The sequence below is a fragment of the Aminobacter sp. J44 genome (genome assembly GCF_007829415.1).
Lineage (GTDB): Bacteria > Pseudomonadota > Alphaproteobacteria > Rhizobiales > Rhizobiaceae > Aerobium.
Map to the genome: position 1 here is coordinate 1 of NZ_VLJG01000014.1, position 56,365 is coordinate 56,365.

55 protein-coding genes, 1 tRNA gene and 1 riboswitch (1 of these 57 cut by a window edge) are annotated in these 56,365 nt (G+C 63.1%); of the genes, 32 read left to right on the top strand and 24 right to left on the bottom strand.

Annotated elements, in window-relative coordinates; genetic code table 11:
- Nucleotides 1–503: GTP-binding protein (locus L610_RS07210; RefSeq protein WP_144703883.1), on the bottom strand; the 503-nt coding region annotated here is incomplete at its 3' end.
- A gap of 260 nt (nt 504–763) precedes the next feature.
- Between L610_RS07210 and purC the strand changes: the two genes are divergently transcribed.
- From purC to L610_RS07260, 10 genes are all read left to right on the top strand, one after another.
- Nucleotides 764–1,552 carry a phosphoribosylaminoimidazolesuccinocarboxamide synthase gene (gene purC, locus L610_RS07215; protein WP_024848751.1) on the top strand — a complete coding sequence of 263 codons (789 nt, stop codon included), beginning with the start codon at nt 764–766 and terminating at the stop codon, nt 1,550–1,552.
- 19 nt (nt 1,553–1,571) lie between these two features.
- The gene (gene purS / locus L610_RS07220) at nt 1,572–1,814 is read left to right on the top strand and encodes a phosphoribosylformylglycinamidine synthase subunit PurS (RefSeq protein ID WP_024848750.1); all 243 of its coding nucleotides are present in this window, start codon (nt 1,572–1,574) and stop codon (nt 1,812–1,814) included.
- Between the two features lie 18 nt (nt 1,815–1,832).
- Nucleotides 1,833–2,501 carry a phosphoribosylformylglycinamidine synthase subunit PurQ gene (purQ, locus tag L610_RS07225; RefSeq protein ID WP_024848749.1) on the top strand — a complete coding sequence of 223 codons (669 nt, stop codon included), beginning with the start codon at nt 1,833–1,835 and terminating at the stop codon, nt 2,499–2,501.
- On the top strand, nt 2,498–2,896 hold the full coding sequence (locus L610_RS07230) for a hypothetical protein (protein WP_024848748.1): 399 nt from the start codon (nt 2,498–2,500) through the stop codon (nt 2,894–2,896). Before purQ ends, L610_RS07230 begins: the two co-directional genes overlap by 4 nt.
- Before the next feature lie 49 nt (nt 2,897–2,945).
- Nucleotides 2,946–3,602 (top strand): hypothetical protein, encoded by a 657-nt coding sequence (locus tag L610_RS07235; protein WP_024848747.1) that lies wholly within the window; start codon nt 2,946–2,948, stop codon nt 3,600–3,602.
- Between the two features lie 56 nt (nt 3,603–3,658).
- Complete coding sequence (gene purL, locus L610_RS07240) at nt 3,659–5,857, top strand: phosphoribosylformylglycinamidine synthase subunit PurL (RefSeq protein ID WP_034330313.1); 2,199 nt, start codon at nt 3,659–3,661, stop codon at nt 5,855–5,857.
- A 14-nt stretch (nt 5,858–5,871) separates the two neighbouring features.
- Complete coding sequence (locus L610_RS07245) at nt 5,872–6,105, top strand: BolA/IbaG family iron-sulfur metabolism protein (protein WP_024848745.1); 234 nt, start codon at nt 5,872–5,874, stop codon at nt 6,103–6,105.
- 102 nt (nt 6,106–6,207) lie between these two features.
- Nucleotides 6,208–7,377 (top strand): hypothetical protein, encoded by a 1,170-nt coding sequence (locus L610_RS07250; protein ID WP_034330339.1) that lies wholly within the window; start codon nt 6,208–6,210, stop codon nt 7,375–7,377.
- A gap of 118 nt (nt 7,378–7,495) precedes the next feature.
- Entirely contained in the window at nt 7,496–7,831 is a 336-nt protein-coding gene (gene grxD / locus L610_RS07255; RefSeq protein ID WP_024848743.1) for a Grx4 family monothiol glutaredoxin, read from the top strand.
- An 85-nt stretch (nt 7,832–7,916) separates the two neighbouring features.
- Nucleotides 7,917–9,173, top strand: coding sequence for a multidrug effflux MFS transporter (locus L610_RS07260; RefSeq protein WP_144703886.1), 1,257 nt, complete (start codon nt 7,917–7,919; stop codon nt 9,171–9,173).
- Here L610_RS07260 and ttcA read toward each other — a convergent pair.
- The 5 genes from ttcA to L610_RS07285 form a co-directional block, all read right to left on the bottom strand.
- Nucleotides 9,163–10,017 carry a tRNA 2-thiocytidine(32) synthetase TtcA gene (ttcA, locus tag L610_RS07265; protein WP_144703889.1) on the bottom strand — a complete coding sequence of 285 codons (855 nt, stop codon included), beginning with the start codon at nt 10,015–10,017 and terminating at the stop codon, nt 9,163–9,165. The genes L610_RS07260 and ttcA overlap by 11 nt on opposite strands.
- Nucleotides 10,018–10,032: 15 nt before the next feature.
- Complete coding sequence (locus L610_RS07270) at nt 10,033–10,962, bottom strand: glutaminase (RefSeq protein ID WP_024848740.1); 930 nt, start codon at nt 10,960–10,962, stop codon at nt 10,033–10,035.
- A 77-nt stretch (nt 10,963–11,039) separates the two neighbouring features.
- Entirely contained in the window at nt 11,040–11,657 is a 618-nt protein-coding gene (gene rpsD, locus L610_RS07275) for a 30S ribosomal protein S4 (protein WP_024848739.1), read from the bottom strand.
- A gap of 215 nt (nt 11,658–11,872) precedes the next feature.
- Nucleotides 11,873–12,667, bottom strand: a complete 795-nt coding sequence (gene murI, locus L610_RS07280) for a glutamate racemase (protein ID WP_024848738.1) — start codon at nt 12,665–12,667, stop codon at nt 11,873–11,875.
- Nucleotides 12,660–13,505, bottom strand: coding sequence for an RNA methyltransferase (locus L610_RS07285; RefSeq protein ID WP_024848737.1), 846 nt, complete (start codon nt 13,503–13,505; stop codon nt 12,660–12,662). Before L610_RS07285 ends, murI begins: the two co-directional genes overlap by 8 nt.
- 230 nt (nt 13,506–13,735) lie before the next feature.
- On the opposite strand from L610_RS07285, the gene L610_RS07290 reads away from it, so the two are divergent.
- On the top strand, nt 13,736–14,947 hold the full coding sequence (locus tag L610_RS07290; protein ID WP_024848736.1) for an NADP-dependent isocitrate dehydrogenase: 1,212 nt from the start codon (nt 13,736–13,738) through the stop codon (nt 14,945–14,947).
- Between the two features lie 150 nt (nt 14,948–15,097).
- Nucleotides 15,098–15,460: a PRC-barrel domain-containing protein gene (locus L610_RS07295; RefSeq protein WP_144703892.1), complete on the top strand. Its 363-nt coding sequence runs from the start codon at nt 15,098–15,100 to the stop codon at nt 15,458–15,460.
- A gap of 206 nt (nt 15,461–15,666) precedes the next feature.
- Here the strand turns inward: L610_RS07295 and alaS are convergent, their stop codons facing one another.
- Both alaS and recA read right to left on the bottom strand, forming a co-directional pair.
- Nucleotides 15,667–18,330, bottom strand: a complete 2,664-nt coding sequence (gene alaS, locus L610_RS07300) for an alanine--tRNA ligase (RefSeq protein ID WP_144703896.1) — start codon at nt 18,328–18,330, stop codon at nt 15,667–15,669.
- A 189-nt stretch (nt 18,331–18,519) separates the two neighbouring features.
- A complete protein-coding gene (recA, locus tag L610_RS07305; protein WP_024848733.1) occupies nt 18,520–19,617 on the bottom strand; it encodes a recombinase RecA in 1,098 nt (365 codons plus the stop codon).
- A gap of 283 nt (nt 19,618–19,900) precedes the next feature.
- On the opposite strand from recA, the gene L610_RS07310 reads away from it, so the two are divergent.
- Together L610_RS07310 and L610_RS07315 are read left to right on the top strand one after the other, a co-directional pair.
- Nucleotides 19,901–20,833 carry a carbohydrate kinase family protein gene (locus L610_RS07310; RefSeq protein WP_024848732.1) on the top strand — a complete coding sequence of 311 codons (933 nt, stop codon included), beginning with the start codon at nt 19,901–19,903 and terminating at the stop codon, nt 20,831–20,833.
- A gap of 14 nt (nt 20,834–20,847) precedes the next feature.
- Entirely contained in the window at nt 20,848–21,771 is a 924-nt protein-coding gene (locus L610_RS07315; RefSeq protein ID WP_024848731.1) for a pseudouridine-5'-phosphate glycosidase, read from the top strand.
- Here L610_RS07315 and L610_RS07320 read toward each other — a convergent pair.
- Complete coding sequence (locus L610_RS07320; protein ID WP_024848730.1) at nt 21,764–22,408, bottom strand: OmpA family protein; 645 nt, start codon at nt 22,406–22,408, stop codon at nt 21,764–21,766. The genes L610_RS07315 and L610_RS07320 overlap by 8 nt on opposite strands.
- Before the next feature lie 215 nt (nt 22,409–22,623).
- Here L610_RS07320 and L610_RS07325 point away from each other — a divergent pair, with 215 nt between their 5' ends.
- The gene (locus L610_RS07325) at nt 22,624–23,115 is read left to right on the top strand and encodes a CreA family protein (protein ID WP_144703899.1); all 492 of its coding nucleotides are present in this window, start codon (nt 22,624–22,626) and stop codon (nt 23,113–23,115) included.
- Nucleotides 23,116–23,233: 118 nt separating this feature from the next.
- Here L610_RS07325 and L610_RS07330 read toward each other — a convergent pair whose 3' ends face one another.
- The 4 genes from L610_RS07330 to L610_RS07345 form a co-directional block, all read right to left on the bottom strand.
- Nucleotides 23,234–24,247, bottom strand: a complete 1,014-nt coding sequence (locus L610_RS07330) for a TRAP transporter substrate-binding protein (RefSeq protein ID WP_034330306.1) — start codon at nt 24,245–24,247, stop codon at nt 23,234–23,236.
- A gap of 193 nt (nt 24,248–24,440) precedes the next feature.
- Nucleotides 24,441–25,460 carry a 2-hydroxyacid dehydrogenase gene (locus L610_RS07335; RefSeq protein WP_245263737.1) on the bottom strand — a complete coding sequence of 340 codons (1,020 nt, stop codon included), beginning with the start codon at nt 25,458–25,460 and terminating at the stop codon, nt 24,441–24,443.
- Nucleotides 25,461–25,672: 212 nt separating this feature from the next.
- A complete protein-coding gene (gene dnaE / locus L610_RS07340) occupies nt 25,673–29,182 on the bottom strand; it encodes a DNA polymerase III subunit alpha (protein ID WP_024848726.1) in 3,510 nt (1,169 codons plus the stop codon).
- A gap of 142 nt (nt 29,183–29,324) precedes the next feature.
- Nucleotides 29,325–29,777 (bottom strand): GNAT family N-acetyltransferase, encoded by a 453-nt coding sequence (locus tag L610_RS07345; RefSeq protein WP_024848725.1) that lies wholly within the window; start codon nt 29,775–29,777, stop codon nt 29,325–29,327.
- 243 nt (nt 29,778–30,020) lie between these two features.
- On the opposite strand from L610_RS07345, the gene L610_RS07350 reads away from it, so the two are divergent.
- Entirely contained in the window at nt 30,021–30,377 is a 357-nt protein-coding gene (locus L610_RS07350) for a DUF2200 domain-containing protein (RefSeq protein WP_024848724.1), read from the top strand.
- Nucleotides 30,378–30,615: 238 nt separating this feature from the next.
- The gene (locus L610_RS07355; RefSeq protein WP_144703902.1) at nt 30,616–31,458 is read left to right on the top strand and encodes a DUF3800 domain-containing protein; all 843 of its coding nucleotides are present in this window, start codon (nt 30,616–30,618) and stop codon (nt 31,456–31,458) included.
- A gap of 107 nt (nt 31,459–31,565) precedes the next feature.
- On the opposite strand, the gene L610_RS07360 is transcribed toward L610_RS07355, so the two are convergent.
- Nucleotides 31,566–32,030 carry an META domain-containing protein gene (locus L610_RS07360; protein WP_024848722.1) on the bottom strand — a complete coding sequence of 155 codons (465 nt, stop codon included), beginning with the start codon at nt 32,028–32,030 and terminating at the stop codon, nt 31,566–31,568.
- 264 nt (nt 32,031–32,294) lie between these two features.
- Here L610_RS07360 and L610_RS07365 point away from each other — a divergent pair, with 264 nt between their 5' ends.
- The 5 genes from L610_RS07365 (at nt 32,295) to parE (ending at nt 39,550) form a co-directional block, all read left to right on the top strand.
- The gene (locus tag L610_RS07365; protein WP_246658956.1) at nt 32,295–32,681 is read left to right on the top strand and encodes a helix-turn-helix domain-containing protein; all 387 of its coding nucleotides are present in this window, start codon (nt 32,295–32,297) and stop codon (nt 32,679–32,681) included.
- A gap of 95 nt (nt 32,682–32,776) precedes the next feature.
- Nucleotides 32,777–32,863, top strand: a riboswitch (glycine riboswitch).
- Between the two features lie 158 nt (nt 32,864–33,021).
- Nucleotides 33,022–34,131: a glycine cleavage system aminomethyltransferase GcvT gene (gcvT, locus tag L610_RS07370; protein WP_144703908.1), complete on the top strand. Its 1,110-nt coding sequence runs from the start codon at nt 33,022–33,024 to the stop codon at nt 34,129–34,131.
- A gap of 7 nt (nt 34,132–34,138) precedes the next feature.
- Nucleotides 34,139–34,507, top strand: a complete 369-nt coding sequence (gcvH, locus tag L610_RS07375) for a glycine cleavage system protein GcvH (protein WP_144703911.1) — start codon at nt 34,139–34,141, stop codon at nt 34,505–34,507.
- Between the two features lie 9 nt (nt 34,508–34,516).
- Nucleotides 34,517–37,300 carry an aminomethyl-transferring glycine dehydrogenase gene (gcvP, locus tag L610_RS07380; RefSeq protein WP_144703914.1) on the top strand — a complete coding sequence of 928 codons (2,784 nt, stop codon included), beginning with the start codon at nt 34,517–34,519 and terminating at the stop codon, nt 37,298–37,300.
- Nucleotides 37,301–37,504: 204 nt separating this feature from the next.
- Nucleotides 37,505–39,550: a DNA topoisomerase IV subunit B gene (gene parE, locus L610_RS07385; RefSeq protein ID WP_144703917.1), complete on the top strand. Its 2,046-nt coding sequence runs from the start codon at nt 37,505–37,507 to the stop codon at nt 39,548–39,550.
- Nucleotides 39,551–39,599: 49 nt separating this feature from the next.
- On the opposite strand, the gene L610_RS07390 is transcribed toward parE, so the two are convergent.
- Nucleotides 39,600–40,742, bottom strand: a complete 1,143-nt coding sequence (locus L610_RS07390) for a DUF2336 domain-containing protein (RefSeq protein WP_144703920.1) — start codon at nt 40,740–40,742, stop codon at nt 39,600–39,602.
- A gap of 126 nt (nt 40,743–40,868) precedes the next feature.
- Here L610_RS07390 and L610_RS07395 point away from each other — a divergent pair, with 126 nt between their 5' ends.
- Nucleotides 40,869–41,321 carry a MaoC family dehydratase gene (locus L610_RS07395; RefSeq protein WP_024848715.1) on the top strand — a complete coding sequence of 151 codons (453 nt, stop codon included), beginning with the start codon at nt 40,869–40,871 and terminating at the stop codon, nt 41,319–41,321.
- On the top strand, nt 41,321–42,190 hold the full coding sequence (locus L610_RS07400) for a CoA ester lyase (protein WP_024848714.1): 870 nt from the start codon (nt 41,321–41,323) through the stop codon (nt 42,188–42,190). Before L610_RS07395 ends, L610_RS07400 begins: the two co-directional genes overlap by 1 nt.
- Here L610_RS07400 and L610_RS07405 read toward each other — a convergent pair.
- The 4 genes from L610_RS07405 to L610_RS07420 form a co-directional block, all read right to left on the bottom strand.
- Nucleotides 42,187–42,678, bottom strand: a complete 492-nt coding sequence (locus tag L610_RS07405) for a hypothetical protein (protein WP_024848713.1) — start codon at nt 42,676–42,678, stop codon at nt 42,187–42,189. The genes L610_RS07400 and L610_RS07405 overlap by 4 nt on opposite strands.
- 88 nt (nt 42,679–42,766) lie before the next feature.
- Nucleotides 42,767–43,162, bottom strand: coding sequence for a nucleoside diphosphate kinase regulator (gene rnk, locus L610_RS07410; RefSeq protein ID WP_024848712.1), 396 nt, complete (start codon nt 43,160–43,162; stop codon nt 42,767–42,769).
- Between the two features lie 281 nt (nt 43,163–43,443).
- Nucleotides 43,444–44,049 carry a flavin reductase family protein gene (locus L610_RS07415; protein ID WP_024848711.1) on the bottom strand — a complete coding sequence of 202 codons (606 nt, stop codon included), beginning with the start codon at nt 44,047–44,049 and terminating at the stop codon, nt 43,444–43,446.
- 4 nt (nt 44,050–44,053) lie between these two features.
- Complete coding sequence (locus tag L610_RS07420; protein WP_024848710.1) at nt 44,054–44,638, bottom strand: nitroreductase; 585 nt, start codon at nt 44,636–44,638, stop codon at nt 44,054–44,056.
- Between the two features lie 107 nt (nt 44,639–44,745).
- Between L610_RS07420 and L610_RS07425 the strand changes: the two genes are divergently transcribed.
- A complete protein-coding gene (locus tag L610_RS07425) occupies nt 44,746–45,708 on the top strand; it encodes a hypothetical protein (RefSeq protein ID WP_034330302.1) in 963 nt (320 codons plus the stop codon).
- A 26-nt stretch (nt 45,709–45,734) separates the two neighbouring features.
- Here L610_RS07425 and thrS read toward each other — a convergent pair whose 3' ends face one another.
- The 3 genes from thrS to yidD all read right to left on the bottom strand — a co-directional run bounded on the left by thrS (nt 45,735) and on the right by yidD (nt 48,513).
- Nucleotides 45,735–47,717, bottom strand: a complete 1,983-nt coding sequence (gene thrS, locus L610_RS07430) for a threonine--tRNA ligase (protein ID WP_034330299.1) — start codon at nt 47,715–47,717, stop codon at nt 45,735–45,737.
- A 163-nt stretch (nt 47,718–47,880) separates the two neighbouring features.
- Nucleotides 47,881–48,060, bottom strand: a complete 180-nt coding sequence (locus L610_RS07435; RefSeq protein WP_024848707.1) for a YegP family protein — start codon at nt 48,058–48,060, stop codon at nt 47,881–47,883.
- Between the two features lie 93 nt (nt 48,061–48,153).
- A complete protein-coding gene (gene yidD, locus L610_RS07440; RefSeq protein ID WP_024848706.1) occupies nt 48,154–48,513 on the bottom strand; it encodes a membrane protein insertion efficiency factor YidD in 360 nt (119 codons plus the stop codon).
- Between the two features lie 120 nt (nt 48,514–48,633).
- Between yidD and L610_RS07445 the strand changes: the two genes are divergently transcribed.
- Nucleotides 48,634–49,671, top strand: a complete 1,038-nt coding sequence (locus L610_RS07445; protein ID WP_024848705.1) for an LLM class flavin-dependent oxidoreductase — start codon at nt 48,634–48,636, stop codon at nt 49,669–49,671.
- A 17-nt stretch (nt 49,672–49,688) separates the two neighbouring features.
- Here the strand turns inward: L610_RS07445 and L610_RS07450 are convergent, their stop codons facing one another.
- Nucleotides 49,689–50,135, bottom strand: coding sequence for an iron-sulfur cluster assembly scaffold protein (locus L610_RS07450; RefSeq protein WP_024848704.1), 447 nt, complete (start codon nt 50,133–50,135; stop codon nt 49,689–49,691).
- A 224-nt stretch (nt 50,136–50,359) separates the two neighbouring features.
- Between L610_RS07450 and folE the strand changes: the two genes are divergently transcribed.
- From folE to L610_RS07475, 5 genes are all read left to right on the top strand, one after another.
- Nucleotides 50,360–50,995 carry a GTP cyclohydrolase I FolE gene (gene folE, locus L610_RS07455; protein WP_144703923.1) on the top strand — a complete coding sequence of 212 codons (636 nt, stop codon included), beginning with the start codon at nt 50,360–50,362 and terminating at the stop codon, nt 50,993–50,995.
- A gap of 17 nt (nt 50,996–51,012) precedes the next feature.
- Nucleotides 51,013–51,456, top strand: a complete 444-nt coding sequence (gene hisI / locus L610_RS07460) for a phosphoribosyl-AMP cyclohydrolase (protein ID WP_024848702.1) — start codon at nt 51,013–51,015, stop codon at nt 51,454–51,456.
- 80 nt (nt 51,457–51,536) lie between these two features.
- Nucleotides 51,537–52,508, top strand: a complete 972-nt coding sequence (locus L610_RS07465; RefSeq protein WP_144703946.1) for a patatin-like phospholipase family protein — start codon at nt 51,537–51,539, stop codon at nt 52,506–52,508.
- Nucleotides 52,509–52,738: 230 nt separating this feature from the next.
- Nucleotides 52,739–54,013, top strand: a complete 1,275-nt coding sequence (locus L610_RS07470) for a YcbK family protein (protein ID WP_024848700.1) — start codon at nt 52,739–52,741, stop codon at nt 54,011–54,013.
- 97 nt (nt 54,014–54,110) lie between these two features.
- A tRNA-Glu gene (locus L610_RS07475) sits at nt 54,111–54,185 on the top strand.
- A 124-nt stretch (nt 54,186–54,309) separates the two neighbouring features.
- Here L610_RS07475 and L610_RS07480 read toward each other — a convergent pair.
- Nucleotides 54,310–55,488, bottom strand: a complete 1,179-nt coding sequence (locus L610_RS07480) for a polysaccharide biosynthesis/export family protein (RefSeq protein ID WP_246658957.1) — start codon at nt 55,486–55,488, stop codon at nt 54,310–54,312.
- Nucleotides 55,489–55,886: 398 nt separating this feature from the next.
- Between L610_RS07480 and L610_RS07485 the strand changes: the two genes are divergently transcribed.
- Nucleotides 55,887–56,365, top strand: partial view of a response regulator transcription factor gene (locus L610_RS07485; RefSeq protein ID WP_084466000.1) — the 5' portion only. Its footprint extends 271 nt past the window's final position; the window shows 479 of its 750 coding nt (coding positions 1–479); its start codon is at nt 55,887–55,889; its stop codon lies beyond the right edge, outside the window.

Genomic DNA, 56,365 nt, shown 5'->3' on the forward strand with positions numbered 1-56,365 from the left:
CCCGGAACGATCGGAATCTCGTCGCCCGGGAACTCGTAGGACGACAGCAGCTCGCGGATCTCGAGCTCGACGAGCTCGAGCAGCTCCGGATCGTCGACCTGGTCGACCTTGTTCAGGAACACGACGATCGCCGGAACGCCAACCTGACGGGCGAGCAGGATGTGCTCGCGGGTCTGCGGCATCGGGCCGTCAGCAGCCGACACGACCAGGATCGCGCCGTCCATCTGCGCAGCACCGGTGATCATGTTCTTCACGTAGTCGGCGTGACCCGGGCAGTCGACGTGAGCGTAGTGGCGCGCCTCGGTCTCGTACTCGACGTGAGCCGTCGAGATGGTGATGCCGCGTGCCTTCTCTTCCGGCGCTGCGTCGATCTGGTCGTAAGCCTTGTACTCACCGAAGTACTTGGTGATCGCAGCCGTCGTCGACGTCTTGCCGTGGTCAACGTGACCAATCGTACCGATGTTCACATGCGGCTTCGTGCGCTCAAATTTACCTTTGGCCATTTCAACTTCCCTTTGACGCCGTGGGTGCGTATTGGATGCAGATTGCGGGCGCTTAGCGAGTACCGCTGAAAAACACAAGCCTTTTGTCAATTTTTGGCGAGTGCGTGCACCGCCTGTGCAATTGCAGCATTCCCGATTGAGGAAAGCGCGCGTTTAGGATAGAGAGCCGCTGTGAATCCCGTCGCAGGCTAAGGCCGACAGCAGGCCTTGTAGCAACAGGAGCCCCGGCACTACCGCCGCTCCGGAAACCAGAGATAGCCATGACACGTCGTCGCCGCATCTACGAAGGCAAGGCCAAAATCCTTTATGAGGGGCCTGAGCCTGGAACCCTGATTCAGTTCTTCAAGGACGACGCTACCGCGTTCAACAAGAAGAAGCACGAGGTTGTCGATGGCAAGGGTGTCCTCAACAACCGAATCTCCGAGCACATCTTCACGCACCTGAACCGGATCGGCATCCCGACGCACTTCATCCGCCGTCTCAACATGCGCGAGCAGCTGATCAAGGAAGTCGAGATCATCCCGCTCGAGGTAGTTGTGCGCAATGTTGCGGCCGGCTCGCTGGCCAAGCGTCTCGGCCTCGAGGAAGGCACCGTTCTGCCGCGCTCGATCATCGAGTTCTACTACAAGGCAGACGCCCTGGACGATCCGATGGTCTCGGAAGAGCACATCACCGCGTTCGGCTGGGCCTCGCCGCAGGAAATTGATGACATTATGGCGCTCGCCATCCGCATCAACGATTTCCTCAGCGGTCTCTTCCTCGGCGTCGGCATCCAGCTGATCGACTTCAAGGTCGAATTCGGCCGCCTGTTCGAGGGCGACATGATGCGAATCGTGCTCGCTGACGAGATCTCGCCTGATTCCTGCCGCCTGTGGGACACCACGACCCAGGACAAGCTCGACAAGGACCGTTTCCGTCGCGACATGGGCGGCCTGGTCGAAGCCTACCAGGAAGTCGCCCGCCGTCTCGGCATCATGAACGAGAACGAGCCGCCGCGTTCCGGTCCGGTTCTCGTCTCCTCCAAGCCCGACAAGGGCAGCGTTCACTAAGTTTCGAAGGACACGCCAAGTGATCAAGGCGCGCGTTACCGTAACGCTTAAGAACGGGGTCCTGGACCCTCAGGGCAAGGCTATCGAGGGTGCGCTTGGCGCCCTCGGTTTCGCAGGTGTTGGCGGCGTCCGCCAGGGCAAGGTCTTCGATCTTGAACTGGAAGGCACCGACAAGGCCAAGGCCGAGGCTGACGTCAAGGCCATGTGCGAACAGCTGCTAGCCAACACCGTGATCGAGAATTACTCGGTCGCCATCCTCTGACCTGGAGGCCTGACTGACATGAAGTCTGCCGTTGTCCTGCTGCCCGGCCTGAATCGCGACCGCGACATGATCGCGGCGCTGACCAAGGTCGGTGGCCGCGCGCCGCTGACCGTGTGGCAAACCGACACCGAAATTCCGGACGTCGACCTGATCGTGATTCCGGGTGGCTTTTCCTACGGCGACTATCTGCGTTGTGGCGCGATTGCCGCCCGCATGCCGGTGATGCGCGCCGTTGCCGAGAAGGCAGCGAAGGGCGTGCTCGTCATGGGCGTCTGCAATGGCTTTCAGATCCTGCTGGAAGCCGGCCTGCTCCCCGGCGCGCTGATGCGCAACACCTCGCTGAAGTTCGTCTGCCGCGAGGTGAAGCTTGAGGTCGCGAACGCGAACACCGCCTTCACCCGCGCCTACCAGCTGGGCCAGATCATCCGTTGCCCGGTCGCCCACCACGACGGCAACTACTTTGCCGATCCCGAGACGCTGGCGCGTCTTGAGGGCGAAGGCCAGGTGGCGTTCCGCTACGCCGAGGGCACCAACCCGAACGGCTCGATCAACAACATCGCCGGCATCGTCAGCGAGAAGGGCAACGTGCTCGGCATGATGCCCCATCCGGAGAACCTGATCGAGTCCGCTCACGGCGGCGTCGACGGTCGCGGCCTGTTCGAGAGCGCGCTCGGAGTTGCTGCATGAGGCCGCTTGCAAGTGCTGCCCTGATCGCCGCACTTGCAGCCCTCGCCGCGTGCCAGTCGAAGCCGTCCGCCCCGGTCTCCCAGCCGTCCGGCAAAAGCGCTGCGCTCCGAAACATGGAGATGGTCGCAAAGGCCGCCCATAAGTGTTGGTTCGCCAGCCGCGATCCGGCATTCCGCGAGTACAGCTTCGCCAACGAGCTGAACTCCTTCACCGGCCGCCCGCGTTTCCTGCTCGTGCCGAAAGGTAACTTTGGCGGCCGTCCGCTGCTGGTTGTCCAGGCAGAGGGCAGCGCCGGCCAGGTGTCGGCCTTCGGCCCGATGCTCGATACGGCCGCTGCGCCGCGAATCTCCGCCGACATCGAGCGCTGGCGCCGCGGTAATGATTCCTGCGCGTGAGCTGCTCTCGATTCGCTGGCGCGCGTGCCTGATCCATTAGGAAGAGACGTTGTCGTTTTTCGCGTTCAAAGGTCCATTTGCCCGGCTTCTGCTGCTGGTGCTCGCAGCCCTTAACGTCATGGGCTTTGCGACGGCGGCTGTCGTCGGCTGGGCCGCCGCATCGATCGAGAACGGTCCGATCGAGGACGTGCAGCTCTTCGTCCTGTTCGCTTCGTTCCTCGCAGGCATCTTCGGCGCACTGCGCTCACGCCGGCTCCTGCGTGCCGTAATGTGGTGCTGGACTGCTCTCATGCTGCTGATGCTGCAGCGCGAATTCGATTTTACTGCCTGGGGTACAGACAGCTGGATCTACCAGTTACGCAGCATGAGCGTTCGCCTTTCCTTCTGGATTCCGGTCGTGCTCATCCTGCTGGCGCTCGTCGCCCGCCACACGCAGGATCTTCTACGAGCCATTCGCGCTGTTCACCTCGTCCATGTCTGGCCGGTGGTGCTGGTGGCAGCCATCATGGTTGCCTCAAACGTTAGCGAACACATCGCCAAGACGCCCTCGGATTGGACCAACATCTTCGTTTTCCTCGAAGAACAGCTGGAACTTAATGCCTACGGTGTGATCGCCTGCATGGGACTGGCGTTCGCAACCCGCTTACGCGCAACGGTGCCGCCCGCGGTCGCCGATGCGCGCAACCGCCTCGATCCGGCAGCGTAAGCTGCTAAACTGAAAAACCACTGGTCCCCGCCAGTTCGACGCACGTTGGAAGAACCATGATCCGCAACGACTTTCCCATCACGCCAGAGCTGGTCGCTTCGCATGGCCTCAAGCCGGACGAGTATCAGCGCATCCTCCAGCTGATCGGCCGCGAGCCGACCTTCACCGAGCTCGGCATCTTCTCGGCGATGTGGAACGAGCACTGCTCCTACAAGTCGTCAAAGAAGTGGCTCCGTACGCTGCCGACCTCGGGTCCCCGCGTGATCCAGGGTCCGGGCGAGAACGCCGGCGTGGTCGACATCGGCGACGGCCAGGCCGTTGTCTTCAAGATGGAGAGCCACAATCACCCGTCCTACATCGAGCCTTACCAGGGCGCGGCGACGGGCGTTGGCGGCATCCTGCGCGACGTCTTCACCATGGGCGCACGCCCCGTCGCGGCCATGAACGCGCTTCGCTTCGGCGAGCCTGACCATCCGAAGACCAAGCACCTCGTCTCCGGCGTCGTTGCCGGTGTCGGCGGCTACGGCAATTCGTTCGGCGTGCCGACCGTGGGTGGCGAGGTCCAGTTCGACGAGCGCTATAACGGCAACATCCTGGTCAATGCCTTCGCTGCCGGCCTAGCTGATGCCGACAAGATCTTCTACTCGAAGGCCGAGGGCGTCGGCCTTCCGGTCGTCTATCTCGGCGCCAAGACCGGCCGCGACGGCGTCGGCGGCGCGACCATGGCCTCGGCCGAGTTCGACGAATCGATTGAGGAAAAGCGCCCGACCGTTCAGGTCGGCGATCCATTCACCGAAAAGTGCCTGCTCGAAGCCTGCCTCGAGCTGATGGCCTCCGGCGCTGTCATCGCCATTCAGGACATGGGCGCGGCTGGCCTCACCTGCTCGGCCGTCGAAATGGGCGCCAAGGGCGACCTCGGCATCCGCCTCGACCTCGACAAGGTGCCGGTCCGCGAGGAAGCGATGTCGGCCTACGAGATGATGCTCTCGGAGAGCCAGGAGCGCATGCTCATGGTGCTCCGCCCCGAGAAGGAAGCCGAGGCCGAGGCGATCTTCCGCAAGTGGGGTCTCGACTTCGCCGTCGTCGGCGAGACGACCGACGACCTGCGCTTCCGCGTATTCCACCAGGGCGAGGAAGTCGCGAACCTGCCGATCAAGGAGCTGGGCGACGAGGCACCGGAATACGACCGTCCCTGGGTCGAGCCTTCCAAGCCGGCGCCGCTTTCCGCATCCGAGATCCCGCAGGCTGATGTCGCCGATTCGCTCCTGAAGCTGCTCGATTCGCCGAACCTGTCGTCGCGCCGCTGGGTGTGGGAACAGTACGACACCATGATCCAGGGCAACTCGCTGCAGCGCCCGGGCGCTGATGCGGGCGTCATTCGCGTCGAAGGTCACGAAAAGAAGGCGCTCGCCTTCTCGTCCGACGTCAACCCGTTCTACTGCGAGGCCGACCCGTATGAGGGCGGCAAGCAGGCAGTTGCCGAGTGCTGGCGCAACCTGACCGCAAGCGGCGCGCTCCCGCTCGCGGCCACCGACAACCTCAACTTCGGCAATCCGGAACGTCCGGAGATCATGGGCCAGTTCGTCTTCGCCATCAAAGGCATCGGCGAGGCCTGCCGCGCCCTCGACTTCCCGATCGTCTCAGGCAACGTCTCGCTCTACAACGAGACGCTCGGCAAGGGCATCCTGCCGACCCCGACCATCGGCGGCGTCGGCCTGATCGAGGACTGGTCGCGTATGTCGCGCGTTGCCTTCGCTGCCGAAGGCGAGGAAATCCTGCTGATCGGCGCCCCGGCCGAGTGGGGCACGCATCTCGGCCAGTCGGCCTATCTGCGCGAACTGTTCGGCAAGAAGGAAGGCCCTGCCCCGCATGTTGATCTCGCCCACGAGCGCAAGGTCGGCGATTTCGTCCGCAAGCTGATCGCCGACGGCGTTGCGACCGCCGCACACGACCTCTCGGACGGCGGTCTTGCCGTCGCGCTCGCCGAAATGGCGATGGCATCCGGCATCGGCGCCACCATCGATGAGCCGGCATCTGGCTCCGCTCTCGCCACCTTCTTCGGCGAGGATCAGGGCCGCTACCTCGTCACTGTTGCTAAAGGCACGGGAGAGAAGCTCGCAGCCGACGGCGTCAGCGTCCAGCGTATCGGTACCACGGGCGGCTCGTCCTTGAAGCTCGGCAATGCCCGTGCCATATCGGTTGATGAACTGAAGGCCGCACATGAAGGCTGGTTCCCCAAGTTCATGGGCAACTGAGGAGGGCTAGGACTATGGCAATGGACGCAAAGGAAATCGAACGACTCATCAAGGAAGGCATTCCCGATGCCGTCGTGACGATTCGCGACCTTGCCGGCGATGGCGATCACTTCGCGGCTGAGGTCGTCGCCGAGAGCTTCCGCGGCAAGACCCGTGTGCAGCAGCACCAGATGGTCTACAATGCTCTGCAGGGCAACATGGGCGGCGTGCTGCACGCACTCGCCCTCCAGACGAGCGTTCCCCAGTAAGTCGATACGAGAGTAACGCGTACGTCGGCTTCTGCCTGAAATTCATGTGAGTTTGAATTTATGGACCCGAATTCGACGCACGCGTCCGCGCCCGGCGACGCAGTGAAACGACGCGTCGCCGTTCTTTTTTGCGGATTCGAACCGCTGGATGCGGAAGCACAGCGGATCCGCTTCCAGCGCACCGCCGCGCAGACCGCCACCCAGTGGAACTGCAAGATCGAGACCGGCGCACTGGCCGGCTCTCCTGCCCATCCCTATTTCGATGTCGTCGCTTCCGGGCCAGACTGGCGTGCCGAGACCCGCTTCTACCTGATGGAGCACAGCTCGGTGATCGCCACCCTGCGCAAGCGGTCGCTGCCGATCCAGATCGCACGCGGTTTCGGCGCGTTCCTCAACGTGATCGCCGAGGGCGGCCTGTTCGGCTACTTCCGCTGGGCTTGGCGCTTTGCACTGTTCTTTCTGTTCCCGTTCCTGCTGATGTTGCTGGCGCTGGCGGTCACGGCCGGCATTGCCCTCATACCGTTCATCTTTGACCTCTCGCCGCTGCACCTGATCTGGTCGCTGCCGGCAGCCTTCGGCTTCTTCCGCTACCTGTTCCTCCCGAGGGCGGAGCGGCTACACACCATGCTGCTGTTCTCGAACTGGCAGCTGGCGCTCGCCATGGCGCGCCAGAACAACGAAAACGCAAATCGGCGGTTGGAAGAATTCTATGACGGCCTTCGTGAAGCATTTTCGCAGCCGGCCGACGAGTATCTGGTCGCGTCGCACAGCATGGGCACCAACTGGGCAACGCACACCTTCGGCACATTGCTCGAGCGGGAGCCGGAGCTCGCCGCCGGCAAGAAGGTCGCGTTCCTCACTCTCGGCGGCGCGCTGCTGCAGTGCGGCCTGCTGCGCTCCGCAAAGAGGCTGCGCGAGCGCGCCAAGCTGATACTGGGTGCGCCGAATGTCACCTGGTTCGAGGTCCAGTGCCTCACGGATCCGGTGAACTTCTACAAGGCCCCGGTGGCGAAGGCGCTCGGCCATCCCGATGTGCCGCAACCCGAAATAGTGCAGATGCGCGTGCGCCGCACCCTGACCCGCGAGCACTATAAGCGAATCAAGTACGACATCCTGCGCGTTCACCGGCAGTATGTGATGGGATCGGACCTGCGCGTGCCGCACGACTTCGGGCTGATGGTGGCAGGCCCCCTGCCCGCTGCGTCGTTCGTCGGCTATAGCTACGACCAGCTGCCGCCGATTGCGGAAGACGGGTCAGTTTCGGGTCGCTGAAGCGCCACAGTGCGTGCACGATCTTGTGCGTACGATTGCGCCTTTGCCTCCACTGCAATACATAGGGGCAAATCATCCAACGTCGGACCTTGAACCCGACCAGTAAAGGACACGCCAGATGAGCGACATCCACGAATTCATCGACAATGAGGTCAAGACCAACGACGTCGTGCTCTTCATGAAGGGTACGCCGGGCTTCCCGCAATGCGGTTTCTCGGGGCAGGTCGTCCAGATCCTTGACTACCTGGGTGTCGACTACAAGGGCATCAACGTCCTCAGCTCCGACGAAATCCGCCAGGGCATCAAGGATTACTCGAACTGGCCGACCATCCCGCAGCTTTACGTGAAGGGTGAGTTTGTCGGCGGTTGCGACATCGTCCGCGAGATGTTCCAGGCGGGCGAGCTTCAAGATTTTCTGTCTGAGAGGGGCATCAGCCTGCGCGGCGCTGCCTGATCCCTCGCAGCAACCGCTTAATTGAAAAACTTCGAATGCGTCGGTAACAACCGGCGCATTTCTCGTCTTAATAAGGAAAATCCGGATGCAACAAAGAACCGGAGAAGAAAAAGCACCAGGACTTGGACTGTCGAAGATCGAGTTCATCGCGCTCGCCGCGGCCCTAATGTCCCTGAACGCACTCGCCATCGACATCATGCTGCCGGGCCTGCAGCAGATGGGAGCAAGTCTGGGCGTCGAGAACGAGAACCACCGCCAGTATGTCATCTCGGCCTATTTTGCCGGCATGGCGCTGGCGCTGCTCCCCTACGGGCCGCTATCCGACCGCTACGGCCGCCGCAATCCGCTGATGGCCGGCATGCTCATCTATGTCGTCGCGGCAATTGCGGCCGCGTTCATGACGTCGTTTGAGGGCGTGCTCGCCATGCGCTTCCTGCAGGGCATTGGCGCCGCCTCGACCCGCGTCATTGCCGTATCGATGGTCCGCGACCGCTTTGGCGGCCGGCAGATGGCTGAGACTATGTCGCTGATCTTCATGGTGTTCATGGTCATCCCCGTCATCGCGCCGTCCGTGGGGCAGATCATGCTGCTGATTGGCGGCTGGCAGTTCATCTTCTTCTCGATGGGAATCGCCGGCGCCGCGATCGTCCTATGGGGCTTCCTGCGCATGCCGGAGACGCTCGCGCCGGAAGATCGCAGGCCGTTCACGATTGCGTCGATCGGCAGCGCATTTGCGATTGTCCTGACCAATCGCTTCTCGCTGCTCTACACGCTGGCCTCCACCTTCGTCTTCGGCGCGCTGTTTGCCTTCATCAATTCGGCACAGCAGGTCTATGTCGGCATCTATGGCCTCGGGAACACGTTCCCGCTCGTCTTCGCGGTGATCGCCGGCTTCATGGCCCTGTCGTCCTACCTCAACTCGCGCTTCGTTGTTCGGGTCGGCATGCGTCGCCTGTCGCACGGCGCTCTGACCGGCTTCATGCTCGTCTCGCTGATCTGGCTGGTGTGGTCGATGAACGGCACCGTGCCGTTCGTGCCGTTCCTGATCCTGTTCGCGCTGGCGATGTTCCAGTTCGGCTGGATCGGCTCGAACTTCAACTCGATCGCAATGGAGCCGCTCGGCCACATCGCCGGCTCGGCTTCATCGGTTCAGGGCTTCATCCAGACGCTGGGTGGCGGCTTCATCGGTGCGGTGATCGGCCAGGCTTTCGACGGCACGACCACGCCGCTTGCCGCCAGCTTCTTCGGCCTGGCGGTGATCGCGCTGGTGCTGGTGGCGATTGCAGAAAAGGGCAAACTCTACGCGGCCGCCCCGCAGCGTCAGGAGGGGCTCAGGCACTGACCCCCAGCGACGCAAAGTCGAACAGATTGCGGTCGAGCAGATGGCTCGGCCGCACATTACCGAGAGCCCTGATCATTGTATCCTTGCGGCCCGGCATCCTGCGCTCGATGTCATCGAGCATCATCTTCATCGCATTGCGCTGCAGACCCTCCTGGCTACCACACAGGTCGCAGGGGATGATCGGGAACTTCATGGCTTCCGCGAAGCGCGCGAGGTCGTTCTCCGCGCAATAGGCCAGCGGTCGCATCACCAGGAGGTCACCCTCGTCGTTCACCAGCTTCGGCGGCATCGCGGCCAGCCGTCCGCCGTGGAACAGGTTGAGGAAGAAGGTCTCCAGAATGTCCTCGCGGTGATGGCCAAGGACGAGCGCCGAGCACCCCTCTTCCCGCGCGATGCGGTAGAGATGGCCTCGGCGCAGGCGCGAGCAGAGCGAGCAGTAGGTTTTGTTCTCAGGGATCTTGTCGGTGACGACCGAATAGGTGTCCTGGTATTCGATCCGGTGCTCCACGCCGATGCGCGTCAGGTAGTCCGGCAGGATGTGCGTCGGGAAATTCGGCTGGCCCTGATCGAGATTGCAGGCAAGCAGCTCGACCGGCAGCAGCCCGCGCCACTTCAGGTCCAGCAACAGCGCCAGCAGCCCATAGGAATCCTTGCCCCCGGAAAGCGCCACGAGCCACTTCTGGCCGGGCGTAATCATTGCAAAGTCTTCGATGGCCTGCCGAGTATTGCGGATCAGGCGCTTGCGCAGCTTGTTGAACTCACCCGAGCTCGGCGCATCCCGAAACATTGGATGCGTGGCGGCGAGATCGTCCTCGGCTTCAGGCGTGTCGACGGCGATGTTCATGGCTGCGGACCCTTTCTATTGCCCGAAGATAGACCAGCCGGTGCGTTGCGCCAGCATTTCCAGCGCCTGGCTGCCGAGTAGCGAATTGCCATTCTTGTTCAGGCCCGGCGACCACACTGCGACCGATGCCTTGCCCGGCGCAACCGCAAGAATGCCGCCGCCGACGCCGCTCTTGCCCGGCAGGCCGACGCGGTAGGCGAACTCGCCGGACCCGTCATAGTGGCCGCAGGTGAGCATGAGGGCGTTGATGCGGCGCGCGCGGTCGCGCGAGACGACAGTGCGCCCCGTTCGCGGATTTGTGCCGCCGGCTGCCAGAAACAAGCCGGCGCGCGCGAGCTGCCGGCACGTCATGGCAAGCGCGCACTGGTGGAAATAGACGCCGAGCACCTGCTCGGCCGGATGTTCGATGATGCCGAACGAGCGCATGAACTGCGCCAGCGCGAAGTTGCGGAAGCCGGTTTCCTGCTCGGACTTCGCGACCGCGTGGTCGATGTAGATCGAATCGTCGTCGGCCAGGAAGCGGACGAACTGCACGATTTCGCCGATCGCTTCCTTCGGCATGTGGCCGCCGAGCAGATGGTCTGCCACGACGATCGCACCCGCATTGATGAAGGGATTGCGCGGCTTGCCGTTCTCGCGCTCGAGTTGGACGATCGAGTTGAAGGCGGAGCCCGAAGGTTCGCGCCCGACACGGTTCCACAGCCGGTCACCGACCTTGCCGAGCGCCAGCGTCAGCGCGAAGACCTTGGAGACGCTCTGGATGGAAAATGGCAGCTCGGCGTCGCCGGCGAAATATTCGCGGCCGCCCACGGTCGTGATGGCGATGCCGAAATGCCCGGGGTCGACCTTTGCCAGTTCGGGGATGTAGTCGGCCACCTTCCCGCGTTCTTCCCGCGCGGCCATCTCCCTGCTGATGTCGTCGACAAGAGCCTGAAGGTCTTCCATCCGATACCCCCTCTATCTGACGAAAAAGCCGCCCGAAGGCGGCTTTCCGAATTCGTAGCGTCAGACGCTGGCACCTGTTAGCGCGAGTAGAACTCGACGACCAGGTTCGGCTCCATCTGGACCGGGTACGGAACCTCGGCGAGGCCCGGGGCGCGGAGGAACTTCGCAGTCATCTTGTTGTGGTCGACCTCGAGATAGTCCGGAACATCACGCTCAGCGAGCTGGACGGACTCCAGAACGATGACGAGCTGCTTCGACTTCTCGCGGACCTCGATGACGTCGCCCGGCTTGCAGCGGTAGGAACCGATGTTCACGCGCTTGCCGTTGACGTTGACGTGGCCGTGGTTGACGAACTGACGGGCAGCGAAGATCGTCGGAACGAACTTGGCGCGGTAGACGATCGCGTCGAGGCGCGACTCGAGCAGACCGATCAGGTTGTCCGGGGTGTCGCCCTTGCGACGAGCAGCCTCGTCATAGGTCTTGCGGAACTGCTTCTCGGAGATGTCGCCGTAGTAGCCCTTGAGCTTCTGCTTGGCGCGCAGCTGCAGACCGAAGTCCGACATCTTGCCCTTGCGGCGCTGGCCGTGCTGGCCCGGGCCGTATTCGCGCTTGTTCACCGGGGACTTCGGACGGCCCCAGATGTTTTCGCCCATACGGCGGTCAATTTTGTACTTTGCGGATTCGCGCTTGCTCATCGCATTCCCTTTCAAAGAGTTGCACCCGAAGCTCTCGCCCCGGGCAAAGGAACGCGCCCTCCTTTGGCCCCGCAATGGAGACCTGACAGGACAACCCACGCACGCATTGCGAAGATGTCCACGGGACACGTAAACGACAACACCGCACCTTGCGGCGCGGAGTTGGCGCTGACCTATGGGATTCCGTCCCCAATGTCAACGCAAACTGCGGGAATTCAGGCGTGCAGCCCGAACCCCTGCATGAGCCGCCGCGACGCACGGTCCGGCTGGCCTGTCGTGAACACGGCAATGTCGGTTGGAAACAGCGGCTCGGCGAGCTCGTCCCGCTGCACGGGCGCGAGCAGTGACAGCGCGCGCCGGGCGATCGCCTCTGCGGGATCGATCCAGTCGACCGGCCAGGGCGCCGTCTTGCGCATGCGGTTCACCAGGAACGGATAATGCGTGCAGGCAAGCACGACGATGTCGGTGCGCTTGCCGTCCTGCTCGATGAAGCACGGTGCGATCTCCGCCCGCACCGCCTCCTCGTCGACAAATCCGTCGCGCATGTAGGCCTCCGCGAGCGAGGCAAGACGCTCACTTCCGACAAGGCGAACATGCACCTTCGACGCCCAGTGGTCGATCAGATCGCGGGTGTACTGGCGCCGGACAGTTCCCGGCGTTGCCAGCACTGAAACAATGCCGGAGCGCGTACGCTCCGCCGCCGGCTTGATCGCTGGCACGGTGCCGACGAACGGCGTGTCCGGATAGGCCGCGCGCAGATCGCCCAGGACCAGCGTGGACGCCGTGTTGCAGGCAATGACCGCGATCTCCGGCTTGTACTTGGCGAGCAGCGTGCCGAACAGTTTGACGATACGCTCGCGCAGCGCCTCCTCGGCCCAGGCGCCATAAGGAAAGCCGGCATCGTCCGCGACGTAGACAAATTGCCGATCCGGCATTAGCACCCGCGCCTCGCGCAGAACCGTCAGCCCGCCGACGCCCGAATCGAAGACGAGTACGGGACGTTCACTCATCGGAAGCGTCCTCGCTTCCGTGCGCCTTGGCGTCAGCCTTGGCCTTGCGCTGCGGATAGGACGTCCCGCGCGGCTCCTTGGGAGAAAAATAGTCGAGCGAGGCGACGATGCCGCGCAGCACCTTGATCTCAGCCTCGCTGAAGCCCGGACGGGTCAGTACCGCGCGCAGATTGTCGACCATCTTCGGCTTCTTCGCCGCCGGGCGGAAATAGCCGCGCACCTGCAGCGCTTCTTCCAGGTGGTCGAACAGGCCCTGCAGCGCCACCTTCGGCGCCGGCGTGATCTCCGGGCCCCTGAAGGCGAGGTCGAGTTCGTCCTCCATGCCTGCCTTCATCCACTCATACGACATGAGCAGCACCGCCTGGGCGATATTGAGCGAGGCGAAGGCCGGATTGACCGGGAAGGTCACGATCTCGTCGGCGAGGCCGACCTCTTCGTTGTAGAGCCCGAAGCGCTCGCGTCCGAACAGGATGCCGGTCTTCTGGCCAGCAGCAAAACGCTGGCGCAGTATCTGGCTGGCTTCGACGGGGCCACGCACCGGCTTGAAACCGTCGCGCTGGCGCGCGGTCGTCGCGATTACGTAGTTCATGTCGGCGATGGCTTCAGGCAGCGTGTCGAACACGCGCGCGCCGTCAATGACGTGGTCGGCCTTGGAAGCCGCCGAGCGCGCCTTCTCGTTCGGCCAGCCGTCGCGCGGATTGACGAGACGAAGTTCGGCCAGGCCGAAATTCGCCATGGCGCGCGCCACCATGCCGATGTTTTCGCCGAGCTGTGGCTCGACCAGGACGATCGCTGGACCTTCCTGGATCAACTGCTTCTCGCGGTCAGTACCTGCCACGGTCACTCATCCTGCTGATTTGGGTTTCCGTCCCTGCCACAGGCAGGAGGTAATTTGAAGACATAGCTTATATGCGCTGCATTAAGCCGCGCTTGCCGGTGGGGCAGAAAGAAGAACCGGGAAATACCGTGCTGCCAAGGCTTTGCGTTGCCCGGCGGCAATGCTATAGGGGCGCCATTTCCATCCATAGAAGGGCCATTGGGCCCTCCCCTGAAAGTGAGGCAATGCTCATGGCAAAGATCAAGGTGGCAAATCCGGTTGTCGAGCTCGACGGCGATGAGATGACCAGGATCATCTGGCAGCTCATCAAGGACAAGCTGATCCACCCTTACCTTGACATTGACCTGCATTACTACGACCTCGGCATCGAGGCTCGCGACGCTACCGACGATCAGATCACGATCGACGCCGCCAAGGCGATCCAGAAGTACGGCGTCGGCGTCAAGTGCGCCACCATCACGCCGGACGAAGCCCGCGTGAAGGAATTCGGCCTGAAGAAGATGTGGAAGTCGCCGAACGGCACCATCCGCAACATCCTCGGCGGCACGATCTTCCGCGAGCCCATCATCATGAAGAACGTCCCGCGCCTGGTTCCGGGCTGGACCCAGCCGATCGTCGTCGGCCGTCACGCCTTTGGCGACCAGTACCGCGCGACCGACTTCCGCTTCCCGGGCAAGGGCAAGCTGACGATGAAGTTCGTCGGCGAGGACGGCCAGGTCATCGAGCATGAAGTGTTCGACGCGCCGGCAGCCGGTGTCGCCATGGGCATGTACAACCTCGACGAGTCGATCCGCGACTTCGCCCGCGCCTCGCTGAACTACGGCCTGCTGCGCAAGTGGCCGGTCTACCTGTCGACCAAAAACACCATCCTGAAGGCCTATGACGGCCGCTTCAAGGACATCTTCCAGGAAGTCTACGAGCAGGAGTTCGCCGCCCAGTTCAAGGAACTCGGCATCTGGTACGAACACCGCCTGATCGACGACATGGTCGCTGCCTCGCTGAAGTGGTCGGGCGGCTACGTCTGGGCGTGCAAGAACTATGACGGCGACGTCCAGTCCGACACCGTCGCGCAGGGCTTCGGCTCGCTCGGCCTGATGACCTCGGTGCTGATGACCCCGGATGGCAAAACCGTAGAGGCCGAGGCCGCACACGGCACCGTGACCCGTCACTACCGCCAGCACCAGAAGGGCGAGGAGACCTCGACCAACTCGATCGCGTCGATCTTCGCCTGGACCCGCGGCCTCGCGCACCGCGCCAAGCTCGACGACAACGAGCAGCTGAAGGTCTTCGCCGAGACCCTCGAGAAGGTCTGCATCCAGACCGTCGAGTCGGGCTTCATGACCAAGGACCTCGCGCTGCTGATCGGCGCCGACCAGCCGTGGCTGTCGACCACCGGCTTCCTCGACAAGATCGACGAGAACCTGCAGAAGGCCATGGCCTGATCAGAGGCGCGGACAGTCACCGTCTGTAGTTGAACAACGAGACGCCGGCGCGACATTCGCGCCGGCATTTTTATTTATGGTCAGTGCAGCTACGAGCAGGCGAACTTTTCACCCTGCGGGGAATTGAGTACCCGAACAGGGAGTCCCGACATGCTGAAATTGAAACACAGCGCATTCCTCGCAGCCGCCCTCGCCTCGTCCACAGCATTCGCGCAGGGCGCATGGACAAAACTGGAAGATAACGTCCAGGTACCGGCCATTGGCGCGACCGTCGACCAGGTCGAGGATCTCGACGTCCACAATGCGTCCGGTACGAAGATCGGCGAGGTCGACGACGTATTGGGCACCGACGCCAGCACCCCATCCGCCCTTGTCGTCGAGTTCGAGCAGGGCGGTGCCTATCCGAAGGAAGAGATTGTCGTTCCGCTCGACCAGTTCACTTGGGAGAACAACCGGCTGATCCTCAACGTTGACGCCGAGGGGGTCAGCGCCATGGAAATCTGGAACGACTGACAAGAAAAAGGGCCGCATGAGCGGCCCTTCAGACTGCTGACAAAGTTCCGCGAGCCTTCAAATCAGGCTTGTTGATTCCGATCCGTTCTCACTTTGAATCTGAGACGTTCCGTGAATCTCGGGCTCCGGAAAGGTGCGTCGAGGGTTTGTCAACAAACTGAAGGGCCGCATGAGCGGCCCTTGGTTCATGTTTCAACGTCGGCGCCTCAGGCGGCGAGGATTGCCTTCACGGCCTCGATGGCGGCTTCAGCCTTCGAGCCATCCGGGCCACCGGCCTGGGCCATGTCGGGACGGCCGCCGCCGCCCTGCCCGCCGATTGCAGCCGATGCCGCACGGACAAGATCAACAGCCGAGAAGCGATCCTTGATGTCGTCGGTGACGCCAACCACGACGCTCGCCTTTCCGTCTTCCGAGGTGCCGACGAAGACCACAACGCCGGAACCCAGCGTCTTCTTGCCTTCGTCTGCAAGCGGCTTGAGGTCCTTCGGCGTCACGCCCGAGACGACACGGCCAAGGAAGTTGATGCCGGCAACGGTTTCGGTATCGCTGGCCTTGCTGCCGGAGCCACCACCGAGCGCCAGCTGGCGACGGGCTTCGGCAAGCTCGCGCTCCATCTTCTTGCGCTCTTCGAGGACCGCCTCAAGGCGGGTGACGACATCCGCCGGGGCGACCTTGAGCACGGAAGCGGCTGCCTTAAGGCGACGCTCCTGCTCGTCGAGATAGCGGCGGGCAGCATCGCCAGTCAGCGCCTCGATACGGCGCACGCCCGCAGCAACAGCACCTTCCGAAACGACGCGGATCAGGCCGATGTCGCCCGTGGCCGAGACATGCGTGCCGCCGCACAGCTCGGTCGAATACGCCTTGCCAGCCTTGTCGCCATGAAGGGCGGTGCCCATGCGAACGACGCGAACCTCGTCACCGTACTTTTCGCCGAACAGCGCCATGGCGCCCTCGGCGATCGCGTCATCGACCGCCATCAGGCGCGTTGTGACTTCGGCGTTCTGCAGTACGATCTCGTTGGCGTATGTCTCGACCAGCTCGAGTTCTTCCGGAGAAATCGGCTTCGGATGCGAAAAGTCGAAGCGCAAGCGATCCGGCGAAACCAGCGAGCCCTTCTGGGCTACATGGGTGCCGAGAACCTCGCGCAGCGCCTCGTGCATGAGGTGCGTCGCCGAGTGGTTGGCGCGGATTTTCGAGCGGCGGGCGTGGTCGACCGTCATCTCGACGGCAGCGCCCCGCGCAACTGAACCGGACACGACCTTTGCCGAGTGGACGAAGAGGCCGTCAGCCTTCTTCTGGGTGTCGATGATCTCGATGCGGAAACCTTCGCCAGCAAAAATGCCGGTGTCGCCGACCTGGCCGCCGGACTCGCCGTAGAACGGCGTCTGGTTGACGATGACGGAGATTTCGTCGCCTTCGGCCGCACGCTCGACTTCCTGGCCGTCCTTCACCAGCGCGGTAATGACGCCCTCGGCCTTCTCGGTCTCGTAGCCGAGGAACTCGGTCGCGCCCAATTTGTCGCGCAGCGCGAACCAGACAGCCTCGGTCGCCGCTTCGCCCGATCCAGACCAGTTGGCGCGGGCCTCGGCCTTCTGGCGCTCCATCGCGGCGTTGAAGCCGTCGGTGTCGACCTGAATGCCGCGCTGGCGCAGCGCATCCTGCGTGAGGTCCAGCGGGAAGCCGTAGGTGTCGTAGAGCTTGAACGCGGTCTCGCCGTCGAGGCGCGCGCCCTGCGTCAGACCCGAGGTCGCCTCTTCGAGGAGACCAAGGCCGCGGGCCAGCGTCTTGCGGAAGCGGGTTTCCTCAAGCTTCAGCGTCTCGGTGATCAGCGCCTCGGCGCGGCCGAGTTCCGGATAGGCCTGGCCCATCTCGCGCACCAGCGCCGGCACCAGACGGTGCATCAGCGGCTCAGCGGCGCCAAGCAGCTGCGCATGGCGCATCGCGCGGCGCATGATGCGGCGAAGCACGTAGCCGCGGCCCTCGTTCGACGGCAGCACGCCGTCAGCGATCAGGAAGCAGGACGAGCGCAGGTGGTCGGCGATGACGCGGAACGAAGCGACGTTGTCGGGCTGCGGTCCCTTGGCGAGCGCCGAGGCGGTCGCCTCGATCAGGTGGCGGAACAGGTCGGTCTCGAAGACGCTCTCGACGCCCTGCAGGATCGAGGCCATGCGCTCGAGGCCCATGCCGGTGTCGATCGACGGACGCGGCAGGTCGACGCGCTCGTCCTTGGTGACCTGCTCGTACTGCATGAAGACCAGGTTCCAGAATTCGAGGAACCGGTCACCATCCTCTTCCGGGCTTCCGGGAGGGCCGCCCCAGATGTGCTCGCCGCGATCGATGAAAATCTCCGAGCACGGCCCGCACGGACCGGTATCGCCCATCGCCCAGAAATTGTCGCTGGTCGGGATGCGGATGATCTTGTCGTCGGAGAAGGCGGCGATCTTCTTCCAGAGCTCAGCCGCCTCGTCATCCGTGTGGTAGACGGTGACCAGCAGCTTTTCCTTCGGAAGGGCGAAGTCCTTGGTGATCAGGTTCCAGGCAAGCTCGATCGCCTCGGCCTTGAAATAATCGCCGAAGGAGAAGTTGCCGAGCATCTCGAAGAAGGTGAGATGGCGAGCGGTGTAGCCGACATTGTCGAGGTCGTTGTGCTTGCCGCCGGCGCGCACGCTCTTCTGAGCGGTGGCAGCGCGCGTGTAGGGGCGCGTCTCAAGTCCGGTAAAGACGTTCTTGAACTGGACCATGCCCGCATTGGTGAACATCAATGTCGGGTCGTTGCGAGGCACCAGAGGGCTGGACGCTACAATCTCGTGCCCGTTCTTGCGGAAGTAGTCGAGAAAAGTCGACCGGATTTCGTTGACGCCACCACTCATGCCGATGCCTTCAGGTAGAGCGGCCGCACCCCTTGCGGCCGAAAGGAAAGGCCTTTTAACGTCCAGCTTTCAAGCTGTCCAGAAAGCAGGACGATAACGGACAGTCCACAAAGGAAAAGACCGCCGGAACCCCTCCCGGCGGTCTGAAAATCACACCCCTAAGCCACGGGAACGCGGCTCTAGCGGGGCTTACATGCCAGCGGCGTCGTCCAGATCGTTGCCGTCCTGGTCGCCCGGGCCGCCGTTCTCCAGGAACTTCTCGGCGATGAGACCTGCATTCTGGCGCAGTGCGAGTTCCAGCTCGCGCAGCAGCTCCGGATTGTCACGCAGGAACTGCTTGGCGTTCTCGCGACCCTGCCCAAGGCGCTGGGAATTGTAGGAGAACCACGCGCCGGACTTCTCGACGATGCCAGCCTTGACGCCGAGGTCGATGATCTCGCCCGTCTTGGAAACGCCCTCGCCGTACATGATGTCGAACTCGACCTGCTTGAAGGGAGGAGCGAGCTTGTTCTTGACGACCTTGACGCGGGTCTGGTTGCCGACGACCTCGTCGCGGTCCTTGACCGAACCGATGCGGCGGATGTCGAGACGCACCGAGGCGTAGAACTTGAGCGCGTTGCCGCCGGTGGTCGTCTCTGGCGAGCCGAACATCACGCCGATCTTCATGCGGATCTGGTTGATGAAGATGACCATGCAGTTCGAGCGCGAGATCGACGCGGTCAGCTTGCGCAGCGCCTGGCTCATCAGGCGGGCCTGCAGGCCCGGCAGGGAATCGCCCATCTCACCTTCGATTTCGGCGCGCGGCGTCAGTGCCGCAACCGAGTCGACGACCAGGACATCGATGGCGCCGGAGCGGACCAGCGTGTCGCAGATTTCCAGCGCCTGCTCGCCTGTATCCGGCTGCGAGATCAGCAGGTTCTCGAGGTCGACGCCGAGTTTGCGTGCATAGACCGGATCAAGAGCGTGCTCGGCATCGATGAAGGCGCAGATGCCGCCCTTCTTCTGGGCCTCGGCTACGGTGTGCAGCGCCATCGTGGTCTTGCCCGAGCTTTCCGGGCCATAGATCTCGATAATGCGTCCCTTCGGCAGGCCGCCCACGCCGAGCGCGATATCAAGGCTGAGCGAACCCGTCGAAACGGTTTCGATCTCGACCACCTGCTCGTTCTGGCCGAGCCGCATGATGGAGCCCTTGCCGAAAGCGCGCTCGATCTGGGAGAGCGCTGCATCGAGAGCCTTGGATTTATCCACTGAACCGTCCTCAACAAGCCGTAATGTGTTCTGCGCCATGATACCTTACCCCTTGATGGACCGCGAAGCCGGATGTCCTGTGTCCAATGATTTTTTGTACTCTTTTTGTTCCAATTTGGCAATAGCGATCAAATAACTGATTTGAAATAGCTTTTCGGATTATGTTCTATTTTCGTTTTGGGATGTAGAGGCCAGAACGTACCAGCAGGCGCGGCATCGTGAACGCGCATAGGTCCAGCAATCAGCGATTCGAGGCGCAGAGTTGCGGCGCCTGCCCGCGTTGAATACGCTCCCCGCGCAGGCGCATTCAACCGGACTTTCCATGCAACGACCAAAGCTTTTCGTCTCGGGCGCGGCCCATATCGACCGGCGCGGCAGGATCGATGGTGTCTATGTGCCGGCTGCGTCGAATCCGGGCAGCCTGCGCGAGGAAGCCGGCGGCGGCGCGCTGAACGCGGCGCGCAATGCGGTGCACCATGGCGTGGACGTGACGCTGATGTCGCTGCGCGGAGGGGATCTTGCGGGGCTGGCGGTAGCCGACGTGCTGGCCGAAAGTGGCATCGAGGACGTGTCCGCGATCTTTCTCGACCGCACGACGCCGAGCTACACCGCCCTCCTCGACCCGAATGGCGAGCTGATTGCCGGGCTCGCCGACATGACGCTCTACGAGCTCGGCTTTACCCGGCAGCTGCGCCGGCGCAAGATTCGCGATGCGGTGGCGGCKGCGGATGCTGTCTTCTGCGAAGCCAATATGCCGGAAGATGCGCTGATGCGGCTTGCGGACATGGCGGGAGGCCGCCCGATCTACGCCATCGCGATTTCGCCAGCGAAGGCGCGGCGGCTGGAGCCGATCCTGGCATCCCTCTCCTGCCTGTTCATGAACCGCCGCGAGGCCCGCGTACTGTCGGGTGCGGATGACGCTGCCGAAGCCATCAAATTGCTGCGCGACCGCGGGCTCAGACGCGGCGTCATCACTGCGGGCGGCGAGGAGACGATTTTCTTCGACGACACGGGCGTTTTCAACATCACCCCGCCGCAGCTCGAAGCGATTGCGGATGTGACCGGCGCAGGAGACGCGCTCGCCGGCGTGGCTACCACGGCGCTGATGCGGGGCGAAAGCTTCAACGAGGCGGTGCGGCGCGGCATGGCCGCCGCGATGCTGACGATTGCATCGCCCAACGTGGTAGCCGACTATGAGGACGAGGCGTTCGAAACAGCGCTCGCACGCGTCGGGACCCCGAGAAAGATCAGCTGAACGGCGGGAGACACATGAAGCAGACGGCCGCAATCCACATCGACATCTCGCCGGAGGTTCAGGCCGCGCTTTCAGCCAGTAAGCCGGTGGTGGCGCTCGAAAGCACCATCATTACCCATGGCATGCCCTACCCCGACAATACTCGCATGGCGGAAGGCGTGGAGCAGATCATCCGCGAGGAACGGGCCACACCCGCGACGATCGCGGTGATCGACGGACGCATCAAGATCGGCCTTACAGACAAGGAGCGCGTCGCTCTGGCGCAAACCACCGGCGCCATGAAGCTGTCGCGCGCCGACCTTGCCTTTGCGGTCTCGCAGAAGCGCACGGGCGGCACCACCGTCGCCGCAACGATGATCGCCGCGCACCTTGCCGGCATTTCGGTGTTCGCCACCGGAGGCATCGGCGGCGTCCACAAGGGCGCCGAAGCAAGCTTCGACATTTCCGCCGACCTTGATGAACTTGCCCGCACGCCGGTCATCGTCGTCTCGGCCGGGGCAAAGGCGATCCTCGACATCGCCAAGACTTTGGAAGTGCTTGAAACGCGCGGCGTTCCGGTGGTCGGCTTCGGCAACGACGTGATGCCCGCCTTTTGGTCGCGACAATCGCCCTACCCCGTGCCGCTGCGGCTCGATGAGCCCCAAGCAATCGCCGCTTTCTTCCGCACCCGCCAAGAGCTGGGACTCGACGGGGGCATGCTGGTTGCCAATCCGGTGCCGGCGGCGTCGGAAATTCCGGCCGAGGAGATGGCGCAGCATATTGAGACGGCGCAGCGCATGGCCAACGAAAAAGGCGTGAGCGGCAAAGCCGTCACGCCTTTTCTTCTTGCCACCATCCTGGAGCTCACTGCCGGCCGCAGTCTCGTCACCAACATCGCGCTGGTCGAGAACAACGCCCGGCTGGCTGCCCAGATCGCTGCCGCGCTTGCGATCAGGTGAACGGCGTCAGGTAAATCTCGACGCGGCGGTTCTGGGCGCGGCCGTCTGCGCTCGCGTTGGACGCGATCGGCTGCGACGGGCCAAAGCCGCGGATGGCGAAGCGGCGGCTGTCGACACCACGCTGGGCGAGGAAGCGAGCGACCGAATCGGCGCGGCGCTCGGACAGCACCTGGTTGTGCTGCAGGCTGCCGGTGGAGTCGGTGTGGCCGTTGATGTCGACGAAGGTGCGGTTGTACTTGTTCAGCACCATCGCAACCGCATTCAGCGTGTCGTAGAAGGCCGGCACCACCTCGTACTGGTCGGTCGCGAAGGTAATGTTCGACGGCATGTTGAGGACGATCTGGTTGCCGACGCGGGTAACCGATACACCAGTGCCCTGCAGATAGCGGCGCAGTTCCGCCTCCTGCTGGTCCATGTAGCCACCGATGGCGCCGCCTGCCAGCGCACCGATGCCGGCGCCGATCAGCGCGTTGCGGCGGTCGTCACCTCCGGCGAGCACGCCGATCCCGGCGCCCGCAAGCGCACCCAGCGCCGCGCCACCAGCCATGTTCGACATCTTCTGCTCGCCCGTATACGGGTCGGTCGTGCAGCCGGCCAGAAACGCAGCACCCGCAAAGGCCAGAACGATCTTCTTCATTCGGATTTCCCTCTCCTGAATAAGCGCGGTTCGGGCAGGTCAGCCTGCTGAATCGAGCTCGTCGGCGGTTTGTATCACAGATTGCGGCAAAAAACCGAACCGGGGGCGGAGCTGCCGGTGGAGAGGATCGATTCCGCATCCCTTACATCGGGAACGTGCCAATCCCTATATTGCCGCAGGCGGGTTCAACTTGCTGGGATCAGGAGATGACGTTGATGAAACACCTTCGCATGGCCGCTGCGCTCGCCTTACTCGCGGCTCTCAGTGCCGGCTCGGCCCACTCCAAGGAAGTCGGCAAGGTCGGCGTGGACTGGCTCGGCAACGACATCGTCATCGAGGCAATTACCGATCCCGACATTTCGGGCATCACCTGCCATGTGACCTATTTCGACCGCGGCATCATCGACCGGCTGCAGAAGGGCAACTGGTTCGAAGATCCGTCGAACAATGCGATGTCCTGCAACCAAACAGGACCCATCGAAATCGGCGACATCGACCTCGGCAAGGGCGGCGAGGAAGTGTTCCAGCAGCGCCAGTCGCTGATCTGGAAGAGCGTGGTCGTCAAGCGCATCTATGACAAGGAGAACGACACGCTGATCTACCTGTCGCACTCGCGGCAGGTTCAGGACGGGTCGGCGAAAATGGCGATCTCAACCGTGCCGCTCTACGGCCAGAACGTCACCTGGAAGAACGGCAAGCCCGAGTAGCTCAATTCTGGATCGGGCCGGAGTCCATCGGCTTAGAAGGCCGGTGCTCGATAAGCCAAAGCTACGCGCTGATGGTTCAAGGGTGCCATCATACGACGGCACCCTTTCGCGCTGAGGCCTAGTAGAGCGAGCCGTACTTCTCGAGTGCGGCGCGATACTCGCCGTAGATCTTGTCCGGATCCTGCCCGACCTTGCGCACATCGTCCTTCCACTGGTCGACGAGTGGCGCGGCGGCATCACGCCACTGCTTGATCTCGTCATCCGTCGGCGCATACAGCGTATGCCCGGCGTCGATCGCCTTCTGGCGGCCGGAACGCTCGTTCTCCGCCCAATCCTTCGAGAACTTGATCGACCATTCCGGCGTGCAGTGGTCGTCGATCACCTTCCGGTTCTCTTCCGAGAGCCCATCGTAGACGCCCTTGTTGATCAGCAGCATCTGGTTCGAAATGTAGAACGGGAAGTCCAGGTGGTAGGTGACCACCGAATCCATGCCGAAGATGTAGACGGAGTTCCATGGGAAGGTGATCGCATCCGCCATGCCCTTGGAGATCGCATCTCGCGCCTCATTTGCCGGCACCTGGACGCTCGAACCACCGAGCATGGAGACGAAGCGGGCCATCGTCGCGTGAGCGGCGCGGATGTTCTTGCCCTTGATGTCGCCCGGCACCTTGATCTCGGTGTTGGCGTGGATCGTGCCCGGATCGTGCGGGTTCATGACGCAGAACTTCACTTCCGGCATCTCGATCTCGGCGTACTTGGCGTACCACTCGTGCAGCGCCCCTGCCCCGTTATCCACCTCGCGGACATGGAACGGGACTTCGATCAGGCTGTAGATGGGGAAGCGGCCTGCCTGATAGCCGGGATTCACATATCCGATGTCGGCAATGCCATCACGGGTCATGTCATAGTGGTCGGCAGCCGAACCCAGCTGCGCGGCCGGGAAGATGTTGATCTTGATGCTTCCGTTGGACGCCTTGCTGACGGACTCAACCCACTGTGCGATGCCGCCCGTGTGCATCGGATGCGTAGGAGGAAGCCAGTGAGCAAGACTAAGTTCGACATCGGCAGCTTTCGCCGGCAGCGCGGCAGCAGAAAGTAGCGCGGCCAAAGCCACGGAAATACGACGTAACATGAATTCCTCCCGTTTCTTTTCCGGCCGACAGATCCTCCCGGCCGACCGAAGAAGGAAAATGTTATGTATTTGAACTACTGTCAATGATGGCAAATGGGAACATGACCGCTGCAAAGAACAACGTCACGGATCCTCTTTGCGCATCTCCAAAACCCCTACAGTTCTTTTGAGAACTGACGAAAGAATATGCCCGTCAGCTGAACCTTACGCCGGCGGTCTGCCCTGTCAGCCGCGGGTCCTTCGATCGCACCAGCAGCGGCTTGCCTTCGAGCGCCTCGAAGCAGCGGGCGAGCGTGTCCTCCTCCAGCCGGTCCATCGCTTCCTTCGTGTAGAAGGTCAGGTGCGGAAACAGCACCACATTGTCCATCGCGAACAGCTCGCGCAGCGGATGACGCTCATGATCCAGCGGCTCCTGGCTGTAGACGTCGAGGCCGCAGCCGGCGATCTTTCCTGCCTTCAGTGCAGCCAGCAGCGCCATCTCGTCCACCAGCGCGCCGCGGGAGACGTTGACCAGGAAGGCCGACGGCTTCATCAGTTCCAGCTCCTGCGCCCCGATCAGATAGCGCGAGCCGTCATTGAGCACGCTGTGCAATGAGACGTAGTCGCATTGCGGCAGCATCTCCTCCAGGCTGTCAACCTTGGTCACTCCATGCTGCGTCATGACTTCCCGGGGTACATACGGATCATAGCCGAGCACCCGCGCCCTGAACCCCGCACCAGCCATGCGCGCCATTGACCGCCCAATGCGTCCGACGCCGACGAGGCCGAGCGTCTTGCCGGCAATATCTGCGCCAAGCCATTGCTGTTCGGGCCAGGCCCATCCGGTCCTCCGCATCTCGCGAGAGATCGGCAGGAGCTTCTTCGCCAGCGCGATCAGCAGCATGAACGCGCCTTCGGCTACCGTTTCCTCGGCATATTCCGGGATGTTGACTACGGGGATCTGGCGGGCGCGCGCGGCGGGAATGTCGATCGCGTCGATGCCGACGCCGTATTTCACAATCGCCTTCAGCTTCGTCGCGGCGTTGATGACCTTCGCCGTGATCGGCGTGTAGCACATCAGAAGAAGGTCGGCGTCCGCAACCTCCCGAGCGAGCTCTTCCTCACTGACGCCCTCGGGCAAGAGCACCAACTTGGCCCCCTTGTACCGAAGCACCCGGTCGATGGTCGGGCATTCGAGCTCGCGGTCAGTACGGACGATCTTCACAGGCGGCATTGTTGTACTCCCCTCTTTTGTTCTGGAAGAGTACCCCGAAGGCCGACGCCGTCGACTGTTTTCCGCGGATCCTTGCGGTAAACGCAAGGAATTGGCGCGAAAGATCGGCGTGGCTTGTCAAGTCATAATTAGGGCTTTGGATCGCAGCCGGAACGCCCTTCCGACAGTCGTTTCGGGCTGCCGTTGTGCAAGCAAGCCCCAAATGATTCGCCTCAAACGAGCTCGACCTCCACCACGCCCGGCACTGCTTTCATGGCCGATGCCACCTGCGGCGACAGACGATAGCGATTGGGCAGTTCGACCTCGATCTCGCCCTGCCCCTCGGGTTTCAGCACAATGAACGACACATGCCCCTCGCCTCGCGTCGCCAGCTGCGAGGCGATCGTGTCGAGCGGTCCGGGGTCGCGCACGAAGATGCGCATATGCCGCTGAACGCGCGACGCCTCGACGTCGAGGTCATGCGCCGTCTGGATGCGCAGGTTGACGCCTTCCGGACGGTCTTCGGCAGCCACGGTGATCACCACCGAGCGGCCGGGCTCCATCATGTCGCGGTACTGCGACAGCGTCTCGGAGAACATGACGGCTTCGAACTGTCCGGTGGTGTCCGACAGGCTGACGATGCCCATCTTGTTGCCGGTGCGCGTGTTGCGCTCCTGCTTGGCGGTGATGGTGCCGGCCAGGCGCCCTGCCGTCGCGCCGCGTTTCACCGCCGCCTGGAAGTCGGTCCAGTTCTGCACGCGCATCTTTTCCAGCACGCTGCGGTATTCGTCGAGCGGGTGCGCCGAGAGATAGAAGCCGATTGCCGCAAACTCGCGGTGCAACCGGTCGGCCGCCGTCCACGGCTCGCAGGTCGGAAGCACCAGCTTTTCGGTGGGCCCGCCACCCATGCCGAAGATGTCAGCCTGGCCAGAGGCAGCGTTTTCCTGCGCCCGGGCGGCCATGCCCATCATCCGCTCGATGCCGGCAAACAGCTGCGCGCGGTCGTAGCCGAAGCAGTCGAAGGCGCCTGCCGAAATCAGGCTTTCGAAGACGCGCTTGCCGACGATGCGCGGATCGATGCGTGAGCAAAAATCCTCAAGCGATTCAAACTGCTTTTCTTTCCGCTTCTCGACGATGTGGTCGACCGCCGCCTCGCCAACGCCCTTGATAGCGGCAAGCGAGTAGTAGATGCGGTTTTCGCCCACCTCGAACGCGCGGTAGGAGGTCTTCACCGACGGCGGCACCACCTCGATGCCGAGGCGCATGGCGTCGGCGCGGAAGTCCGACAGCTTTTCGGTGTTGTTCATGTCGAGCGTCATCGACGCCGCCAGGAACTCGACCGGATAGTGCGCCTTCAGATACGCCGTCTGGTAGGACACGACCGCGTATGCCGCCGCGTGCGACTTGTTGAAGCCGTAGTCCGCGAACTTGGCCAGCAGGTCGAAGATCATGTTCGCCTGCGGCTTGGACACGCCCTTCTCGATCGCGCCGCTGACGAAGCGCTCGCGCTGCTTGTCCATCTCCTCGCGGATCTTCTTGCCCATCGCGCGGCGCAGCAGGTCTGCTTCGCCGAGCGAGTAGCCCGACAGCACCTGGGCGATCTGCATCACCTGCTCCTGGTAGACGATGACGCCCTGCGTCTCCTTCACCAGGTGGTCGATCATCGGATGGATCGACGCGATCTCTTCCTCGCCGTGCTTGCGCGCGTTGTAGACCGGAATGTTCTCCATCGGGCCCGGGCGGTAGAGCGCCACCAGCGCGATGATGTCCTCGATGCAGTCCGGCTTCATGCCGATCAGCGCCTTGCGCATGCCGGCGGATTCCACCTGGAAGATGCCGACGGTTTCGCCGCGCGACAGCATCTCGTAGGTCTTCTGGTCGTCGAGCGGGATGCGCGACAGGTCGATGTCGACCCCGCGCCGGCGGATGAACTTCACGGCCGTGTCGAGCGTGGTCAGCGTCTTGAGGCCGAGGAAGTCGAACTTCACCAGGCCCGCCTGTTCGACATACTTCATGTTGAACTGCGTGACCGGCATGTCCGAGCGCGGATCGCGGTACATCGGCACCAGTTCAGACAGGGGGCGGTCACCGATCACGATACCGGCCGCGTGCGTCGAGGCGTGGCGGTAGAGGCCCTCGAGCTTCATGGCGATGTCGAGGAGGTTCTGGACCACCGGCTCCTTCTCGACCTCCTCCGCGAAGCGCGGCTCGGCCGCGACCGCGTCCTTCAGCTTGACCGGGTTGGCCGGGTTGGATGGGACCAGCTTGGACAGCCGGTCGACCTGGCCATAAGGCATCTGCAGCACGCGGCCGACGTCGCGCAGCACCGCGCGCGCCTGCAGCGTACCGAAGGTGATGATCTGGCCGACCTGGTCGCGCCCGTATTTCTGCTGCACGTAGCGGATCACCTCTTCGCGGCGGTCCTGGCAGAAGTCGATATCGAAGTCCGGCATCGACACGCGTTCCGGATTGAGGAATCGCTCGAACAGCAGCGAGAAGCGCAGCGGATCGATGTCAGTGATGGTCAGCGCATAGGCGACCAGCGAGCCCGCACCCGAGCCGCGGCCGGGACCAACCGGAATGTCATGCGCCTTCGCCCACTTGATGAAGTCCGACACGATGAGAAAGTAGCCGGGAAACTTCATCCTCGTGATGATGCCGATCTCGAACTCGAGGCGGTCGCGATAATCCTGCTCGGTGTAGCCATTGGTCGGCCCGTGCGCGGCGAGGCGCCGGTCGAGGCCTTCGCGCGCCTGGCGTGCCAGCTCCTCGGCCTCGGCGCGTTCGGCGGCCTCGGCGTCGTCGACGTCGGCACCGGCAAAGCGCGGCAGGATTGGCTTGCGGTTCTTCGGGTAGTAGCGGCAGCGCCGGGCAACCTCGACGGTGCTTTCGAGCGCTTCCGGCAGGTCGGCGAACAGCGCCGCCATCTCGGCCTGCGTGCGCAGGTAATGTTCCGGCGTCAGGCGCCGGCGCTCGTCGACTGCGACGACCGAGCCCTCCGCGATGGCCAGCAGCGCGTCGTGCGCCTCATAATCCTCGGCCGCCGGAAAAAATGCCTCGTTGGTCGCGACCAGCGGCAAATCGTGCTTGTAGGCAAGGTCGATGAACGATGCCTCGATGCCGCGGTCATAGCCGCGATGGCGCTGCAGCTCGACATAGAGCCGGTCGCCGAACACGCGCTTGAGGAACAAGAGCCGCTCCTCGGCTTCCGCCGCATGACCGTTCTTGAGGCAGGCGCCGATCGGTCCGCGCTCGCCGCCCGTAAGACAAATGATGCCCTCCGCCAGCTCCTCGACCCAGGCCGGGTTGATGTGCGGCGGCTCCCCAGACGGCAGATCGAGATAGGCGCGCGAGACGAGGCGCACGAGATTGGCATAACCTTCCTCGGTCGCGGCGATGAACACCAGCGGCTGCACCGCCGGCCCGCCCCTGCGATGCTGGCGCGCCGGATCGTCCGGCGCCTCGAAGGTCATGTCGAGCTGGGAGCCGACGATCGGCTGCACGCCCTCCTTGGTTGCCTTCTGCGCAAACTCCAGCGCACCGAACAGATTGTTGGTGTCGGTGATGGCGATGGCCGGCGTGCGGTCCTTCTTGGCGTGGCCGATGATCTTGCCGAGCGGCAGCGCGCCTTCGAGGAGCGAATAGGCCGAATGCACGCGCAAATGAATGAAGACCGGCCGGCCGTCATCCGGCGCCGATGCGCCCTGCGCAGCCCCAACGATCGGGTCGCGTGTCGATGCCATGTTGGTGCCTCTGGCCGCCTGAGAATCTCCCCGCCATTTTCAGGGACGGCGACCTCCGAGTCTAGGCGCGACGGAACGGCATGTGGAAAGCTGCCGCAGCGGCGCGAGCGGGACAAGAACGCGCCCTGCCCCGCTCTGACCGTTAGCCGCCGTAGCGCATCAAGGCGTTTTCAAACGGCAGGCCCTCATTATCCAGCGGCCGTCGCGACTGCTCGACGAAGCCGAGCCGCTGGTAGAACCGCATGGCGCCTTCGTTGGCCGTATAGACTTCCAGCGAAAGTTCCTTCGTCTTTGCCAGCGCATGATCGATCAGCATCCGGCCGATGCCCTGCCCCTGGAAGGCCGGGGCAACGAACAGCCCGCCGACGAAGTCGCCGAGCAGGCTGATGAAGCCGGCCGGCTCGCCGCCGACGCAGGCAACCGACGTGTCGGCCTTGGGCAGATAGACGTCCTCGATCAGGCTGCGCTGCGCGCGCAGCGTTTCCTCGCCGATGAAGGCATGCGCGATCAGCGCGGCGTCGAGCCAGATCTGCGACAGTTTCTTGGTATCCGTGGCCGGATCGTACGGCCGGATGACAGCATGATGGTTCTGCATGAGAACTCCTGAAGAAAGATATGCAAAGAGGTTCGGCGGCCCGTCTGGCGCCGGTGGATTGCCGCTCTGGCGGCTCAGCTCTGGCCTCTGCGCATAAATCTCCTTCTGCTGCTCGCGGGCGCCTTCTAGTCGGGCGCTGCCGCAGGGTCAACCTCAGCGCGCTCCTCTTCCTGACACGGCAACCTCCCCGCGTGGCGGCGCGCGGCCTGCAAAGCTATCATCAGGCAATTGGGAGGACCCGCCATGTCCGACAGGTTCCAGCGCGTCTACAAGATGAGCGTCGCCAGCGTTTATCCGATGTACATCGAGAAGGCGGAGAAGAAGGGCCGCACGAAGGAAGAGGTCGATGAGATCTTTCGCTGGCTGACCGGCCACAGCCAGGAGTCACTTGAAAAGGAGCTGGCGGACAAGACCACCTTCGCCGACTTCTTCAACAACACCCCGCGCCTCAACCCTGCCCGCGAACTCATCACCGGCACCGTCTGCGGCGTCCGGGTGGAGGAAATCGAGGAGCCGCTGATGCGCGAAATCCGCTATCTCGACAAGCTCATCGACGAGCTGGCGAAGGGGAAGAAGATGGAGAGGATTTTGAGGGGGTGAGGGAGCACTAGTCCCCATTCCGCGTTCATCGCCCTCGCCTCTGCCCACGTCTGCCAACTAATCAATATTCACGTTTCTCGAACGAGTGGAGCTTTCTCGATGGGCGCGAGCCCGGCAGCATTGATATGCAGAACCCTCACGCCCACTTGCACGACTGACAAAGTTTTGGATATCTTTAATTAGTGCACACCTCGGGCAACAATATTCCATTCGCTGAAATATTAGAAAACCACGAAATATGCAGGATGGTTATACTGTTTTTATTGATGAAAGCGGCGAAGCCGGTATAGCGAAAGTCCGCTCCGGCTCACAAGGTGGAGCCTCACCTTATATGACCCTAGGGGCGGTATTGATACCCAACAGGTTACGGAAAAATATTGAGAATACTCTTATCACCGTTGCATTTGATATTAAGAAGAAAACGCTTCACTGCGCCGAACTCAATCACTATCAGATTTTGCATTTCATTCGACAGCTGACCCCATGTCGGATGCGGTTATTCGGCGTGATATCCCGCAAGGAAACTCTGGGAAGTTACAAAGATGCCATCTCAGCCGACAGCAGCATGTACTACAACAAGTGCGCTCAATATCTTCTCGAACGTGTTGGCTGGTTCATGGAGAGCCGACGCATAAAACCCCATCAACTCGACATCATCTTTGAAAAAGCCAACATTGACTATGACAGAATGAGCAACTTACTGCATAGTTGCCAGCGTCGCCCCTTGCACGAGAATACTAAAAAGCTGCAAAATATTGACATAAGCAGAATTTCAACGAAGCGAAAGAGTGAAGAACCCCTCCTTCAAATCGCAGATCTTGTGGCACACTCTCTTTATAAATGCGTCAATAAGAGCGAGAAAAATTTTAATATACTCGAACCAAGATACATCAAGGAATTATCGCCGCACTTTTTTGGCCAGCCAGGCTCAAATCTCGTCTTGGGTGCCGGCCTCTACTGCGTGCACTCTCCGCGTGACGTTCAGCTTGAGCCCGAGATTGAAGAACTGATTTCCTCTCTGGTAGCCAGACCTCCAGCTTCGATCACCGGCTTCTCAGAGACAAATCGCGGAGCAAATTAGATAAGTTCCTCCTAACAATAAGTTGGTTGGTTAGGAACATCGCGGTTCAGTTTGTATTCAGACGTTACTCAAGTGGAATGCCAGTTCCTTAATGGGTAGTGACTACCTCACCCCTCCGCCAGCCTCACCACTTCCCTACCCTCCGCATCCATCAACACCAGCTTTCGCTCGGCCTCGTCGATGCGGAAGGAGGCAACCTTGCCCAGCGCGTCGAGGTACTTTTGCTCGAGGTTCATCAGCGCCTCGGCGCAGGCCATGCGCGTGCCGGCCAGCGCGCCAAAGCTAAGTTTGTCGCCGTCGATGGTCGCCTGCCCCACGAAGCGGTTGCAGCCGCTGTGGCCAGAGGCGTGACCCGCTTCGTCGATGTTGAGCGTCAGCCGCGCATTGTCGATGACGCCACCGCCCGCGACGTCCTCCACCACCCACTCGCGGTAAATCGAAAGCCCTTCGGCCGCCGGGTCCGGCATGTCGGGCGCCTCAGGTGAATCGGCAAGGGCGCCGGTGGCAAGGCCGCAGCCCGCGAGCGTTGCGGCAAGGACAAAATGGCGGCGGGTAAGGTGCGGCAGCGGCATGACAAGACTCCTCTTTGAGATGCGCATTCCCGCCGCGGATTATGGCGCAGCCGGGGCGGCCCGCCAAAAAAGATCGCGCCGCCGCCTCGTCGCCCAATCCCCTGCGGGAAAAGGGATGCGGTCGGTTCGGCACGCGGCAGCGCGGCTCGCTTCGACCCGTCCTGGGGACAAGAAGGTTGCGCCGGGGGGCTCGATCCCTATGCTGGTCCCGTTCGCGGCCCGCTTCACGCGGGCCTGTTTTTCACAAACACGGAGGTGGGACGGGTGTCCGACACCACGACGACGATCTACTCAGACCTTCCCGATGACGATACGCTCGGCGGCCGGCTCTCGCGGGCCAGGGACAGCGCCGGCATCTCGACCGCACAACTTGCCCGCCGCATCGGCGTGCAGATCGAAACACTCGAAGCCTGGGAGCGCGACCGCGCCCAGCCGCGGGCCAACCGCCTTTCCATGCTGGCCGGCGTCCTCAATATCAGCCCTTCCTGGCTGCTCTACGGCGTTGGGACCGGCCCGGCATCCGAGGCGGATATCAAGCCCTCGAAGGTGACGAGCCTTTCAGACCGGCTCGACCAGCTCAAACGGCTTCATCGCCAGACAGCCGACCTGATCTTCCGGCTCGAGCGAGATCTCGGCAGAACTGCCTCCTGAAGAAGCTGTAGCAAACATTGCCCAAATCGCTGGCGGGGTGATGACTTTCCCGCCGGCATCGGCTACACAATTCGCTCGTCCGGGCCCGAAAGGCCGACCGGTTTGCGGGAGAGAGCAGCCTGGCTGCCGCCGAAGGGGAAATCGCCCACAAATCTCTCAGGCAAAAGAACCGCCGCCGGTAAGGACACTCTGGAAAGTCGGGTTGGCCGAACGGCTGCCCGCGCCGAAGGTGTAAGGCCCGCCGACAGAGTTCCGGCTGGCCGAGTCTCTCAGGCTTCCGACAGAGGGGCGCTAACGTGTCGCAATTCCGCGGCCGTTGGTGCTTGTCTGGAGGGAAGACTTGGACGCCACCAACCCTGGCACCCTTAACACGCTACCGCTGTTCGAACTGCATCAGGCGGCAAAGGCCCGTTTCGGCGGCTTTGCCGGCTGGAACATGCCGCTCACCTACCCGCTCGGCGTGATGAAGGAACACCTTCACGCCCGCGAGAAGGCGGGGCTGTTCGACATATCCCACATGAAGCTGATCCTGGTGACGGGTCCGCAGGCTGCCGCCGCGCTCGCCCGCGCCTGCCCGCTCGCCCCCGAGGCGATCGCGATCAGCGCATCGAAATACACCTTCCTCCTCAATGAAAATGCCGGGATCGATGACGACCTGATCGTCACCCGCCTCGGCGAGACCCGCTACATGGTCGTTGCCAATGCCGGAAATGCAGATCAGGACGCGGAGAAGCTGACGGCCGTTGCCGCGGACTTCGACGCGAAGGTCGAGCCGCTCGACCGTGTGCTGGTCGCGCTGCAGGGCCCGAAGGCGGAAGCGGCGCTTGCCGCCGCGGGCCTCGACCTGTCGTCGCTCACCTTCATGCACGGTACCGAGCCGCGCGAAAACTGGTTCGCCAGCCGCTCGGGCTACACCGGCGAGGACGGCTTTGAGGTCGCTATACCGGTCGATGAGGCGAAGGACTTCGTCGAAAAGCTTCTCGCGCACGAGGACGTCGAATGGATCGGCCTTGCCGCCCGCGACAGCCTGCGCCTCGAAGCCGGCCTCTGCCTGCATGGCAACGACATCACGCCGAAGACCAACCCGGTCGAGGCGAACCTGATGTGGGCGATCCCGAAGTCGCTGCGCGAGACCGGCACCTTCATCGGCTCTGATGCGCTGCGCGCGGTCATCGCAGCAGGCCCGAAGCGCCTGCGCGTCGGTCTCAAGCCTGAGGGCCGCCAGCCGGTCCGCAACGGCACCGTGCTCACCGATGCCGACAGCAAGATCGTCGGCGAAGTTACTTCCGGCGGCTTCGGCCCGTCGGTCAACCACCCGGTCGCCATGGGCTATGTCGAAGCCGACCTCGCCCGGATCGGCACCACCGTTTACGCGGACGTGCGCGGCAACAAGATCCCGCTCTCCGTCCATCCACTCCCCTTCTCGCAGCATCGCTACCGCAAAGGATAAATTTCCCATGGCAACGACCTACTACACCGAAGATCACGAGTGGCTGCGCGTCGAGGGCGGCATCGCCACGGTCGGCATCACCGACTATGCGCAGGAGCAGCTCGGCGACCTCGTCTTCGTCGAGCTTCCGGAAGTCGGCCGCACCATCTCCAAGGGCGATGCGACGGTCGTCGTCGAGTCCGTCAAGGCGGCATCCGACGTCTACGCGCCGGTCGACGGCGAGATCCTCGAGGTCAACCAGGCCCTGTCGTCCGAGCCCGCGCTCGTCAACTCCGCCCCCACCGGCGACGGCTGGCTCTGGAAGATGAAGCTTGCCGACGAAAGCCAGCTCGAAGGTCTGCTGGACGAGGCGGGCTACAACGCCCTGATCGGATAGGACAACGAGATGACTGAAGTACACTCCGCATTTGCGGACCGGCATGTCGGACCGAATGCCGCCGATGTGCGCACCATGCTGGCAACGCTCGGCGTCCCGTCGCTCGAGACGCTGATCAGCCAGACGGTGCCGCAGTCGATCCGGCTCGACCGTCCGCTGAACCTGCCGGCCCCTGCCTCCGAGGCCGAGGCCCTCGCCGAGCTCTCGGAAAAGATGGGCCGCAACAAGGTCCTGAAGAGCTTCATTGGCGCCGGCTACTACGGCGTCAACGTGCCGCCGGTGATCCAGCGCAACATGTTCGAGAACCCGGCCTGGTACACAGCCTACACGCCGTACCAGTCGGAGATCAGCCAGGGCCGCCTCGAACTGCTGTTCAACTTCCAGACGCTGGTGAGCGAGCTGACCGGCCTGCCGGTCGCCTCCGCCTCGCTGCTCGACGAGGCGACCGCCGTTGCCGAAGCCATCGGCATCGCCTGGCGCCACCACCGCTCCAAGCGCAACGACGTTGTGCTCGCCGGCGAGTTGCACCCCCAGGTGCTCGACGTCGTCAACACCCGCTCCGAGCCGCTCGGCATCAAGGTCGGTGCCGACGAGATCGGTGCGGAGACCGCGACGGTCGTCGTGCCGTGGCCGGACACCTACGGCGTCTTCGGCGACCACAAGGACACCATCGCCAAGGCCAAGGCGGCCGGCGCGCTGGTCATCTTCGTCGCTGATCCACTAGCGCTCACCATCACTGACTCGCCCGCCTCGCTCGGCGCCGACATCGCCGTCGGCTCGATGCAGCGCTATGGCGTGCCGATGGGCTTTGGCGGCCCGCACGCCGCCTACTGCGCGGTTTCGGATGCGCTGACGCGCTTGATGCCTGGCCGTCTCGTCGGCCAGTCGACCGACGCGCACGGCCGTCCGGGCTATCGCCTCGCACTGCAGACCCGCGAGCAGCACATCCGCCGCGACAAGGCGACCTCGAACATCTGCACCGCGCAGGCTCTGCTCGCCAACATGGCGACGGCTTATGCGATCTGGCACGGTCCCGAAGGGCTGCAGGCAATCGCCCGCCGCATCAACGGCCTTGCCTCGCGCCTCGCCTCCGCGCTCGGCATCGACGCGCCGCTGTTCGATACGGTGACAGTCTCCGTACCGGGCAAGGCAAAGGCAATCGCCGCCGAGGCCGAGAGCAAGGGCCTCTTGCTGCGCGTGATCGACGAGAACCGCCTCGGCATCTCGTTCGACGAGACCTCGACCGAGGGCGACCTCGAGACGATCGCGGGCCTGTTCGGCGTCACCGTTCCGGAAGAGGCTGCGTCGACCGTGCCGGGCAAGCCGCGCGGCAAGGATTTCCTGACGCAGCCGATGTTCCATGAGCATCGCTCCGAGACCGAAATGATGCGCCTGCTTCGCCGTCTCGCAGACAAGGACCTCGCGCTTGACCGCGCGATGATCCCGCTCGGCTCGTGCACGATGAAGCTGAACGCTGCGGCGGAAATGATGCCGGTCAGCTGGCAGACCGTCGGTGGCCTGCACCCGCAGGTTCCGGCCGAGCACGCTGCCGGCTACAAGGCGATGACCGACGAGCTGGAAAGCTGGCTCGCCGAGATCACCGGCTTCGACGCGGTCTCGCTGCAGCCGAATGCGGGCAGCCAAGGCGAATATGCCGGCCTCCTCGCGATCCGCCGCTACCACCTGTCGCGCGGTGACGCGAACCGCACGGTCTGCCTCATCCCGTCATCGGCGCACGGCACCAACCCGGCAAGTGCAGCGATGGCCGGCATGGAAGTCGTGGTGGTCAAGTGCACCGAGGCCGGCGACATCAATGTCGACGACCTCAAGGCCAAGGCCGAGCAGTATGCCGACCGCCTCGCGGCGCTGATGGTCACCTACCCCTCCACGCATGGCGTGTTCGAGGAGTCCATCCGCGACATGTGCGCGATCGTGCACCAGTACGGCGGCCAGGTCTATTTCGACGGCGCCAACCTCAACGCGCTGGTCGGCCTCGCCCGCCCGGGTGATCTCGGTGCCGACGTCTGCCACATGAACCTGCACAAGACGTTCTGCATCCCGCACGGCGGTGGCGGCCCCGGCGTCGGCCCGATCGGCGTCAAGTCGCACCTTGCGCCTTACGTTCCGGGCCACGTCTCGCTCGGCTCCGACCATGCGGTATCGGCCTCGGCGTTCGGTTCGGCCTCGATCCTGCCGATCACCTGGATGTACATCCGCATGATGGGTGCGTCGGGCCTCAAGCGCGCGACCGAGACGGCGATCCTTAACGCCAACTACATCGCCGAGCGCCTGAAGGGCTACTATCCGACCCTCTACGCGGGCCGGAACGGCCGCGTGGCACATGAGTGCATCCTCGACACCCGCGTCCTCAAGGACACGGCCGGCATCGGCGTCGAGGACATCGCCAAGCGCCTGATCGACTACGGCTTCCACGCGCCGACCATGTCATGGCCGGTCGCGGGCACGCTGATGGTCGAGCCGACCGAGAGCGAGCCGAAGTCGGAGATCGACCGCTTCTGCGACGCAATGATCGGCATCGCGCAGGAAGCCACCAAGGTTGCGGACGGCACCTGGCCGAAGGATGACAATCCGCTGATCAACGCGCCGCACACCGCTGCCGAGGTGATGGCCGACGAGTGGACGCACCCCTACTCGCGCCAGGTTGCCGCCTTCCCGGATGGCAAGTCGGACTTCTCAGTCAAGTACTGGCCGCCGGTCTCGCGCGTCGACAATGTCGGCGGCGACCGAAACCTGGTCTGCGCCTGCCCTCCTGTTGAGGCATTGGCGAGCTAAGATCGAGGGGCGCCTGTGGAAGCGGGCGCCCTTCTTCTTTCCGGTGGGTCAATTGCGAGACCACGCGGCCGCGCCGGAATCTTGCCTCTATTGTCTGGATAAACCAGCCTCGCACCCCGAACGGAACAAGAACCCGCTTCGCGTTTGCGCCGGAAGCGTGTCAATATCACGCGTGATTCGCAGCCTAGCCGACGTCAGGTTTTCATGGACGATCAAGACCTTTTCTCCAGCATCGCCAGCCCGCAGCCCGCAGCAAAGGCTGCAGATCTGACGGCGCCGACGAAGCCGGCGTCGCAGCCAGCGCCCGCGCCGCGCAACGGAGAGGACGGCTACAGCGCTGCCGACATCGAGGTTTTGGAAGGCCTTGAGCCGGTCCGCCGCCGTCCCGGCATGTATATTGGCGGTACCGACGAGAAGGCGCTGCACCACCTCTTCGCGGAAGTCATCGACAACTCGATGGACGAGGCGGTCGCGGGCCACGCGACCTTCATCGAGGTCGAGCTGGACGCGGAAGGCTATCTGACAGTCACCGACAACGGCCGCGGTATCCCGGTCGACCCGCACCCGAAATTCGTCAACAAGTCGGCGCTCGAGGTCATCATGACCACGCTGCACGCCGGCGGCAAATTCGACTCCAAGGTCTACGAGACCTCGGGCGGCCTGCACGGCGTTGGCGTCTCGGTGGTCAACGCGCTGTCCGATTCGCTTGAGGTCGAGGTTGCGCGCGGCCGCAAACTCTACCGGCAGCGCTTCTCACGCGGTATCCCGCAGGGCCCGCTGGAGCTGCTCGGCGAGGTCCACAACCGCCGCGGCACCAAGGTTCGCTTCCATCCGGATGCGCAGATCTTCGGCAAGGACGCAAAATTCGAGCCGGCGCGCCTATTCAAGATGGCGCGCTCCAAGGCATACCTGTTCGGCGGCGTCGAGATCCGCTGGTCGTGCGCGCCGGAGCTGATCACCGGAAAGGACGACACGCCGACCAAGGCCGTGTTCCACTTCCCGGGCGGTCTCAAGGACTACCTCGCCGCCACGCTGGGCAAGGAATACCAGGTCACGCGCGACATCTTCGCCGGCAAGACCGAAAAGCAGGGCGGCCACGGCGCCGTCGAATGGGCCGTGTCGTGGTTCGGCGGCGACGGCTTCATCAACTCCTACTGCAACACGATTCCGACTCCGGAAGGCGGCACGCACGAGCTCGGCTTCCGCAACGTGCTGCTGCGTGGCCTGAAGGCCTATGGCGAGCTGATCGGCAACAAGCGCGCCTCGATCATCACCAGCGACGACGTGATGATCTCGGCCGCCGCCATGCTGTCCGTTTTCATCCGCGAGCCGGAGTTCGTTGGCCAGACCAAGGACCGCCTCGCGACGGTCGAGGCACAGCGCATCGTCGACAACGCCGTGCGCGACGCGTTCGACCACTGGCTGGCCGACAACCCGCAAGAATCGTCGAAGCTGCTCGACTGGGTCATTGCCCGCGCCGACGAGCGCCTGAAGCGCCGCCAGGAAAAGGAAGTCAGCCGCAAGACCGCGGTGCGCAAGCTGCGCCTGCCAGGCAAGCTGGCGGACTGCACCCAGACGGCGGCCCAGGGCGCTGAACTCTTCATCGTCGAGGGTGACTCGGCAGGCGGCTCGGCCAAGCAGGCGCGCGACCGCGCGAGCCAAGCGGTGCTGCCGCTGCGCGGCAAGATCCTCAACGTTGCCAGCGCCGGCGCCGACAAGCTCGCCAGCAACCAGCAGATCGCTGACCTGATCCAGGCGCTCGGCTGCGGCACGCGCTCGAAATACCGCGAGGAAGACCTGCGCTACGACCGCATCATCATCATGACCGACGCGGACGTCGACGGTGCCCACATCGCAACGCTGCTGATCACCTTCTTCTACCGTGAGATGCCGCAGCTGATCCGCAACGGCCATCTCTACATGGCCGTGCCCCCGCTCTACCGCATTAGCCAGGGCGGCAAGGTTGCCTACGCCCGCGATGACTCCCACAAGGAAGAGCTGCTGCGCACCGAGTTCACCGGCCGCGGCAAGATCGAGATCGGCCGCTTCAAGGGTCTCGGCGAGATGATGGCGAGCCAGCTCAAGGAAACGACGATGGAGAAGGGCAAGCGAACCCTGCTCCGCGTCGAGATCAGCGAAGACGCCAACGCTACCAAGGACTCGGTCGAGGCGCTGATGGGCTCGAAGCCGGAACTGCGCTTCCGCTTCATCCAGGAGCGCGCCGAGTTCGTCGAAGAACTGGATATCTAAGTCTGATAGGTCTGGTGCCCGACAGAACTGTCGGGCGCTGTTGCTTCATTTAAGCCGCAGCAATCTCCAACGCGTGCGTTCGCGCGTTCTCGCGCAGCACGTCGAGATGGATCGCCTTGATCAGCGCGGCGAGCTCGCGGTCCTCTTCGGCTGGTCCTGGCTGGCCGGGCGCCGCGCCGAGATACTTCAGCATGAGCCAACTCACTTCCTGAGCACCGGCGACGCATTCGCCCTTCGCCACCTTGCGCCAGGTCTTCAGCGCGTGAACGAAGACGTTCGCAAAATTGTCGGCAAGGCCGCAGGCGCGGAACAAAGCAGCGACAGCAACGTCGCGGCCGGACGCGAGAAGCGCCCTCACCCGCGTTTCCGGGAAGCCCGAGAGTTCGATCAGAACCGAGCCGAGGAAATCGATCTTGCCGTGCGCGACGACCCGCACGAGGAAACCCGGCGTCAGGTCACCGCGCAGACGCAGGTGACCGATCAGCGCTTCGTGCTCAGCCGGATCCGTGCGGTCAATCACCATCAGTGATGCACGCGTGCAGGCATCGCGGGTGACATGCTCAGCGCGCGCCTGCCCCATCAGCGCCAGCACCAGCGGCGACTTGCTGAGCGCGGCGCCAACGAACATCAGAAGCAGGTGACGGCAGTCGCCCGGCAACCGAGGATCGGCCAGCAGCAATTCGCGCAGCCGGGCATCCTCGCCATGGCGCTCCGCTATTCGGCGGAAGGACAGGCTCGCGATCTGCGCACCGCCATTCTGCAGCAGCGCTGCGCAGGCTTCCACCTCACCGACTTCGGCAATTGCGGCCGCGACGCCCATCGAGACGACCGGGCGCGAGGCAATCAGCGCCTGCAGCGTGCCGCTGGAGATAGCGACCCGGTCGATAAGATCGAGATCGGTCAGCAGCGGCGAGCGCACCAGCACATACTGGGAGACCTCCGGCTGGTCGGAGGCCAGCGCCGAGACAACCTGGATCGGTGCGTTGCGGCTCATCGACAGCGCCTCTGACAGCGCCGCCCTCACCTTCGGTGACGGGTCGTCCAGCAGCAGCGTCATCGCCGCCTCGGCGGCACAGCGGTCCTCGAACGGAAGCTCGTGCTCCACGAAGGCCCGCGCAAGCGCGGCAGCTGCTGCGGCCCTTTCGGATACGCGCGCACTGTTTAGCCACTGCAGGAATTGTCTGACGACCATCAAGCCAGCCCGCACCACTCAAACCCGCTGGCACGCTAGGCGAAAAATGGTTTACGAACGGTTCACCATAGTTGTTAAGCTGCGGGCACCGCTATCAAAGGTTGCCTCACCTGACGGAGGAGCAGAATGGCCGGACACTATCTGGAAGAATTTGAAGTCGGTCAGGTCATACGCCATCAGCTGACGCGCTCCATTACCGAGAGCGACAACATGATGTTCTCGATGATGACGATGAACCCGCAGCCGCTGCACATCGACTTCGACTATGCGGCGAAAAGCGAGTGGGGCAAGCCGCTGGTGAACTCGCTGTTCACGCTGGGGCTGATGATCGGCATCTCAGTGCACGACACCACACTCGGCACCATCGTTGCCAACCTCGGCATGACCGAAACCTCCTTCCCGCATCCGCTCTTCCATGGCGACACGATCCGCGTCGAGACGGAGATCAAGGCGGTAAGGGAATCGAAGTCAAAGCCCGACCGCGGCATCGTCGAGATGGAACACCGCGCGTACAACCAGAACGACGTTCTGGTGGCCCGCTGCCTGCGCCAGACGATGGTTTTCAAGAGGCCTGCGTGATGCGTTCACTGCTGTTCGTTCCCGCCGATTCGGAGAGGAAGCTGGAAAAGGCGCTGAGCTCCGGTGCCGACGTACTGATCCTCGACCTCGAAGATTCGGTCTCACCCGACCGCAAGGAAGGCGCGCGCGGGATGGCCGCGGAGTTCATCCCTCACGCCAAGGCGCGCGCGACGATCTTTGTGCGCGTCAACGACCTCGGCACCGGCCTGACCGACGCTGACCTTGAGGCGGTGATGCGCGCCGCCCCGCACGGCATTATGCTGCCGAAGTCGAACCACCTCGATGACGTGGCACGGCTGTCGGTGAAGATCAGGGTGCGGGAGGCGGAAAACGGCATCGCCGACGGCAGCACGACGATCATTCCGATCATCACCGAAACGCCGCTGGGCGTGCTGAACGCAGCAAGCTATGCGCGCGGCGATCCGCGCCTCGCGGGCCTCACCTGGGGCGCAGAGGACCTTTCGGCGGAGTTGGGCGCATCAGCGACGCGGCTCGAGAATGGTAGCTATACCGACCCGTTCCGCCTCGCCCGCGCGACGACGGTCTTTGCAGCTGCCGCCGCGGACGTCGCCGCGATCGACACTGTCTTCCCGAGCTTTGGTGATGAGGTCGCCTTCAGGCAGGACTGCCTTGAGAGTGCCCGCGACGGCTTTACCGCCCGCATGGCGATCCACCCGGCGCAGGTGCCTATCATCAATGCGGTGTTCACCCCGTCGCCCGAGGCAGTCGAGCAGGCCCGGCAGGTGGTCGCCGCTTTTGCGGACGCGGGCAACCCCGGTGTCGTTGCCATCGACGGCAAGATGTACGACCGCCCTCACCTGAAGCGCGCGCAGCGGCTGCTGGCGCGGGTACAGACCACTAGCTCCTAGGCGGCGCTTGGTCCGGGATCGTCCTCGCCGGGACCTGATACGATCGGCCGTCGTCTGCCGAACTGGATCGGGATGACCTTCGCTCCAGAAGCTGTTGCCGGTGAAGACGGACGCCGATAGTCTGGCGGCGTCTCGACGCTTTCGACCACGAGCTCCTCCGTGTCGTCGTCGCCAAGGTAAAGGGTAACCTGGCGCCCGACCGCCACGCCGAGAAGCGCGAGCCCGTGCAGGCTATGGATCGAAAAAGCCTCGGGCGCCCCGGACAAGACGAACGGGCCCTTGCGCCGTCCATCCACGCTGTAGGTGACGCGTGAGCCGATGGTCACAATCTCGTCTTCCAGCGCCGCCGGATCCACGACGACCGCCCGCTCAAGCTTGCTGTCAAGTAAGCTGGCGTAGACTCCGCCCGGACTGGCGAATTTCAGCCTTAGCCTACGAAGTGCCTCAAAGTCCTGTTCCGTGAGCCATACCCTTCCATCCACCGTCATATCTGCCTCCTGACAGGTGACTGTGCCCTCCGGTGCCTTTGCCAGAGCTCCCGCCTCAGCAGGAGCCCGTGCGTTATCGGCTTCAGGATCAGGCGGCCGTTTCGACAACCTGATCGACGGCGAGTACCGTCAGCCGGTGCTTGCGGCCGTCGTTGGAGGTGAAGTCGATGCTCTGGTCGACCGACAGGCCGAGCAGCGCCGTGCCGATCGGGGTGAGGATGGAAATCCTGCCCTTCTCAATGTCGGCGTCGGCCGGATAGACCAGCGTCACCGTACGCTGCTGGCCATCCTCCATCTGGTAGGTCACCATCGAGCCCATGCGAATGGTATGCGCGGGGACAGCATCGTCCTTGGCAACACGGGCGCGCTCAAGCTCGTTCAGCAGCATGTCGGCGATTTCGGGCCTGCGGTCGAGCAGGCCGTTCGCCAGCTGCGTGAGCTTTGCGTGGTCGGTCTTTCCGATGACGATCTTCGGTTTGGCCATGGGTATTCTCTTTCGATGGTAGGAATTCAAACTCTCTCGCGAATCCCGGACGACCGCTGCGCGGATGCACATCAGCGCCCCGAACAATCGGGTACTAGGTAGACGGATGCGAAATCGGTGAAATGAGGTCCACGCTCCCCGGTCTCGGGGGGGGTAGCCGAGCCGGGGTGACTATCCCGCGATCGGGAACGGTCTGAAAAGCCGGTTATGCTTGCGCGTGTTCATGCCGCTAAGGTTGGTTCAAACAGGAAAGAAGTCAACCCCGGTCGCCAAAATGGCGTCTAATCCTTCCAGCGCGGGCGCGTACGCTGAAATACTTGCTTGACGTTGGAAAAGTCGAGATAGCCGAGTCGGGCAACGTTTCCAGCCTTCACCACGTCGAACATCCCGTCCGTCAAAGCATCGTCGGAGATGTACACGCCGACGACCTGGCCGATGATCATGTAACGGCTGGTTGGATCACCGTTCAGATCTTTTGGGCTGAGGATTTCGGTTACCTTGCACTCGAGGGCAGCGTGTGCCTCGCGAACCCTCGGCGGACGCACGAGCCGCGACGGTTCGGGGGTAAGCCCCGCATAGTCGAACTCCGAAACACCATGCGGCGCGTCGACCGAAGAGGCGTTCATCTGCTCGATCAGGTCGCTGGAGACGAGATTGGCGACGAACTCGCCGGTCTCCAGCGCATTGGTGTAGCTGTCCTTCGCCCCCTCCGAGCAGAACATGACGAGGTGCGGGTTGGTGCCCAGCGCGTTGAAGAACGAATAGGGCGCAAGATTCAGCGAACCGTCCTTCGCCTGGGTCGAAATCCAGCCGATCGGGCGCGGCGCCACGAGCGCCTTGAACGGGTCATGCGGAAGGCCGTGGCCCTTGGAGGGTTCGTAGAACATCAGCTCATCCTTCGTAGGGGCCCGAATATTCGGAAACCAGCGAATCAAGGTTCGGGCGCGGCCGCTGCTGCGGCTGGCCGCTGAACGTACCAATATGCACAAACCCGACGACGCGTTCCTCGGGCGCAAGGCCGAGAATGCGCCGGCCTTCCTCATCGTCCGAATACCAGTTGGTGATCCAGTTGGTCGAATAGCCGAGGGCATTGGCCGCAAGGACCAGATTCATCGCGGCGGCGCCGCCCGAGAGGAACATCTCCCACTGCGGCACCTTGGGATGCTCGCGCGGCACTGAGACGACTCCGATAACGAGCGGCGCGCGAGAAAACCGCGTGCGTTCCTGCTCCTGCCGCGCTTCGCTGAGGTCCGGCTCGCGCTTCAGGGCGAGCTCTACAAGCTTCTCGCCGACCAGTTCCCTCGCCTCCCCGCGAAAGATGATGAACCGCCATGGAGCGAGGCGGCCATGATCAGGAACGCGCGAAGCGGCGGTCAGGATGGTGCGGATCTCTTCGTCGGAGGGTGCCGGTTCCTTGAGTTCCTGGACGGGAGCGGAACAACGGTTCAGCAGCAATTCAATTGCGGGATTCGACAAGACTGCCCCTTCATGTATGTCCGGGACACTGGATGTGCCCGGCAGCTCTTTGCACGTGTGAAGTTTTCGCCTTGAAATTGCCACCCGTATGCGGTCCAAAGCAAGGCATGAGAGGGGTGGTATCCAGTCTGTTCACGCTTGCCGCCGCGGTCGCCCTGTTTGGAGCCACCGCCGCGACAGCGCAGGATTTCGTCCAGCAAGGGACGACGATCGATGGTCTGCGCCTGCCTGGTTTGTCCACCTACGCCCCGCCCTCCAGCAGCGCACCACTTGCGCAGCAGGGTCTCGGCGAGGTCAAGCTGACCGCGCTGATGACGGAGGACGGCAAGGAAATCACCCGCGGAATTGTTTGGCGAGTATTCAGCCCCCAGGCCGGCGAAGATGGAAAGCTGCCACTGGTTGCTTCGGCACAGGGCGGCTCCAGTACTTTTCACCTTGAACCGGGCAGCTACCTCGTCCATGCCTCCTTCGGCCGCGCCGGTGCCACCAAGCGCATTACGGTCGGTGCCAACTCTAAGACCGAAACCGTCGTCCTCGATGCGGGCGGCATGAAGCTTGACGCCATTCTCGCCGGTGGCATGCGCATCCCCAACGGCAAGCTGAGCTTTTCCATCTACGAGGCCGAGACGGACGCCAATGGCGATCGCGCGCTGATCGCGCCGCAGGTCAAGCCGAATACCGTCGTGCGCCTCAAGTCGGGGACCTATCACGTCGTTTCAACCTACGGCGACGTCAACGCCGTCATCCGCTCCGACATCATTGTCGAAGCTGGCAAGCTGACCGAAGCGACGGTTGAGCACCGCGCCGCGGAAGTGACGCTGAAGCTGGTCCGCGAAAAGGGCGGCGAGGCGATCGCTGACACGTCCTGGGTCGTGCTGTCGGACGCGGGCGATATCGTGCGTGAAAGCGTCGGCGCTTTCTCTTCGCTGGTGCTGGCCGAAGGCGACTACGCGGTGGTCGCGAAGAATCGCGACAAGATCTACCAGCGCGACTTTACCGTCGTTGCCGGCCGCAATCAGGATGTCGAGGTCCTGATCTCCGAGGCCGAAACGGATCCGGCGGCTGACTAAGCCAGCCGCCGGTCTTCATTTCCTGATCAGATTGCCGCTGCAGCAGCCCGGGCGCGCTTGATGTCCGGAGGCGTTGCCTCGTCCACCAGCATCGCGATCGTGGCTTCGAGCGTGCTCGACTCCTGGTCACGCGAGCCGAGGCGGCGGATGTTCACCGTGCCCTCTTCCGCCTCACGGCGGCCGCAAACGAGAATGACCGGCACCTTGGCCAGCGAGTGCTCGCGGACCTTGTAGTTGATCTTCTCGTTACGAAGGTCCGCTTCGGCGGCAAGGCCGGCGGCACGCAGCTTGGCGACGACGCGCGAAGCGTACTCGTCGGCGTCCGAGGTGATCGTCGCGACAACCACCTGCACCGGCGCCAGCCAAAGCGGGAAGTGACCCGAGAAGTTCTCGATCAGGATGCCAAGGAAGCGCTCCATCGAGCCGCAGATCGCGCGGTGAACCATCACCGGCTGCTTTTTCTCAGAGTCGGCACCGATGTAGAACGCGCCGAAGCGCTCCGGCAGATTGAAGTCGACCTGAGTCGTGCCGCACTGCCACTCACGGCCGATGGCGTCCTTCAGCGTGTACTCGAACTTCGGACCGTAGAACGCCCCCTCGCCGGGCAGGATGCCGGTCTTGATGCGGCCGCCCGACTGCTCCTCGATCTGCTTGAGGACGCGGGTCATGATCTCCTCGGCGTGATCCCAGTTCTCATCAGAGCCGACGCGCTTCTCGGGACGCGTCGACAGCTTGACGACGATCTCCTCAAAGCCGAAGTCCTGGTAGACCGACAGGATCAACTCGTTGATCTTGAGGCACTCCTCGGCGAGCTGCTCTTCCGTACAGAAGATGTGCGCATCGTCCTGCGTGAAGCCGCGCACGCGCATCAGGCCGTGCAGCGCGCCCGAGGGCTCGTAGCGGTGAACAGTCCCGAATTCAGCAAGGCGGATCGGCAGTTCGCGATACGACTTAAGACCGTGCTTGAAGATCTGGACGTGGCCCGGGCAGTTCATCGGCTTGAGAGCGAAGATGCGCTTGTCCTCGGCTTCCTCACCCGCCGACTGCACGGCGAACATGTTCTCCTTGTACCAGCCCCAGTGACCCGAGGTCTCCCACAAGCCGTGGTCGAGCACCTGCGGTGCGTTGACCTCCTGATAGTCGGCGGCAAGGCGGCGTCGCATGTAGGCGACCAGCGTCTGGAACATCTTCCAGCCCTTCGCGTGCCAGAACACGACGCCCGGCCCCTCCTCCTGGAAGTGGAACAGGTCCATCTCACGGCCCAGGCGGCGATGGTCGCGCTTCTCAGCCTCTTCAAGCATGTGCAGGTACTGGTCGAGCTGCTCCTGCGTCGCCCAAGCCGTGCCGTAGATGCGGGTCAGCATCGGATTGTTGGAGTCACCGCGCCAGTAGGCGCCCGCGACTTTCATCAGCTTGAAAGCGTTGCCGATCTGGCCGGTCGAGGCCATGTGCGGGCCGCGGCACAGGTCGAACCAGTCGCCCTGGCGGTAGATCTTGATGTCCTGGTCTTCCGGGATCGCGTCGACGAGTTCGACCTTGTAGGCCTCGCCCTTCTCGGCGAACACCTTCTTGGCCTCGTCGCGCGACCAGACTTCCTTGGTGAACGGCTTGTTGCGCTGGATGATCTCCCGCATCTTCTTCTCGATGGCGGCGAAGTCGTCCGGCGTGAACGGCTCGTTGCGTGCGAAGTCGTAATAGAAGCCGTTCTCGATCACCGGGCCGATGGTGACCTGGGTGCCCGGCCACAGCTCCTGGACCGCCTCGGCGAGCACGTGCGCCGCGTCATGGCGGATCAGTTCGAGCGCGCGCGGATCGTCGCGCGTCACGATTTCGACCTTGCCCGAGTTGCCGAGCGGGTCGGACAGGTCACGCAGCGTGCCGTCGACGGCGTAGGCCACGGCCTTTTTCGCCAGGGACTTGGAGATGGATTCGGCCAGCTCGGCGCCGGTCATCGCCGCGTCGTATTCGCGGACGGAACCATCGGGAAATGTAAGGGAAACGGAAGCCATCGAAATTCTCCTATCCAGTCCCGCCTACGAACGCGGGTGGCCTCAAGATTTATCGTGGCGCGCAAAGCCGGCTGCCACGCGGCGGCACACATAACCGCCCTGACCGGATAGGTAAAGGGCCCGCGCCTTGCGGCGCGGGCCCTGAACTTGCTGATTAGGCCGGTTAGGCGACGCTGATGTCTTCGACAGGAGCGTCCGGACCATTCTTCTTGATCGACTCGATCGCGTTCTGAGCGCTCGCCTTCGACTTGTAGCCTTCGGTCGAGAACATGATCTCGCTGTTGTACTTGAAGCGAACTCGATATTCGCCGGCCTTGTCCTTGTAGATTTCGAACTTGTGCATGGACCCCTCCAAATTGCGCGAGTGCGAGAGGCCGTCAGGTTGCTTCGTTCACCCCCGACACGTCAAGCTTCATCAACCACTGACAGTCAGCATTCACGATGCGACGGGGGTTTTTCCCGAGGAAATCGCCCAGTAACGCCACGGCAGGTACCAGACGAAGCGGCTGTCGAGCGTTTCAGGAACAAGATCAATCCCGTGCGTTCCGCCGGGTCCGCAGCGCATCACCCTGAACAACCCCATGAAGCCGCCAGCCCACAGGCCGTGCCGTGCGATCGCCTCATAGGCATATTCCGAGCAGGTTGGGAAATGCCGACAGGAATTGCCGATGAAGCCCGACAGCGTCAGCTGGTACAGGCGCACGAACGCGGTGCCGATGAGCCGTCCCGGCGTCCTGCGCCAGGGACCGTCCCAGTTCCGGCCGCGCCGTGCGGGCTTTTTCGCATCCTGCTTCAAGTACACCTCAAGAGAACAATCCGTTCAGCGTCACGCATTTGAACGGCGCCGTGAAACCTTTAATTGTGAACCAACGCAACGGAAAGCCACGCCGTTCGGGCGCGGCCAAAGGATCTTATCATGACCGACAGTGTTGAACTCGGCCTCGATACGTTCGGCGACGTCACCGTCGACGAAAACGGCAAGCTGAAGCACCATGCTCAGGTGCTGCGCGACGTTGTCGAACAGGGCGTGCTCGCTGATCAGGTTGGCATCGACTTCATCGGCCTCGGCGAGCATCATCGCGACGATTTCGCGATCTCCTCGCCGGAGGTGGTTCTCTCCGCGATCGCTGCGCGAACCAGTCGGATCCGCCTGGGTTCGGCCGTTACCGTGCTATCCTCCGACGAGCCGGTCCGCGTCTTCCAGCGGTTCTCGACGCTCAATGCCATTTCGAACGGCCGTGCCGAGGTCATCCTCGGCCGCGGCTCTTTCACCGAGTCGTTCCCGCTCTTCGGCTACAATCTCAACGACTATGAGACGCTGTTTTCCGAAAAGCTCGACCTCTTCGCAGGCCTGTTGAAGGGCGGTCCAGTGACGTGGCAAGGGACGGTGCGCCCGCCTCTGCGCGACCAGATGGTCTACCCGCCGATCGAGAACGGTTCGCTCAAGACCTGGGTCGGCGTCGGTGGCAGCCCGGAATCCGTGGTCCGTGCCGTGAACTACGGCCTGCCGATGATGCTTGCGATCATCGGCGGTGACCCGAAGCGTTTCCTGCCTTTCATCGACCTCTACCATCGCGCGGTCGAGCAGCTCGGCGGCGAGGTACAGCCGCTCGGCGTTCATTCGCCCGGCCACGTGGCCGAAACTGACGAACAGGCGCTGGAAGAACTCTGGCCCGGCTACGAGATGCTGCACAACCGTATCGGCGGCGAGCGCGGCTGGGGCCGGATCACGAAGGACCGGATGAAGATGGAGGCCGATATGGGCTCGCTCTATGTCGGCTCGCCGGAGACGGTCGCGAAGAAGATCGCGAGCACGATCAAGACGCTCGGCATCCATCGCTTCGACATGAAATATGCGTCTGGCCCGATGCCGCATCCGACGCTCATGAAGAGCATCGAACTCTACGGCACGAAAGTCATGCCGATGGTGAAGGACATCCTCGCTCAGGGATGACGGGATGAAGAGGCGGCTCAGGCCGCCTCGCCTGCCCGCTTCTTCTCGACCTGGCCGATCGCATCGACAACAGCGTCGAAGGTAAGCATCGTGGAGGCATGACGCGCCTTGTAGTCGCGAACCGGCTCCAGATATTTGAGGTCCGCGAAGCGGCCCTCCGGCGGCGCGCCGTTCTCCTTCAGCATCTTCAGCATCGCCTCGCGCACCGCGCGAAGTTCATCCGCCGTCGCGCCGACAACGTTCTGCGCCATGATTGAGGACGACGCCTGGCCAAGCGCGCAGGCCTTTACTTCATGGGCGAAGTCGACAATGACCTCCCCCTCCATCCGGATGTCCACGGTTACAGTGGAGCCACACAGTTTTGAGTGCGCCGTGGCTGTCGCATCCGGAGCTTGGAGGCGGCCAATGCGGCCGATATTCCCTGCAAAGCCAAGGATTTTCGCGTTATAGACTTCGTCGATCATGGCTTTCGCCCTTGTGGCCAGGAAGACGGATTGTTTACTCCATACCGGTCTTCCAAATCGTATTCTACCTGCATATATAATGGCCGGACGCCGCGAGCGACAAGCAAGCCTGTCGCTTGAGGTAGGAATGCACGCCGCTTCCCGGGATGTGGATGTTCCCCGTGAATGGCTGTGGTCCGTTTAACTCGTCCCTTCCTCGAAAGGGACTACGGGAGACACCTTTCATGGACGCGATCGTCAAGAACTTCCCGCCGCGTGCGGAAAACCCGAAGCATTCTGAGCCGGCACCGACCCAGGCCGAAGTCGAAGCCGCCGTGCGCACGCTCCTTCGCTGGACCGGCGACAACCCTGATCGCGAGGGCCTGATCGACACGCCGAAGCGTGTGGCCAAGGCATATCGCGAGATGTTCTCCGGCTATACTCAGGACGCGGCCGAAGAGCTCGGCCGCACCTTCGAGGAAGTCGAGGGCTACAACGACCTCGTCCTGGTTCGTGACATCCAGTTCCACTCGCACTGCGAGCACCACATGGTGCCGATCATCGGCCGCGCCCATGTCGGTTACCTGCCCGACGGCAAGGTGGTGGGTCTCTCCAAGATCGCCCGCGTAGTCGACATCTTCGCGCATCGCCTGCAGACGCAGGAAGCGATGACCGCACAGATCGCTGGCGTGATCCAGGACGTCCTCAACCCACGTGGCGTTGCCATCATGATCGAGGCCGAGCACATGTGCATGGCCATGCGCGGCATCCGCAAGCAGGGCTCAACCACGCTGACCACAACATTCACCGGCGCGTTCCAGGACGATCCCCAGGAGCAGGCGCGCTTCATGATGATGCTGCGCGCCGGCACCGGCCGCTAATCTTCCCGGGACAGATCATGGAATTCACCGCGCCTTCGAGCGACAAGTCCGTTCTTGAGGAAGGCAAGCTCTTCTCGCCGCGCTTCGACCGTGACGGGCTCGTGACCGCCGTCGTTACCGACGCGGCCGACGGGACGCTGCTGATGGTCGCGCACATGAACGCGGAAGCGCTGGCAAAAACGCTCGAGACCGGGATCGCGCACTATTGGTCGCGCTCCCGCAAAAGCCTCTGGAAGAAGGGGGAGACCTCCGGCAACCTCCAGCATGTGGTCGAGATGCGTACCGATTGCGACCAGGATGCGGTATGGCTGAAAGTAGAAGTCGCCGGTCACGACGCAACCTGTCACACTGGGCGGCGTTCCTGTTTCTACAGGATCGTGGTGGCAGAAGATGGGACGGCAATACTTTCAGACGACGGTCAGCCGGCCAAGTTTGATCCAGAAGGTGTCTACGGCAACTAGCCGCGTCGCCTTCCCCTCCTATTCATCATTTCGATACAACCTGCGACCTATATTGCGCGCAGGAGGAGGGAGCCATGACGATGCTTGACTGGGCTGCACTGCGGAGCAGCAAACAGGACCCGACGAACGGCGAGGATCAGCCGCCCGCCGCACCGGAAGAGCCGTCTCCAACTCCCCGCAAAAAATCCCCGATCGCACTGGCGCTTGGCGGCGGCGCGGCGCGCGGCTGGGCACATATCGGCGTCCTGCGCGCCCTCGACGAGGCCGGCATCGAGATCAGCATGATCGCCGGTACTTCGATCGGCGCCCTCGTCGGCGGCTGCTACCTCGCCGGCAAGCTGGATGAACTCGAGGAATTTGCCCGCTCGCTCACCAAGCGCCGCATCTTTGGCCTGCTCGACCTGCGCCTCGGCGGCAACGGCCTGCTGGGCGGCATGAAGCTGACGCAGAAGATGCAGCAGCATCTCGAAGGGATCACCTTCGCCGACCTGCCGAAGCCGTTCGTCTGTGTTGCGACGGAAATCCGTACTGGCCACGAGGTTTGGCTGTCGGGCGGCTCGATCATCACCGCGATGCGGGCATCCTATGCACTGCCGGGCGTGTTCGAGCCGGTGACCTGCAATCGCCGGGTGCTGGTCGATGGCGCGCTGGTCAATCCGGTGCCGGTGTCGGTCTGCCGTGCCTACGAACAGACCCGCGTCGTGGCTGTGAACCTTCACTACGACCTTTTCGGTCGCGCCGCGGTCATCAAGCACAGCGCCGATGATAAGAACCCCGAGGATGGCGCGGAGCTCGTTTTGGATCGCGGCCCGAGCGAGCGCGACGTGCGTCTCGGCATCACCGGTGTCATGGTCGAGGCCTTCAACATCATTCAGGACCGCATCTCGCGCGCCCGCATGGCAGGCGACCCGCCGGACCTATCTCTGCTGCCCAAGCTCGGCCACATCGGCCTTACCGAGTTCTACCGCGCTGACGAGGCAATCCGGATCGGTTACGAGACGACCAAGAGTCAGCTTGCCGAGCTTGAACGCCTCCAAACTGTAATCACCTGAAACCAAACGGGTATTCGGTTCCTCTCCGAGCGTCACCACACGCGTCGCTTGTGCCGGGCTGCTCCCGCCCTTTTCTGACCATTTTCCCGCCTTAATTCGATTTTAGCCGTGATGTTGCGTAACAGCTTACGATTCGTTACCTCTGTGTTTCTGGGACGGGCAAACCTGCGGATCTGGGCTGTTAGACGTAGGCGTGTCGCGGCACGCGCAGTTCCTGGAAGGGGTTCGGTTTGAAAGTAGAGGACTCGCGCTACGCACGCGCCGGCAGGCGCGTTATTCTCTCGACGCTGGCGTCGATCCTCCTTGCATCCTGCACGACGAGCGGTTCTGACGAGTTCATGGGCTTTTCGCCCACTGCAGCTTCCTCCCTGGCCGCAGCCGAACAAACTGTCGCGCTGAGCGCACCTGAACTTCCTTCCGCCGACGCTCCGGCACCAGTCTCCGCCTTTGTCCAGGAAGAAGGCGACCCGAACCTTCCCGACACCGTTGCAGCAGCTCCGGGCCTCCGTCCGGTCCTTTCCGCTGGCGGTCCGGTTTCCCAGCTGCAGGAAACGACGCTGCAGCAGCAGGCAGAGGCTCTCGCTGCGCAGCAGCAGGTTCAGCAGCAGATCGTGACGGCGGCGCTCGCGCCGCAACAGGCACCACCAACTGCAGCCGAATCGCAGACGCAGACTGTTCCCGTTCCGGCGCCCTCGCCTGCAGCCGCTGCAGCGCCGGCACCTGCGGCCGAATCAGTACCCGCGGCGCGCCCGGAGGCAGAGGCGCCCGCAACGGCAACCGCCTTCATCGCTCCTACCGAACCACCGAAGAAACGTGGCCTGTTCGCCTCGCTCTTCGGCAACCAGCAACAGCAGTCGGCGCCGCAGCCGCTCATTCCGCAAGCAGCAGCACCTGCACCTTCCGAGGCGCCCAAGGCGCCAGCCGCGGCTCCTGAACCAAAGCCCCGCCCGATGATTCAGCTCGCCTCGAACGGCAATAGCAAGCCTGCGAAGGCGAGTGGGGCTGGCGAAAATGCCCTCCCCGGCGTTCGAACCAATTCTCTCTTCGAAATTTCCCGCCGCTCCGGCGCAGACGAAAGCGACGACATCGACGTTTATGAGGATGAGGAAGCTCCGGTGCAGGTAGCCTCGGCAGCCGGCCTCGCGCGACTCGCACCCAACGGCCTGCTGCGCCAGACCGACCACGTCGACGTCGCCTGCCTGAAACCTTCGCTGGTGCGCACGCTGAAGGCGATCGAGAATCACTTCGGCCGCAAGGTCGTCGTCACCTCCGGCTACCGCAACCCGGCACGCAACGCGAAGGCCCGTGGCGCGAGGAACTCGCTGCACATGTACTGCGCCGCAGCTGACGTGAAGGTCGAAGGCGTCAGCAAGGCGCAACTTGCTGCTTTTGCTCGCTCAATGCCCGGCCGCGGCGGCGTTGGCACCTACTGCCACACCGACGCCGTGCACATTGACGTAGGCCCGGAACGCGACTGGAACTGGCGCTGCCGGCGCCGCAAATAATTTTTCGCGGGAAGGGTGTGAAAAAGTTCTCCTTCCCGTGAAAGAGGGGGTTGCACTCCGCGAGGATGCCCCATATAAGCCCTCTCGTAACTGGCCCGCGCCCATCGTCTAGCGGTTAGGACGGCGCCCTTTCACGGCGCAAACAGGGGTTCGATTCCCCTTGGGCGTACCAGTTTCCCTCCCTTAAAAATTTGGTTCTGCATCACTGACCGAGCTTCCGTGTGCATTTCGCATCGGATGACGATCTGGCGGCAACATCACGCTCCGCATAGCCTTTCTGTCTGCGTCTCCCAGCATCACTGACTCACCGAATGCGTCAGTGATGCCGAGTCGAGCTTCGGCTTGTTCAGCTTCACCTTCACGACGTCGCCGGGCATTAAAGGTGTCGATTCCTCCGCTTCGAATTCGACCGACTGACCGTTTTCCAACCGCACAATCGTCATCGACACCTGCGGCTCGTCGAGCGCCGGCCCCTTCTTCGCCAACAGCTCGAGCAGCAGCTTTTGCGACGTCTCGCGCTTCAGCAGCATCTGCTCCAGCGATGCGCGTTGCTGCTGCAGTTCAGAGGCGATCTCCGTCTTGCGGCGATCATGCAGGCCATCAAGGCTCCGTGTCGCTTCCGCGACGCCCTGCCGGGCACGCATGATAGCTGTCACCTGATCGAGGCGGTCGGCACGATGTGAGGTTAGCGCCCGTTCGAGATCGGACTGGCGCGACGCAATCGCGATTCCCTTCTCGACGAGCGTCGTAACGCCCTTGAGTTCCCGTTCCGCGGCGGCGATGGCCTGATCGGACGCCACGATCTTCTGCTCGAGTACGCCAATCTCCGCATGCAGAAGCTCCCGCAACTCATTGAGCGACTTCGTCTGCCGCTCGAGTTCATTGGCGCGGGTCTGCATGATCATCCGCTCATGGGCCTGGACCTCCTCGGCGAGGGCCTGGTCTTGCGGATCCAAGGGCATCTGCGGGAAACGGATCTCGGTAGCCCCGTCCATCTCCGCCTCGAGCCGCGCGATTCGCGCCCTGGCGCGCAGGATATCGCTCTCGATCGAGCGCAGGTCGCCGACCAGCTTGATCTCATCCGAAGGCTGCACCTGCGACCTGCTCTGGCCGCCGGACATCGCGATCGCCTTGAGCACGCTCATGCCCGGGCGATAGCCGTGGGAGCCGGGAGTATTCACATCACCCACCACGTAGATCGGCGGGTACTCCATGATTTCCACCGTCGTGTTCGGGATGTCTACCGTGCCCATTGCCTGCTGCAGGCGGTTGGAAATCTCGTCAGCCAGCTGCTTGCTGTCGCGCCCTTCCACGGGAATCGCGCCGACGACGGGCACCGATATGGTTCCGTCGTCTGAAACCACGAAATCGCCGCCAAGTGCGCTCCATTGCTCATAGACACCCTTCATCGGCATCCACTGCACAACTGTGATCCGCAACTTCGTCTGGGGAACGAGCACGTCCTCGGCGGCCATGCCGGATGTGGTCGTGCTCAACACGGCAAATGAAGCCGCGGTGAAGAGGAACCGTCGACTCTCACTTATAAACTGTAGGAAGGAAGTCATGTGCCCGCTGCCGGCCCTTCTTGCATCACGTTGACAGCAAGTCTGATCGAAGGCACCTGCGCGGGTAAGGTGGCACCTCGTCGGCGCCCCTAATCCTTAAGGATGGCTCCGGCGCATCGGGTGCCACCCAAAGTTTCAACGGGTGGCATCCCTTCTCGTCCGTTGATGGCAAGATGAGGCCGCGCCTCAACCTATTGCAGCGTCGCAAGGTTGCAGGCGCCAAGCTATTGTTCCGCAACCAAAGCCTTGGTTCGTCGGCGGGAGGCTGATGTGCGACCTTTCAGGCACACGATGCAGGAGCTGATTTCGTGGATTTCAAATCCAGGGACGAGCAGAATTACGACATGAGTGTCATCTGCCCAGATACGGGACATCCCCGGCGAACTATGCTGGTTCTCGCATCACAGGGGCTGTTTCCGCCGAGCATGGTCCATGCGATCGAACGGGAATTTCCATGGATCACCGTCGAGCAGCGGACGGAAGTCGCGGCTGCGGACGCAAGATACCGCTTCCCGCTGGCGCTGATCCTGCTGGATCCGGACCTCCTTGCCTCTCTCGAAGCCTTGGCGGCAACACGCGGCCGCGATCAACCGCTTCCCGTGGTCGGACTTATCGAGCAGGAGAGCAGAGACCGTGAGAAGGTCCTGACGCTTGTTGAAAGGTCGCGGGTGGCTCGCAGCGTTCTGCCGATGAACATGCGGCTCGACGTCTGGCTGTCGGTGATCCGCCTCATGCTAAGCGGCGGAGAGTACTATCCGCCGATGATCAAGCGCGAGCCAGAGGTGCC

Bases quoted from the DNA above. Each gene is read 5' to 3' on its own strand.
- purQ (WP_024848749.1), top strand. From the start codon at position 1,833: ATGAAGTCTGCCGTTGTCCTGCTGCCCGGCCTGAATCGCGACCGCGAC.
- L610_RS07290 (WP_024848736.1), top strand. From the start codon at position 13,736: ATGGCAAAGATCAAGGTGGCAAATCCGGTTGTCGAGCTCGACGGCGAT.
- parE (WP_144703917.1), top strand. From the start codon at position 37,505: ATGGACGATCAAGACCTTTTCTCCAGCATCGCCAGCCCGCAGCCCGCA.
- dnaE (WP_024848726.1), bottom strand. From the start codon at position 29,182: ATGGCATCGACACGCGACCCGATCGTTGGGGCTGCGCAGGGCGCATCG.
- L610_RS07295 (WP_144703892.1), top strand. From the start codon at position 15,098: ATGCTGAAATTGAAACACAGCGCATTCCTCGCAGCCGCCCTCGCCTCG.
- L610_RS07230 (WP_024848748.1), top strand. From the start codon at position 2,498: ATGAGGCCGCTTGCAAGTGCTGCCCTGATCGCCGCACTTGCAGCCCTC.
- L610_RS07315 (WP_024848731.1), top strand. From the start codon at position 20,848: ATGAAGCAGACGGCCGCAATCCACATCGACATCTCGCCGGAGGTTCAG.
- purC (WP_024848751.1), top strand. From the start codon at position 764: ATGACACGTCGTCGCCGCATCTACGAAGGCAAGGCCAAAATCCTTTAT.
- L610_RS07335 (WP_245263737.1), bottom strand. From the start codon at position 25,460: ATGCCGCCTGTGAAGATCGTCCGTACTGACCGCGAGCTCGAATGCCCG.
- L610_RS07330 (WP_034330306.1), bottom strand. From the start codon at position 24,247: ATGTTACGTCGTATTTCCGTGGCTTTGGCCGCGCTACTTTCTGCTGCC.
- L610_RS07400 (WP_024848714.1), top strand. From the start codon at position 41,321: ATGCGTTCACTGCTGTTCGTTCCCGCCGATTCGGAGAGGAAGCTGGAA.
- L610_RS07350 (WP_024848724.1), top strand. From the start codon at position 30,021: ATGTCCGACAGGTTCCAGCGCGTCTACAAGATGAGCGTCGCCAGCGTT.
- rpsD (WP_024848739.1), bottom strand. From the start codon at position 11,657: ATGAGCAAGCGCGAATCCGCAAAGTACAAAATTGACCGCCGTATGGGC.
- rnk (WP_024848712.1), bottom strand. From the start codon at position 43,162: ATGGCCAAACCGAAGATCGTCATCGGAAAGACCGACCACGCAAAGCTC.
- L610_RS07465 (WP_144703946.1), top strand. From the start codon at position 51,537: ATGCTTGACTGGGCTGCACTGCGGAGCAGCAAACAGGACCCGACGAAC.
- L610_RS07450 (WP_024848704.1), bottom strand. From the start codon at position 50,135: ATGATCGACGAAGTCTATAACGCGAAAATCCTTGGCTTTGCAGGGAAT.
- L610_RS07395 (WP_024848715.1), top strand. From the start codon at position 40,869: ATGGCCGGACACTATCTGGAAGAATTTGAAGTCGGTCAGGTCATACGC.
- L610_RS07360 (WP_024848722.1), bottom strand. From the start codon at position 32,030: ATGCCGCTGCCGCACCTTACCCGCCGCCATTTTGTCCTTGCCGCAACG.
- gcvH (WP_144703911.1), top strand. From the start codon at position 34,139: ATGGCAACGACCTACTACACCGAAGATCACGAGTGGCTGCGCGTCGAG.
- L610_RS07345 (WP_024848725.1), bottom strand. From the start codon at position 29,777: ATGCAGAACCATCATGCTGTCATCCGGCCGTACGATCCGGCCACGGAT.
- L610_RS07415 (WP_024848711.1), bottom strand. From the start codon at position 44,049: ATGTTCTACGAACCCTCCAAGGGCCACGGCCTTCCGCATGACCCGTTC.
- murI (WP_024848738.1), bottom strand. From the start codon at position 12,667: ATGAGTGAACGTCCCGTACTCGTCTTCGATTCGGGCGTCGGCGGGCTG.
- thrS (WP_034330299.1), bottom strand. From the start codon at position 47,717: ATGGCTTCCGTTTCCCTTACATTTCCCGATGGTTCCGTCCGCGAATAC.
- recA (WP_024848733.1), bottom strand. From the start codon at position 19,617: ATGGCGCAGAACACATTACGGCTTGTTGAGGACGGTTCAGTGGATAAA.
- L610_RS07445 (WP_024848705.1), top strand. From the start codon at position 48,634: ATGACCGACAGTGTTGAACTCGGCCTCGATACGTTCGGCGACGTCACC.
- purL (WP_034330313.1), top strand. From the start codon at position 3,659: ATGATCCGCAACGACTTTCCCATCACGCCAGAGCTGGTCGCTTCGCAT.
- gcvP (WP_144703914.1), top strand. From the start codon at position 34,517: ATGACTGAAGTACACTCCGCATTTGCGGACCGGCATGTCGGACCGAAT.
- L610_RS07355 (WP_144703902.1), top strand. From the start codon at position 30,616: ATGCAGGATGGTTATACTGTTTTTATTGATGAAAGCGGCGAAGCCGGT.
- L610_RS07325 (WP_144703899.1), top strand. From the start codon at position 22,624: ATGAAACACCTTCGCATGGCCGCTGCGCTCGCCTTACTCGCGGCTCTC.
- L610_RS07260 (WP_144703886.1), top strand. From the start codon at position 7,917: ATGCAACAAAGAACCGGAGAAGAAAAAGCACCAGGACTTGGACTGTCG.
- L610_RS07245 (WP_024848745.1), top strand. From the start codon at position 5,872: ATGGCAATGGACGCAAAGGAAATCGAACGACTCATCAAGGAAGGCATT.
- L610_RS07390 (WP_144703920.1), bottom strand. From the start codon at position 40,742: ATGGTCGTCAGACAATTCCTGCAGTGGCTAAACAGTGCGCGCGTATCC.
- L610_RS07320 (WP_024848730.1), bottom strand. From the start codon at position 22,408: ATGAAGAAGATCGTTCTGGCCTTTGCGGGTGCTGCGTTTCTGGCCGGC.
- alaS (WP_144703896.1), bottom strand. From the start codon at position 18,330: ATGAGTGGTGGCGTCAACGAAATCCGGTCGACTTTTCTCGACTACTTC.
- grxD (WP_024848743.1), top strand. From the start codon at position 7,496: ATGAGCGACATCCACGAATTCATCGACAATGAGGTCAAGACCAACGAC.
- hisI (WP_024848702.1), top strand. From the start codon at position 51,013: ATGGAATTCACCGCGCCTTCGAGCGACAAGTCCGTTCTTGAGGAAGGC.
- L610_RS07405 (WP_024848713.1), bottom strand. From the start codon at position 42,678: ATGACGGTGGATGGAAGGGTATGGCTCACGGAACAGGACTTTGAGGCA.
- L610_RS07435 (WP_024848707.1), bottom strand. From the start codon at position 48,060: ATGCACAAGTTCGAAATCTACAAGGACAAGGCCGGCGAATATCGAGTT.
- L610_RS07270 (WP_024848740.1), bottom strand. From the start codon at position 10,962: ATGGAAGACCTTCAGGCTCTTGTCGACGACATCAGCAGGGAGATGGCC.
- L610_RS07425 (WP_034330302.1), top strand. From the start codon at position 44,746: ATGAGAGGGGTGGTATCCAGTCTGTTCACGCTTGCCGCCGCGGTCGCC.
- L610_RS07480 (WP_246658957.1), bottom strand. From the start codon at position 55,488: ATGGCCGCCGAGGACGTGCTCGTTCCCCAGACGAAGTTGCGGATCACA.
- ttcA (WP_144703889.1), bottom strand. From the start codon at position 10,017: ATGAACATCGCCGTCGACACGCCTGAAGCCGAGGACGATCTCGCCGCC.
- folE (WP_144703923.1), top strand. From the start codon at position 50,360: ATGGACGCGATCGTCAAGAACTTCCCGCCGCGTGCGGAAAACCCGAAG.